The 54,996-nt window shown below is 70.0% G+C and carries 59 protein-coding genes (2 of these 59 cut by a window edge); 40 read left to right on the top strand and 19 right to left on the bottom strand.

Translation table 11 applies throughout. The features are described from left to right. From LNW72_RS03240 to LNW72_RS03205, 8 genes are all read left to right on the top strand, one after another. Window positions 1–2,491 carry the 3' portion of a LamG-like jellyroll fold domain-containing protein gene (locus LNW72_RS03240; RefSeq protein ID WP_250973923.1) on the top strand. Its footprint begins 743 nt before the window's first position, so 2,491 of the gene's 3,234 nt are visible here — the last part of the coding sequence; its start codon lies off the left edge, out of view; it ends in the stop codon at window positions 2,489–2,491. Between the two features lie 182 nt (window positions 2,492–2,673). Next, complete coding sequence (locus LNW72_RS03235) at window positions 2,674–3,324, top strand: GntR family transcriptional regulator (RefSeq protein WP_250973922.1); 651 nt, start codon at window positions 2,674–2,676, stop codon at window positions 3,322–3,324. Window positions 3,325–3,359: 35 nt separating this feature from the next. Then, window positions 3,360–4,265 (top strand): dihydrodipicolinate synthase family protein, encoded by a 906-nt coding sequence (locus LNW72_RS03230; protein WP_250980002.1) that lies wholly within the window; start codon window positions 3,360–3,362, stop codon window positions 4,263–4,265. Next, window positions 4,262–5,983: an L-arabinonate dehydratase gene (gene araD / locus LNW72_RS03225; RefSeq protein ID WP_250973921.1), complete on the top strand. Its 1,722-nt coding sequence runs from the start codon at window positions 4,262–4,264 to the stop codon at window positions 5,981–5,983. The genes LNW72_RS03230 and araD overlap by 4 nt, the downstream gene beginning before the upstream one ends. Window positions 5,984–6,173: 190 nt before the next feature. Beyond that, window positions 6,174–6,578 carry a hypothetical protein gene (locus LNW72_RS03220; RefSeq protein WP_250973920.1) on the top strand — a complete coding sequence of 135 codons (405 nt, stop codon included), beginning with the start codon at window positions 6,174–6,176 and terminating at the stop codon, window positions 6,576–6,578. Then, complete coding sequence (locus LNW72_RS03215) at window positions 6,575–7,339, top strand: transcriptional regulator (protein ID WP_250973919.1); 765 nt, start codon at window positions 6,575–6,577, stop codon at window positions 7,337–7,339. Before LNW72_RS03220 ends, LNW72_RS03215 begins: the two co-directional genes overlap by 4 nt. A gap of 37 nt (window positions 7,340–7,376) precedes the next feature. Continuing rightward, window positions 7,377–7,811: a roadblock/LC7 domain-containing protein gene (locus LNW72_RS03210; protein ID WP_250973918.1), complete on the top strand. Its 435-nt coding sequence runs from the start codon at window positions 7,377–7,379 to the stop codon at window positions 7,809–7,811. A 77-nt stretch (window positions 7,812–7,888) separates the two neighbouring features. Further along, on the top strand, window positions 7,889–8,263 hold the full coding sequence (locus LNW72_RS03205; protein WP_250973917.1) for a hypothetical protein: 375 nt from the start codon (window positions 7,889–7,891) through the stop codon (window positions 8,261–8,263). Between the two features lie 80 nt (window positions 8,264–8,343). On the opposite strand, the gene LNW72_RS03200 is transcribed toward LNW72_RS03205, so the two are convergent. After that, complete coding sequence (locus LNW72_RS03200; protein WP_250973916.1) at window positions 8,344–8,961, bottom strand: hypothetical protein; 618 nt, start codon at window positions 8,959–8,961, stop codon at window positions 8,344–8,346. A 122-nt stretch (window positions 8,962–9,083) separates the two neighbouring features. Continuing rightward, window positions 9,084–11,162: an RICIN domain-containing protein gene (locus tag LNW72_RS03195; RefSeq protein WP_250973915.1), complete on the bottom strand. Its 2,079-nt coding sequence runs from the start codon at window positions 11,160–11,162 to the stop codon at window positions 9,084–9,086. Window positions 11,163–11,865: 703 nt separating this feature from the next. Between LNW72_RS03195 and LNW72_RS03190 the strand changes: the two genes are divergently transcribed. The 9 genes from LNW72_RS03190 to LNW72_RS03150 all read left to right on the top strand — a co-directional run bounded on the left by LNW72_RS03190 (window position 11,866) and on the right by LNW72_RS03150 (window position 21,084). Beyond that, window positions 11,866–13,383, top strand: coding sequence for a PucR family transcriptional regulator (locus tag LNW72_RS03190; RefSeq protein WP_250973914.1), 1,518 nt, complete (start codon window positions 11,866–11,868; stop codon window positions 13,381–13,383). Window positions 13,384–13,691: 308 nt separating this feature from the next. Continuing rightward, entirely contained in the window at window positions 13,692–14,663 is a 972-nt protein-coding gene (locus LNW72_RS03185) for a 3-oxoacyl-[acyl-carrier-protein] synthase III C-terminal domain-containing protein (protein ID WP_250973913.1), read from the top strand. Between the two features lie 142 nt (window positions 14,664–14,805). Further along, the gene (locus LNW72_RS03180) at window positions 14,806–15,720 is read left to right on the top strand and encodes a diiron oxygenase (protein ID WP_250973912.1); all 915 of its coding nucleotides are present in this window, start codon (window positions 14,806–14,808) and stop codon (window positions 15,718–15,720) included. Continuing rightward, the gene (locus LNW72_RS03175; protein WP_250973911.1) at window positions 15,710–15,970 is read left to right on the top strand and encodes a hypothetical protein; all 261 of its coding nucleotides are present in this window, start codon (window positions 15,710–15,712) and stop codon (window positions 15,968–15,970) included. Before LNW72_RS03180 ends, LNW72_RS03175 begins: the two co-directional genes overlap by 11 nt. Beyond that, window positions 15,967–16,902: a hypothetical protein gene (locus LNW72_RS03170; protein WP_250973910.1), complete on the top strand. Its 936-nt coding sequence runs from the start codon at window positions 15,967–15,969 to the stop codon at window positions 16,900–16,902. The genes LNW72_RS03175 and LNW72_RS03170 overlap by 4 nt, the downstream gene beginning before the upstream one ends. Further along, window positions 16,899–18,002 (top strand): SDR family oxidoreductase, encoded by a 1,104-nt coding sequence (locus LNW72_RS03165; protein WP_250973909.1) that lies wholly within the window; start codon window positions 16,899–16,901, stop codon window positions 18,000–18,002. Before LNW72_RS03170 ends, LNW72_RS03165 begins: the two co-directional genes overlap by 4 nt. Next, window positions 17,999–18,595: a ferritin-like domain-containing protein gene (locus LNW72_RS41535; RefSeq protein ID WP_250973908.1), complete on the top strand. Its 597-nt coding sequence runs from the start codon at window positions 17,999–18,001 to the stop codon at window positions 18,593–18,595. The genes LNW72_RS03165 and LNW72_RS41535 overlap by 4 nt, the downstream gene beginning before the upstream one ends. Continuing rightward, complete coding sequence (locus tag LNW72_RS03155; RefSeq protein ID WP_250973907.1) at window positions 18,592–19,635, top strand: AMP-binding protein; 1,044 nt, start codon at window positions 18,592–18,594, stop codon at window positions 19,633–19,635. The genes LNW72_RS41535 and LNW72_RS03155 overlap by 4 nt, the downstream gene beginning before the upstream one ends. Window positions 19,636–19,794: 159 nt before the next feature. After that, window positions 19,795–21,084 carry a YhgE/Pip domain-containing protein gene (locus LNW72_RS03150; RefSeq protein WP_250973906.1) on the top strand — a complete coding sequence of 430 codons (1,290 nt, stop codon included), beginning with the start codon at window positions 19,795–19,797 and terminating at the stop codon, window positions 21,082–21,084. A 16-nt stretch (window positions 21,085–21,100) separates the two neighbouring features. Here the strand turns inward: LNW72_RS03150 and LNW72_RS03145 are convergent, their stop codons facing one another. After that, a complete protein-coding gene (locus LNW72_RS03145) occupies window positions 21,101–21,544 on the bottom strand; it encodes an Lrp/AsnC family transcriptional regulator (protein WP_250973905.1) in 444 nt (147 codons plus the stop codon). Window positions 21,545–21,621: 77 nt separating this feature from the next. Here LNW72_RS03145 and LNW72_RS03140 point away from each other — a divergent pair, with 77 nt between their 5' ends. The 3 genes from LNW72_RS03140 (at window position 21,622) to LNW72_RS03130 (ending at window position 24,429) form a co-directional block, all read left to right on the top strand. Then, window positions 21,622–22,551, top strand: coding sequence for an SMP-30/gluconolactonase/LRE family protein (locus tag LNW72_RS03140; protein ID WP_250973904.1), 930 nt, complete (start codon window positions 21,622–21,624; stop codon window positions 22,549–22,551). 717 nt (window positions 22,552–23,268) lie between these two features. Continuing rightward, on the top strand, window positions 23,269–23,589 hold the full coding sequence (locus LNW72_RS03135) for a hypothetical protein (protein WP_250973903.1): 321 nt from the start codon (window positions 23,269–23,271) through the stop codon (window positions 23,587–23,589). Window positions 23,590–23,928: 339 nt separating this feature from the next. Beyond that, window positions 23,929–24,429, top strand: a complete 501-nt coding sequence (locus LNW72_RS03130; protein WP_250973902.1) for a hypothetical protein — start codon at window positions 23,929–23,931, stop codon at window positions 24,427–24,429. A 125-nt stretch (window positions 24,430–24,554) separates the two neighbouring features. Here LNW72_RS03130 and lexA read toward each other — a convergent pair whose 3' ends face one another. Beyond that, window positions 24,555–25,232: a transcriptional repressor LexA gene (gene lexA, locus LNW72_RS03125; protein ID WP_250973901.1), complete on the bottom strand. Its 678-nt coding sequence runs from the start codon at window positions 25,230–25,232 to the stop codon at window positions 24,555–24,557. 371 nt (window positions 25,233–25,603) lie between these two features. Beyond that, complete coding sequence (locus LNW72_RS03120; RefSeq protein ID WP_250973900.1) at window positions 25,604–26,023, bottom strand: MarR family winged helix-turn-helix transcriptional regulator; 420 nt, start codon at window positions 26,021–26,023, stop codon at window positions 25,604–25,606. Window positions 26,024–26,084: 61 nt separating this feature from the next. Between LNW72_RS03120 and LNW72_RS03115 the strand changes: the two genes are divergently transcribed. Further along, complete coding sequence (locus tag LNW72_RS03115; protein ID WP_250973899.1) at window positions 26,085–26,855, top strand: alpha/beta fold hydrolase; 771 nt, start codon at window positions 26,085–26,087, stop codon at window positions 26,853–26,855. Window positions 26,856–27,138: 283 nt separating this feature from the next. Next, window positions 27,139–27,729 carry a hypothetical protein gene (locus LNW72_RS03110; protein ID WP_250973898.1) on the top strand — a complete coding sequence of 197 codons (591 nt, stop codon included), beginning with the start codon at window positions 27,139–27,141 and terminating at the stop codon, window positions 27,727–27,729. 54 nt (window positions 27,730–27,783) lie between these two features. Here the strand turns inward: LNW72_RS03110 and LNW72_RS03105 are convergent, their stop codons facing one another. Beyond that, the gene (locus tag LNW72_RS03105; RefSeq protein WP_250973897.1) at window positions 27,784–28,614 is read right to left on the bottom strand and encodes a helix-turn-helix transcriptional regulator; all 831 of its coding nucleotides are present in this window, start codon (window positions 28,612–28,614) and stop codon (window positions 27,784–27,786) included. Between the two features lie 103 nt (window positions 28,615–28,717). On the opposite strand from LNW72_RS03105, the gene LNW72_RS03100 reads away from it, so the two are divergent. From LNW72_RS03100 to LNW72_RS03085, 4 genes are all read left to right on the top strand, one after another. Then, window positions 28,718–29,428 (top strand): SDR family NAD(P)-dependent oxidoreductase, encoded by a 711-nt coding sequence (locus LNW72_RS03100; RefSeq protein WP_250973896.1) that lies wholly within the window; start codon window positions 28,718–28,720, stop codon window positions 29,426–29,428. A 619-nt stretch (window positions 29,429–30,047) separates the two neighbouring features. Then, window positions 30,048–30,770 (top strand): transglycosylase SLT domain-containing protein, encoded by a 723-nt coding sequence (locus LNW72_RS03095; RefSeq protein WP_250973895.1) that lies wholly within the window; start codon window positions 30,048–30,050, stop codon window positions 30,768–30,770. A 355-nt stretch (window positions 30,771–31,125) separates the two neighbouring features. Then, window positions 31,126–31,707 (top strand): HhH-GPD-type base excision DNA repair protein, encoded by a 582-nt coding sequence (locus LNW72_RS03090; protein WP_250973894.1) that lies wholly within the window; start codon window positions 31,126–31,128, stop codon window positions 31,705–31,707. Window positions 31,708–31,735: 28 nt separating this feature from the next. Then, window positions 31,736–32,068 carry a VOC family protein gene (locus LNW72_RS03085; RefSeq protein ID WP_250973893.1) on the top strand — a complete coding sequence of 111 codons (333 nt, stop codon included), beginning with the start codon at window positions 31,736–31,738 and terminating at the stop codon, window positions 32,066–32,068. Between the two features lie 35 nt (window positions 32,069–32,103). Here LNW72_RS03085 and LNW72_RS03080 read toward each other — a convergent pair whose 3' ends face one another. From LNW72_RS03080 to LNW72_RS41050, 3 genes are all read right to left on the bottom strand, one after another. After that, window positions 32,104–32,292 carry a DUF4236 domain-containing protein gene (locus LNW72_RS03080; protein WP_250973892.1) on the bottom strand — a complete coding sequence of 63 codons (189 nt, stop codon included), beginning with the start codon at window positions 32,290–32,292 and terminating at the stop codon, window positions 32,104–32,106. Window positions 32,293–32,450: 158 nt separating this feature from the next. After that, a complete protein-coding gene (locus LNW72_RS03075) occupies window positions 32,451–33,455 on the bottom strand; it encodes an NAD(P)-dependent alcohol dehydrogenase (protein ID WP_250973891.1) in 1,005 nt (334 codons plus the stop codon). A 46-nt stretch (window positions 33,456–33,501) separates the two neighbouring features. Beyond that, entirely contained in the window at window positions 33,502–33,630 is a 129-nt protein-coding gene (locus tag LNW72_RS41050; protein WP_285369221.1) for a hypothetical protein, read from the bottom strand. Window positions 33,631–33,739: 109 nt separating this feature from the next. Here LNW72_RS41050 and LNW72_RS03070 point away from each other — a divergent pair, with 109 nt between their 5' ends. Continuing rightward, window positions 33,740–34,318, top strand: coding sequence for a TetR/AcrR family transcriptional regulator (locus tag LNW72_RS03070; RefSeq protein WP_250973890.1), 579 nt, complete (start codon window positions 33,740–33,742; stop codon window positions 34,316–34,318). Window positions 34,319–34,366: 48 nt separating this feature from the next. Here LNW72_RS03070 and LNW72_RS03065 read toward each other — a convergent pair whose 3' ends face one another. After that, complete coding sequence (locus LNW72_RS03065) at window positions 34,367–35,161, bottom strand: hypothetical protein (protein ID WP_250973889.1); 795 nt, start codon at window positions 35,159–35,161, stop codon at window positions 34,367–34,369. 198 nt (window positions 35,162–35,359) lie between these two features. On the opposite strand from LNW72_RS03065, the gene LNW72_RS03060 reads away from it, so the two are divergent. Further along, window positions 35,360–35,509, top strand: a complete 150-nt coding sequence (locus LNW72_RS03060) for a hypothetical protein (RefSeq protein ID WP_250973888.1) — start codon at window positions 35,360–35,362, stop codon at window positions 35,507–35,509. Window positions 35,510–35,543: 34 nt separating this feature from the next. Here the strand turns inward: LNW72_RS03060 and LNW72_RS03055 are convergent, their stop codons facing one another. Then, on the bottom strand, window positions 35,544–36,365 hold the full coding sequence (locus LNW72_RS03055) for a methyltransferase domain-containing protein (RefSeq protein ID WP_250973887.1): 822 nt from the start codon (window positions 36,363–36,365) through the stop codon (window positions 35,544–35,546). A gap of 213 nt (window positions 36,366–36,578) precedes the next feature. Then, on the bottom strand, window positions 36,579–37,376 hold the full coding sequence (locus LNW72_RS03050; RefSeq protein WP_250973886.1) for an NAD(P)-dependent oxidoreductase: 798 nt from the start codon (window positions 37,374–37,376) through the stop codon (window positions 36,579–36,581). Window positions 37,377–37,620: 244 nt separating this feature from the next. Between LNW72_RS03050 and LNW72_RS03045 the strand changes: the two genes are divergently transcribed. From LNW72_RS03045 to LNW72_RS03030, 4 genes are all read left to right on the top strand, one after another. Then, window positions 37,621–38,643, top strand: coding sequence for a DNA-directed RNA polymerase subunit alpha (locus tag LNW72_RS03045; RefSeq protein WP_250973885.1), 1,023 nt, complete (start codon window positions 37,621–37,623; stop codon window positions 38,641–38,643). A 104-nt stretch (window positions 38,644–38,747) separates the two neighbouring features. After that, window positions 38,748–39,074, top strand: coding sequence for a hypothetical protein (locus tag LNW72_RS03040; protein ID WP_250973884.1), 327 nt, complete (start codon window positions 38,748–38,750; stop codon window positions 39,072–39,074). Window position 39,075: 1 nt separating this feature from the next. After that, entirely contained in the window at window positions 39,076–39,405 is a 330-nt protein-coding gene (locus LNW72_RS03035; RefSeq protein ID WP_250973883.1) for a hypothetical protein, read from the top strand. A gap of 344 nt (window positions 39,406–39,749) precedes the next feature. Then, complete coding sequence (locus LNW72_RS03030; protein ID WP_250973882.1) at window positions 39,750–40,874, top strand: alanine racemase; 1,125 nt, start codon at window positions 39,750–39,752, stop codon at window positions 40,872–40,874. 154 nt (window positions 40,875–41,028) lie between these two features. On the opposite strand, the gene glsA is transcribed toward LNW72_RS03030, so the two are convergent. After that, complete coding sequence (gene glsA, locus LNW72_RS03025) at window positions 41,029–42,357, bottom strand: glutaminase A (RefSeq protein WP_250973881.1); 1,329 nt, start codon at window positions 42,355–42,357, stop codon at window positions 41,029–41,031. 276 nt (window positions 42,358–42,633) lie between these two features. Further along, window positions 42,634–43,884: an MFS transporter gene (locus LNW72_RS03020; protein WP_250973880.1), complete on the bottom strand. Its 1,251-nt coding sequence runs from the start codon at window positions 43,882–43,884 to the stop codon at window positions 42,634–42,636. Window positions 43,885–44,596: 712 nt separating this feature from the next. Between LNW72_RS03020 and LNW72_RS03015 the strand changes: the two genes are divergently transcribed. The 4 genes from LNW72_RS03015 (at window position 44,597) to LNW72_RS03000 (ending at window position 47,999) form a co-directional block, all read left to right on the top strand. After that, window positions 44,597–46,366, top strand: coding sequence for a TrkA C-terminal domain-containing protein (locus LNW72_RS03015; protein WP_308401875.1), 1,770 nt, complete (start codon window positions 44,597–44,599; stop codon window positions 46,364–46,366). A gap of 135 nt (window positions 46,367–46,501) precedes the next feature. Then, on the top strand, window positions 46,502–46,834 hold the full coding sequence (locus LNW72_RS03010) for a hypothetical protein (RefSeq protein WP_250973879.1): 333 nt from the start codon (window positions 46,502–46,504) through the stop codon (window positions 46,832–46,834). A 53-nt stretch (window positions 46,835–46,887) separates the two neighbouring features. After that, complete coding sequence (locus tag LNW72_RS03005) at window positions 46,888–47,184, top strand: barstar family protein (RefSeq protein WP_250973878.1); 297 nt, start codon at window positions 46,888–46,890, stop codon at window positions 47,182–47,184. Window positions 47,185–47,378: 194 nt separating this feature from the next. Continuing rightward, on the top strand, window positions 47,379–47,999 hold the full coding sequence (locus LNW72_RS03000) for a TetR/AcrR family transcriptional regulator (RefSeq protein WP_250973877.1): 621 nt from the start codon (window positions 47,379–47,381) through the stop codon (window positions 47,997–47,999). A gap of 60 nt (window positions 48,000–48,059) precedes the next feature. On the opposite strand, the gene LNW72_RS02995 is transcribed toward LNW72_RS03000, so the two are convergent. Then, entirely contained in the window at window positions 48,060–48,665 is a 606-nt protein-coding gene (locus LNW72_RS02995) for a GPP34 family phosphoprotein (RefSeq protein WP_250973876.1), read from the bottom strand. A gap of 239 nt (window positions 48,666–48,904) precedes the next feature. Next, entirely contained in the window at window positions 48,905–49,207 is a 303-nt protein-coding gene (locus LNW72_RS02990; RefSeq protein WP_250980001.1) for a muconolactone Delta-isomerase family protein, read from the bottom strand. Between the two features lie 89 nt (window positions 49,208–49,296). Between LNW72_RS02990 and LNW72_RS02985 the strand changes: the two genes are divergently transcribed. The 4 genes from LNW72_RS02985 (at window position 49,297) to LNW72_RS02970 (ending at window position 52,820) form a co-directional block, all read left to right on the top strand. Beyond that, on the top strand, window positions 49,297–50,220 hold the full coding sequence (locus tag LNW72_RS02985; protein WP_285369218.1) for a LysR family transcriptional regulator: 924 nt from the start codon (window positions 49,297–49,299) through the stop codon (window positions 50,218–50,220). A 195-nt stretch (window positions 50,221–50,415) separates the two neighbouring features. Beyond that, complete coding sequence (locus LNW72_RS02980) at window positions 50,416–51,507, top strand: IS630 family transposase (RefSeq protein WP_250973875.1); 1,092 nt, start codon at window positions 50,416–50,418, stop codon at window positions 51,505–51,507. A 200-nt stretch (window positions 51,508–51,707) separates the two neighbouring features. Continuing rightward, entirely contained in the window at window positions 51,708–52,421 is a 714-nt protein-coding gene (locus LNW72_RS02975) for an SDR family oxidoreductase (protein ID WP_250973874.1), read from the top strand. Between the two features lie 27 nt (window positions 52,422–52,448). Further along, window positions 52,449–52,820 (top strand): hypothetical protein, encoded by a 372-nt coding sequence (locus LNW72_RS02970; RefSeq protein WP_250973873.1) that lies wholly within the window; start codon window positions 52,449–52,451, stop codon window positions 52,818–52,820. A 51-nt stretch (window positions 52,821–52,871) separates the two neighbouring features. On the opposite strand, the gene LNW72_RS02965 is transcribed toward LNW72_RS02970, so the two are convergent. The 3 genes in view from LNW72_RS02965 to LNW72_RS02955 are tightly spaced (at most 43 nt apart) and all read right to left on the bottom strand, a layout consistent with a single transcriptional unit that may run on beyond the window. Beyond that, entirely contained in the window at window positions 52,872–53,279 is a 408-nt protein-coding gene (locus tag LNW72_RS02965) for a VOC family protein (protein ID WP_250973872.1), read from the bottom strand. 10 nt (window positions 53,280–53,289) lie between these two features. Beyond that, complete coding sequence (locus LNW72_RS02960) at window positions 53,290–53,733, bottom strand: helix-turn-helix transcriptional regulator (RefSeq protein WP_250973871.1); 444 nt, start codon at window positions 53,731–53,733, stop codon at window positions 53,290–53,292. 43 nt (window positions 53,734–53,776) lie between these two features. Further along, window positions 53,777–54,996: the 3' portion of an excinuclease ABC subunit UvrA gene (locus LNW72_RS02955; RefSeq protein WP_250973870.1), read on the bottom strand. The gene runs 1,165 nt beyond the window's last position; the window shows 1,220 of its 2,385 coding nt (coding positions 1,166–2,385); the start codon falls outside the window, past its right edge; the stop codon is at window positions 53,777–53,779.

Raw genomic sequence — 54,996 nt, 5'->3', positions numbered from 1 at the left:
GTCCGAGGTGACCGCGCTGGACCAGCCCGCGCACTGGGCGTTCGACGCGGGCACCGGAACCTCCGCCGCGGACAGCTCAGGCCACGGCCACCCGCTCACCCTCGGCGCGACGGCCGCCTGGACCACCGGCAAAGCCGGTGCGTACGCGCTGCGGTCCAACGGGACGGCCGCCTCGTCCGCCACCACCGGCGCCGCCGCGACGGACACCTCGCAGTCCTTCTCGGTCTCGGCCTGGGTCAGGCTCAACTCCCTCACCGGCTACCAGACCTTCGCGAGACTCGACGGGACCTCCGTCTCCGGCTGCTACCTCCAACTGCGCGGCGACACCGGAAAGTTCGCCTTCACCCGACTGGCGTCCGACAGCTCCACCGCCACCGTCCGCCACGCCGACGCGACGGCCGCCCCGACCGCCGGCACCTGGTACCACCTCACCGGCGTCAGCGACAACGCGTCCGGCCGGCTGAGGCTGTACGTCAACGGCATCCTGCAGTCCACGGTCGCGTACACCACCCCGTGGAAGGCCGCCGCGGGCACGGCGGTCGGCCGCGGCAGGTTCAACGGCAACCCGGTCGACTTCGCCGACGCCGCCATCGACGATGTGGTGATCTACGACCATCCGGTGACCGCTCCCGAGCTGGAGACCCTCCTGGGCCAGGGCAACGGCACCCTCTCCGTCAACGCTGCCACCGCCGCGCACGCGCTGCCGAGCGACTTCTCCGGCCTGATGACCGAGGACATCAACCACTCCGGCGAGGGCGGCCTGTACGGCGAACTGCTGCAGAACCGCTCGCTGATGGCCACCTCCAGCAGTCCTACCTCCTGGTCCGCCGTCAGCTCCACCGGCGGCTCGGCGAGCATCGCGCTGGACACCGCGAATCCCCTCAACAGCGCGCTGACCCGGTCGCTGAAGGTCTCTCTGACAGGTGCCTCGCCGGGCAACCGGGCGGGCGTCGCGAACAGTGGCTTCTGGGGTGTCCCGGTCAAGCCGTCCACCACCTACACCGCCTCGCTGTACGCCAAGGCCGCCCCGGGTTTCACTGGACCGCTCAAGCTCTCCCTGGAGAGCACCGGTGGCACGGCCTACGCGACGGCCACCATCCCCGCTCCGACCACGGCCTGGAAGAAGTACACCGTCCGCCTGACCACCACGGCCGGCGCTCCCACCGGTTCCGCCAACCGCTTCGTGCTCTCCTCCGAGAGCGCCGCGGGAGCAACCTTGTGGCTGAGCAACGTGTCGCTCTTCCCGCCCACCTACAACAACCGCCCCAACGGGCTGCGGGTCGATCTGATGGAGAAGATGAAGGCCCTCAAGCCCTCCTTCATCCGGCTGCCGGGCGGCAACTACCTCGAAGGCAACACGGTCGCCGAACGCTTCGACTGGAAGAAGACCCTCGGCCCGACCGAGACCCGGCCAGGACACCAGGACCCCTGGGGCTACTGGTCCACGGACGGCCTCGGCCTGCTGGAGTACCTCGAATGGTGTGAGGACCTCGGCGCCCGGCCCGTCCTCGGGGTCTACGCCGGCTACTCCCTGCAGCACGATGTCGTCCCGCTGGACCAGCTCTCCCCGTACGTCCAGGACGCCCTGGACGAGATCCAGTACATCACCGGCGACGTGACGACGAAATGGGGTGCCAGGCGCGCCGCCGACGGGCATCCCGCGCCGTTCTCCCTCCAGTACGTCGAGGTCGGCAACGAGGACTGGTTCGACACCACCGGCAGCTACGACGGCGCCAACGGCCGCTACGCACAGTTCCACGATGCCATCAGGGCCGCCTACCCGGCGCTCAAGCTGATCGCCACCACCGCCGTCTCCGCACGCACTCCCGATGTGGTGGATCTGCACAACTACCGTTCGCCCGGCTGGTTCAACGTGAACGCCAACGCCTACGACACCTACTCGCGGAGCGGTCCGAAGGTGTTCGAGGGGGAGTGGGCCTCCCAGGCCGGCCGGCCGACCCCGACGCTGGCGGGTGCGATCGGCGACGCGTCCTGGCTGACCAATCTGCAGCGCAATTCCGATGTGGTGGCGATGGAGGCGTACGCCCCGCTGCTGGCCAACGTGAACAGCGTCCAGTGGAACACCAATCTGATCGCCTTCGACGCCTCGACCAGCTACAACTCTCCCGGCGCCTACGTCCAGCAGATGATGGCCGCCGCACACGGCGACCAGATCCTGACCGCCTCGTACAGCGGCACCAGCACCGTCAACCAGGTGGTCAGCCGCTCGTCCCGCACCGGGAAGTACTACATCACCGTCGTGAACCCGGGCGGGAATCCGCAGTCGATCACCGTCCGCCTGACGGGCGCCGGCGCGGCCGTCCCGACCACCGGTACCGCCGTCACTCTGACCTCCGCCCATCTGTCCGACACCAACACCCTCACCGATCCCCGCCACATCGTCCCGGTCACCACAGCGGTGACGGGTCTGGGAGCCTCCTTCACCCGCACCTTCCCGGCCAGCTCGGTCACGCAGCTCACCATCGGCTGAGCGGACGCCCGTCCCTGACGGCGTCGGCCGACCCTTTCCGGCCGGCCGACGCCCGGGCGCGGAATCAGTTCTGTTCACATCCGCTCACAGCATTGACGGACCTCCGGCGCGGCCCTAGCTTTCATTGGGTCGTACTTCGTACGTCATATATGAGACGCGATATCTGAGATCTGAGAGCGCATATGACCTTTGCTCCCGCCCCGATCCCCTCCCGGACGCAGTACGTGCAGGAGGCGATCAAGCACGGCATCCTCACCGGGCAGTTGAGTCCGGGACAGGCACTCGTCGAGGCCGATCTGGCGGCGCAGTTCGGCGTTTCGAAGACGCCCGTGCGCGAGGCGCTCAAGACGCTGGCCGGCACCGGCCTCGTCGTGATGAGCCAGTACAAGGGCGTCACGGTGCGGACCGTGGACACCGCCATGGCGCGGGAGATCTACGACGTGCGGCTGCTGCTGGAGCCTGAGGCGCTGCGCCGCAGCATCGTCAGGAAGGAGTCCCTGGCGGCGGCGCAGGACGCGCTCGCGCGGGCCGGGGGCGCGGAGGACCGGGCCGACCGGAGCCTCGCCAACCGCGACTTCCACCGGGCGCTCTACCTCCCCTGCGGCAACCCGCTCCTGACGCGGATGCTCGACGAGGTGCGTGACCAGGCGGCCCTGGTGTCGACCGTCGCCTGGGCGGCTTCCCCCTCCTGGGAGCAGGAGGCCCGCGAGCACCAGGAGATCCTGCGGACGGCGCTCGCCGGTGACGCGGACGGCGCCGCCAGGCTGCTGCACGCCCACATCTCGGACTTCGTCCGCCGCGCGTTCCCCGACCACGAGGAGGCGGGCGCCTGATGCACCGCTCTGAACACAGGCCCCGCCCCGAACCGATGGACCGCGCCGCACTGCGGGCCGCGCTCGCCGACGTCGTCGCGATTCCGGTGACCCCGTTCGACGCCGACGGTGCGATCGACCGGGCCGCGTACCGGCTTCTGCTGCGCAGGCTGCTGGACGGCGGCGTCCGGACGCTCACGCCCAACGGGAACACCGGTGAGTTCTACGCACTCGCCCCCGAGGAGCGCCTCACCGTCGTCGAGGACACGCTCGCCGAGACCGCGCGGCGACCGGCCGCCGTCCTCGTGGGAGTGGGACACGACGTTCCGACCGCCGTCGCCGGCGCCCGGCACGCTCGTGACCACGGCGCGCAGATGGTGATGGTGCACCAGCCCGTCCATCCCTATGTGTCGCAGGACGGATGGGTGGACTACCACCGCGCCATCGCCGAATCCGTTCCCGAACTGGGCGTGGTGCCCTACATCCGCAACCCCCTCCTCGGCGGCGACCGGATGGCACTGCTCGGCGACCTGTGCCCCAATGTGATCGGCGCGAAGTACGCGGTGCCGGACGCAGCCCGCTTCGGGGCCTTCGCGCGCGACGCCGGGCTCGACCGGTTCGTCTGGGTGGCAGGACTCGCGGAGCTGTACGCGCCGGCCTACTGGGCGATGGGCGCCACCGGGTTCACCTCCGGCCTGGTCAACGTCGCCCCGTCCGTCTCGCTGGGCATGCTGACGGCCCTGCGGGCCGGAGACCATCCGGGAGCGATGAAGGTCTGGGAACAGATCCGCCCCTTCGAGGACCTGCGCGCCGCGCAGCAGTCCGCCAACAACGTGACCGTCGTGAAGGAGGCACTCGCCGCACTCGGCCTGTGCCGCCGCGAGGTGCGGCCGCCGAGCCGTCAGCTGCCCGACGCGCAGCGCGCCGAGGTCGCGGCACTCATCAAGGACTGGGCGATATGAGGAAGTCTCCCGGGGAACTGCGCAGCCACCGGTGGTACGGCACCGACGGGCTCCGCTCGTTCAGCCACCGGGCGCGCACCCGGCAGCTCGGCTATCTCCCCGAGGAGCACCTCGGCAAGCCGGTGATCGCGATCCTCAACACCTGGTCCGACATCAACCCCTGCCACTCCCACCTGCGGGAACGCGCCCAGGCGGTGAAACGCGGGGTGTGGCAGGCGGGCGGCTTCCCGCTGGAGTTCCCGGTGTCCACGCTCTCGGAGACCTTCCAGAAGCCGACGCCGATGCTCTACCGCAACCTCCTCGCCATGGAGACCGAGGAACTGCTGCGCTCCTACCCGGTCGACGGCGCCGTCCTGATGGGCGGCTGCGACAAGTCCACCCCGGCGCTGCTGATGGGCGCGGCCAGCATGGACCTGCCGGCCGTCTTCGTCCCGGCCGGACCCATGCTGCCCGGACACTGGCGCAATGAAGTGCTGGGCTCCGGCACGGACATGTGGAAGTACTGGGACGACCGGCGCGCCGGGCTGATCGGCGACGCCGAACTGGCGGAACTGGAGAACGGGCTCGCGCGTTCCCCCGGCCACTGCATGACGATGGGCACCGCCTCGACGCTGACGGCCGCCGCCGAGGCGCTGGGTGTCACGATGCCCGGCGCGTCCTCGATCCCCGCGGTCGACTCCGGTCACGAGCGGATGGCGGCCGCCTCGGGAGCGCGCATCGTCGAGCTGGTGTGGCAGGACCTGAAGCTGTCGCGGATCCTCACCCGTGACGCGTACGAGGACGCGGTCGCCACCGTCCTCGCCCTGGGCGGCTCCACCAATGCCGTGATCCATCTGATCGCGATGGCCGGCCGCTCCGGCGTCGAGCTGAACCTGGACGACTTCGACCGCATCGCCCGCACGGTGCCGGTGCTGGCGAACCTGCGCCCGGGCGGCCACTATCTGATGGAGGACTTCCACTTCGCCGGCGGCCTGCCCGGCTTCCTCGCGCAGCTCACGGACGTCCTGCATCTGGAGCGCCCGACGGTCGCGCACCGCACGCTGCGCGAGCAGCTCACGGGCGCGCTCGTCCACAACCCGGACGTGATCCGCCCCCGCGGCAACCCGCTGGCCGACGAGGGCGGCCTCGCGGTGCTGCGCGGCAACCTCTGTCCGGACGGCGCCGTCATCAAGCACATCGCCGCCGATCCCCAGCTGCTCAAGCACACCGGTCCTGCCGTGGTCTTCGACGACTACCGGACGATGCAGGCCACCATCAACGACCCGGGCCTGGGCATCACCGCCGGCACCGTCCTGGTCCTGCGCGGCTCCGGTCCGCTCGGCGGCCCCGGGATGCCCGAGTACGGGATGCTGCCGATCCCCGACCACCTTCTCCAGCAGGGGGTGAGGGACATGGTCCGGATCTCCGACGCCCGGATGAGCGGCACGAGTTACGGTGCCTGCGTCCTGCACATCGCACCTGAGTCGTATACCGGCGGCCCGCTCGCACTCGTCCGCACCGGTGACCTGATCACCCTCGACGTGCAGGCGCGACGACTCCACCTGGAGGTGGACGACGCCGAGTTGGAACGCCGCCGCGCAGAGTGGCAGCCGCCACCGCCCCGCTTCTCACGCGGCTACGGCGCCCTCTACCAGGAACAGATCACCCAGGCCGACACCGGCTGCGACTTCCGTTTCCTGGCCGGGCCCGGCGAAGTGCCCGAGCCCTACGCGGGCTGATCGTCCGGAGGCGTCGGTTTCCCGCCCGTCGATCGACTATGCGTCTGGCAAGGGCGGATCATAGTCCAACGCTGCGTGTTTTCGCGGGAAATCATCTTACGTCCGCATCCAGGGCATCGCCGTGCGTAGTCTCACGGTCACCGCAGTGCAGCTGGGGTCCTCAACTGCCGCGAACCGAGAGGGAATCCGCGTGCCCGGAATCGATGAGTGCTTACTCGAAGCGATGGGTCTGCCCGGTGCACGGGGAGCCGCCGTCGTCGAGTGGACCACGGGACTGGCGCTCGGCACTCTCGGCGTATCCCCCACGAACGACTACGAGACCACGGCGGTCGAGACGGCCGAACTGGCCCGGATGGCCGCCGAACACACCGCCTTCGCGCCGGCCGGGAACCAGGGCGACGCCGAGGGCGCCAAGGGATCGCCCGTCGAGGACGTCATCGTCACCACTCCCACCAGCTATCACCTGCTGCGCTTCGTCGACACCACCTTCGACAGCAGCGTCTTCTTCCATCTCTGGCTCGACCGCGACGAGGGAAATCTCGCCCTTGCCCGGCTCCGGCTCCAGGGACTGGCCGAGCGCCTGGTGCTCGGATGAGAGCGCTGAACCCCTCGATGCTGGTCCGTATGGCCGGAGACCGGGCCACCGGCGCCCTGCTGCGGGAGACGGGCACGGTCTATCTGCTCGACGGAGAAGTCGTCCACGCCGAGAGTCCCGCGGCACCCGGCGTCGACGTGCTGCTGCTCGCCCGCCGCCGGCTCTCCCCGGCGGAGTGGCAGCAGACCATCGACCGGGCGGGGGCACGGTGCCGGGTCGGGCGCAGCCTCGTCGAGAGCAACCTGCTCACCAGCGGGGAGCTGGAGATCTGCCATCTCGGCGCGGTCTTCGACGCCGCGTTCTTCGCGCTCGCCCCCAGAACCGGCCCGACCCGCTTCCGCTACGGAGCCACCCACTGGTTCGGGCCCGTACGCCCGCTGCGTGCCGAGGTCGTCGAGCGTGAGACCCGGCGGCGGCAGGAGCTGCTGGACGGGATCTGGCCGCACCCCGAAGTCGACAGTGCGCCGGTCGTCCGCGACCGGGCGGCCGACAACCCCGCGGTCACCCGGCGGCAGCGCGCCGTCCTGGATCTGGCGGACGGCGTACGGACCCCGTTCACGATGGCCCGGCTCCTGGGCCGTCCCGCCTTCCACACCCTCGTCGACGTGCGCCGGCTGGCCGCCGCCGGGCATCTGCGGACACCCCGCCGATCGGCGGCGGCCGAGCCTTCCCCCATCCCGGCCTGGGTCGCGGACCTGTCCGCGGACCCCGACATATCCCTGCTGCGCCGACTGCGTGACGCATTGGAGGCAACCCTGTGATCTTCCGGCCCGCCCATGAGGCACCGGCAACGCCGTCATGAGACGCGCACTGAGACAGCGCGCCGAAAGGAGACAGCTGATGGCGACGGAGGCCGATGTCCTGGAAGAGCTCCGGAGGTTACGGGCCCGCGTTCCCCACCTCACCGGCGTGCTCGCGGCGAGTATCGACGGTCTGGTGCTGGCCCAGGACCTTCCCACCCCGGAGTCCGAGACCGTCGCCGCGCTCAGCGCCGCCGTGCTCTCGGTCGCCCTCCGCCTGGCGGACGGAACCGACCGGGGCGCGTTCCGGGAGCTGCTGGTCAGGGGCGAGCAGGGCTATGTCGCCACCTATGCGGCAGGCGTCTCCGTCGTCCTGACCGCATGGGCCGGGACGGACGCCAACGTGGGCCGACTCCACCTGGAGGCCCGCCGGTGCAGTGCGCGCATCGCCGAACTGACCGACAGCACGCTGATCCGGCCCGAGACCACCTGACCGCACCACCGTTCCGACGCATCACCCACAGCAGACCACTGCACACCACCGCAAAGACCGGAAGGAAGTACCCGCTCATGACGAACATCGAGACCTCCCTCAAGGAAGCGACGACATCGATCGAGGGCACGCTGGGCGTCGCGCTCGTCGACTACACCAGCGGCATGGCACTGGGCACGATCGGCGGCGGCAAGGACCTCGACCTGACGGTCGCCGCCGCCGGGAACACCGACGTGGTGCGCGCGAAGGTGCGCACCATGGAGATGCTCGGCCTCAAGGACGACATCGAGGACATCCTCATCACCCTCGGCAGCCAGTACCACCTGATCCGGCTGATCAAGGGACGCGGCAAGAACGGCCTCTTCCTCTACCTGGCACTGGACAAGGGACGGGCCAACCTGGCGATGGCCAGGCATCAGCTCAGGAAGATCGAGGCCGACCTGGAGGTCTGACGACCGCCCGCGACGGGGGCCGCACAGCGGTCGGCTCCCGTCCTGCGGTCGTGGAGAGCCGCGCCGTCGCGCTTCCGGCACTACGCCTGGCTGCCGGACCGGCGTCGGCGGACGATCAGGAGCGCGGCGCCGGCCGCGACGACGACTCCCGTGGCGGCGGCACCCAGCAGCAGGGTGGACGACGAACCGGAACCGTCGGTGTCGGCGGCTGCGGTCGGCTGGGCGGCCGGGTGGCTGGGGGCCGGCGCGGCGGAGACCGGGGGAGCGGGCGTGGTGGCGGACGTGCTGGGTGCCGGGCGGCCCGGAACAGCTGTGACCTTGAGGGTGGTCTTTCCGGCGCCGATGGCCGGGAACGCGGACTCCGCCGCGATCTGCCAGGTGCCGGGCGGCAGCGGTACGGCGACGGTGTAGGTGCCCTGCGCCATGTCCAGCGGGGTGAGGGCCCACGGCCCGACCTGCCTGCCGTCCGCCGCCGTCGCCTGCAGCGTCGCGGCGACCTTCTCGTCCACGGGGTGGTGGTCCTCGTCCCAGGTGGCCGTGACCGTCAGGCGGCCCTCCGCGTTGCCGGTGATCTCCAGGTGGATGGTGTCCCCATGGGCGGACGCCGGGCTCGTGGACAGCAGCGACAGCAGGGTGGCGAGGGTGATCAGCAGTGCGGCCGTGAGCGGCCGGAGCAGGCGGAGGGACGGGAGGTGCATCGGGGACCGGCTTTCGGGAGGGTCGGGAGACACGGCGGGACGGGCGGCGGGCGGGCCCACAGGAGTGCTGACGGGCCCGCCCGGTGGGGCGGGCCCGTCAGTTCATGAGGTTTCGTCCGTCGTCAGGACGTGGACTGCTGGAAAGTCCAGCGCTGCCAGGCCTGGTTGCCGGGCTGCTGCAGCTCCAGCAACGCCCCGCCGTAGTAGTCGCGGTTGCTCACGCCGAGGACGAGCGGTGAGCCCTTGACGCCGAGCGTGTAGCCGGTGGCGTTGGCGGTGATCTTCCACGCTTGCGATGCGGCGGTGCCGCACGGCTGCTGGGCGATCCACTGACCCGCGACCGGCTTCCCGCCGATCTGCAGGCACTTGCCGGACACCGCGGACTTGACCCGGACGTAGCCGCCGCCGACGCTCTCGAACAGCCACTGCTGGTTGGTGTAGCCGTGCCGCTGGTAGCCGATGAGCACCGCGCCGTTGGCCCGGGAGGAGCCGTACATGTCGGCGGCCTGTCCGGTGAAGCTGTTCAGCATCAGGTACCGCTTGCCGGGCTCGACCGGGCCGGCCGTCGTTCCGCCGGCCGGCTGGGTACGGAACGCCGCCTGACGACCGGGTGCGGAGACCTTGCCGTCCGCGCCGTGCACGGCGACGGCGACCTTGTACTGCGTGCCGGGCTTCAGGCTGACCACGCGCACGGTGGTGGCCTTGACGTTGCCGATGGCCCTCTGGTCCAGCAGCAGGTCGTACCCGGTGGCGCCGGTGGCCGGCTTCCACGTGAGCACCGCGGAGTTCTGGGTCACCTGACTCACGACGACATCAGGACCGGTCGTCGGGTTGGGGTTCGGCGTGGTGGTGGTCGGGTTCGGCGTCGGACCGGCCGTCTTGGTGGGGGACGGTGTCGGGCTCGGCGTCGGGTTGGGATTGGGGTTGCTGCCGCCGTTGCTGAGCAGGAACTGGTTGTTGGCGATGTTCCAGTGCGTCGTCAGGTAGCTGCCCGGCTGCGGGTTGGTGTTGAAGTAGTCGTCGTGATTGCAGTCGAGCCGGTCGTCACTGCTGCGGTTCGGGCAGTGGATCTGCATCTGCGGGTAGTACGGCGTGTCCGAGTAGCACATGATGTCCCACTCGTCGACGCAGTGGCCGCCGCGGCTGGTGTGCGGGGCACTGTTGTTGACCGCGCCGAGGTTGTGGCCGAGTTCGTGGGCGGGCGTCGAACCTCCCCAGCAGCCGGAGTCCGTCCGGCCGTAGGAAGGGCCGAAGTTGCTGGAGTTCTCCGGGCCGGGACGCTCGTCACCCGCGAAGCTGCCGATGCCGCAGTAGACGTTGGAGTCCGCGAAGATCATGTACTTGCGGTCGCGGCGGTTCAGGCCCTGCGCCGCCAGCGCCTGGTTGGTGGCGCTGAAGTCCTGCATCGCGGAAGCCGGCACTTCGAGGTTGAGTACCGCGACGGTGCAGTCGGACTCGGTGACGTAGCGGATGTGCCGCACACCGCCGGTCTCCGTCGCGCTCGCGTTGTAGATGACGTCGGAGTCGTGGGCCCACTTCTTGAACGAGGGCAGGTACTCGGCGAACCGGTTCGCACCGGGGCCGTGCGCGTAGACGACCTGGACGCGGTTGCCGGTCGAGCCGTCGCCGTCACAGATCACGGCCGACGCCGCGTCCTGCGCCGCGGCGCTCTTGGCGGCGGTGCCTGTGGTGCCCGTCGAGGCGGGCGGCGCCGACGCGATGGCCTTGCCGGGGTGGGCGGCGTCCAGCGTCGCCGGCACGTCGGAGAGCAACTCGGCGCCGCCCGGGGCCTTGCCGGCGCCGGCCTCGGGTATGGAGGACACCACGGCCGCCTTGACGGCCGGAGGCGTGTCCTTGGTGATGTCCACGCCCTTGGGCGGTGAGTCGGGGCCGTGCGTGCACTGCTTGACGCCCTCGACCTCGAAGCCGCCGACACACGAGCTGTCCTCGGGGGCGGCTTCCAGGCCCTTGTACACCATGCCCTTGCGCGGCTCGTCGGGCGGAACGTCGTCCAGCGCCTGCGGGGATGCGGAGTCCACCTGCTGGGTGTTCGTGCCGCCGATGCCGCCCGTGGTGGCGAGTGCGGTGACGCCGCCGGCGACCAGCGTGGCGGAGGCCAGCGCGATGGCGAGGAGCGTCCGTCTCTTGGCCGCCGAGCGGCGCCGGTGCTCGCCTCGATCGTTGAGCTGCAACAAGTTCATCCCATCCTTGGGTCTGGACTGCGCTGCGGCGGGACACTGCCACATCGAACGCCCGTTCATCCACCCGGATTTCGTTGCTATAGGAGGGGCGAAAGTTGCCGATGGGGCGCTGACGGACCGAACTGACGCACGGTCATGGGCGAGGAGGGTTGCCTCGTCCCGGGTATTGCAGTGACATTGCACCAGAGGTCTAGACCACTGGAAAGCAAACCTCGGCGGCACTGCGTCGCCGGAACCTTCACAGGAACATGAGGTCGGCTTTAGGAATCCTTAGGCTTCGCCGAAACCGCGACCGCGCGGCGACGTGGCGCGAGCGGCCGAGGCGGCGGCGGAGGGGGCGTCACCCCGCGCGCAACCGGCGTCAGTTGAACGTAGCGCATCCCGCCGCAGGATGCGGCTGGTTCGATACCGTTCGGTAACTTCGTTGTTCCAGAGGGTGATAAACATGCTGCGAGACTGCTCGGGCGTCCATGGGTGGGAACCGCCCGGTCGGATGCCGTACAGCCTTGTGCCCCCGTTGCGTTTCCCGACGAAACGGTCAGTGGCCCGGTGATCCCGGCCGCCGCTGGTGGGCACGGCGGTGCAGCCCTGGCGGGTGCCGCGCCGAGCACCGCGCGACCGGGCCCGCCGGCCGGCAGTCGTCCGAGGCGCGTGCGCGAAGGCGCCGTCGCCGTCCGCTGAAACGACCGGAGGGGCCATGTCGATGTCCACCAGGGGTACCGCGTCCGTGGGGAAGCAGCACGTGGGGCACAGGTCGTATCCCGGCTTGCGGGAGACGGCCGCGCAGGAGGCGTCCGCCTCCCCGGAAGTCCGGATCCCGGCGGGACCGCCGGGCAGGACCCGCGACGGCCGGCCGGCGGAGTTACCGGGCCGCGCCCATCCGGCGGTCGACGCGGATTTCACCTCCGCCCGGAGCACCGCTCAGAGTGCAGTTCAGAGCCCCGTCCAAGGCTCCACCCCGGCCGGAGGGCACGGGGAAATACTGCGGCTCCCCTCGCCGCACGGGGACAGGAGCGGCGGCCCCACCCCGGTGGTGCGCGGCCTCGCCGAGGGCCTGCTGAGACAGCTTCCCCACCTCGTCGAAGAGCTCATGGAACTGACCGTGGGCAGGGGAGTGCGGCATCTGGAGCTCGTACCAGGGTCCGAAATACGCCGTTCCCTCCACGAGAACGTCCTCGGCTTCCTGCGGATCCTCGCGGGCAAGCCGCCCGCCGACAGCAACCCACTGGCCGTCCCGATGGCGTGGGGACACTACCGCGCCCAGGAAGGCGTGTCGGTCGAATCCCTGCTCCGCGTCCACCGGCTGGCCACCCAACTGCTCTGGGAGAAGCTGTTCGACGAGGCCCGGGCGCTGTCCCCGGAGGTGCTGCAGCGGCTCCTCGACGAGAGCGGCCCCGTGTGGGACGCGCTCGACAGCTACTCGCAGGCCTTCGTCGAGGGGCACCGCGTGGCGGAGGCCGACGCCCAGCGCCGCAGCACCGAACGCCGTGAGACGGTGATCGACGCGCTGATCGAGGGCCGCGGCGTCGAGCCGGTGGTCGCCGCCGAGGCGCAGGTGACTCTCGGCCTTCCGGCGCGCGGCCGGTTCGTCGTGATCGCCATGGCCGACGGGACGGTGCCGAGCGGGGAGCACGACGCCGACGGCTTCGGGAGCGGGACGCCGCGCGCGCTGCGTCATGCCCTGCCCTCCCACGCGGTGCTGGCCGTCTGGCGCAGGCGTACCGACCGGCACATCGGACTGCTGGAACTGGGCAGCACCTCGCTGGGGCGGCTGGTCGAAGCTCTCTCGGCCGGCGTGGGCCGGCGGGTGGGCATCTCCTGCGAGGTCGACAGCCTCTCCGACATCGCCACTGCTTACCACTGCGCCGAGACCGCCCTGCAGACCCTGCCGGCGGCAACGGAAGGCGTCGCGGCCTTCGACGACCACCTGCTGGAGGCCCTCGTGGTGACCAGCCCGCACGTCGCCCAGCGGCTGGCCCGCCACACGTTCGGCAGACTGCTCGACTGCCCTCAGGAGGAGCGGGACCTGCTGCTCGCGACACTGGACGCCTGGTTCCGCGGCGGCTGCTCGGCGGCCAGGGCCGCGGACGAGCTGCACTGCCATCGCAACACCGTGCTCAACCGGCTGCGCCGCATCGAGACGCTCACCGGCAGCATGCTCGACGACGACCGGCACCAACTCGCCTGCCGGATGGCCCTGGTGGCCGTGCGCTGCCCATGAGCGCCCCGACACGATGCGCAGCTCCCGACCGTTCCGGCCTCTTGTTCCGCTCCTGACCTGCTGCGTTGTGCTCGGCGCACAGCCGGGTCCCGGCAATCCGCAGCGGGCGGCCATCGACTCCGGTGCCGGCGCACGGGACCCTGGAGGCGGGGGAACACGCACACGTGGCCGGCTTCACCGCCGGTTCATGGCCCGGCTTCCAGATGAGCGGCCGACCCTCTCGGGCCGATGGTCCCGTCCGCAGCGCGGCGGACGGCAAGGACCGCGGCACGGCCCATGGTCCCCGAGTGCCTGCTGGGAGAGATGCTGTGACCGACGTATTCGTCGACTCGTTCGTCCACACACTGGGCGAACGCAAAGCCCATGTCAGCGAGACCGGGGCCGCGGGGCACCTGATGTCCTCGGCGCAGGACCTGGAGTCGGCCGGCTTCCGCTGGCACCACGTCTGTGAGCCGACGACCAGCGCCTACGACCTGGCCAGGGACGTCACCGCGCAGCTGGCCGACTCCGGCCGGCTGGGCGACGTGGACGCGATCGTCTACGCGACGTGCCTGCCCGGCAACGGCAACGCCGGAGACCCGGCGGCGTGGGAGCGCAGCCGGGACGTGAAGCACCTCATGGACTTTCCCGCCGGCCGGCTGCAGGCTGACTTCGGGCTCGGGAAGGCCGTCGTCATCGGGCTCAACCAGCAGGCGTGCACGGCGATGCTGGGCTCCCTGCGGCTGGCCGGGGCGATGCTCCGGGCCGAGGAGGACTGGGAGCGGGTGCTGTGCGTGACGGCCGACCGCTTCCCGGCGGGAGCCCGGTACGAGCAGGCCTACAACCTCATCTCCGACGGCGCGGCGGCCTGTGTCGTCAGCCGGGAACCCGCCGCGTTCCGCCTGGTGACGGCACACCAGATCACCAACGGCGGCCTCGGGCAGGCGGATGACGACGAAACGGTCGGCATGTACTTCGCGTACACCCACCGGCTGGTGCGCGAGACCCTGACCCGGGCCGGGCTGTCGGCCGCGGACCTCGACTGGGTCGTCACCCAGAACACCAACGACAAGGCCTGGCAGATCCTGGCCCGGCTGCTCGGGGTGGACGCCGGGAAGGTCTTCTTCTCGTCCATGCGGGACGTGGGGCACGTCATCTCCGCCGACAACATCATCAACCTCGCGGAACTGATCGCTTCCGGCCGGCTGCGGCCCGGTCAGTACGTCGCGCTCGTGATGGCCGGATTCGGCCTGAACTGGCAGTGCGTGATCCTGCAGGCCACCGAGTCCTTCGCCGCGTGATCCGGACGAGCGCCCGCGGCCGCAGCGTCCGCGCTCGCTGCGTCCGCGTCCCCGGCGTCCGCGTCCCCGGCGTCCGGGCGGATCCGCCCCGACCGCCTGCCGCCGGTACGCGAACCGACACGACACGTCAGATGAGGACAGTGTGAGTAGTACAGCGAATGCTCCGAAGCCCCGGCTCGCGGAGGCCATCGCCTCGCTCGGTGACACCGTGAGCAGGCTCAGCCATCTCTCGAAGCGCTCCTACCAGAACCCCTACATCACGCTGCGGCAGTGGCCGGAGGAGGTCCGGCCCGAGGAGGACTGGTTCAGCTCACCCGAGTACGTGAGCCTGTACGGCACCCCGTTGTGGGACGCGCTCGACGAGCCCGCCAGGCGGCGGCTGGCCTTTCATGAGGCCGTCAACTTCTACAGCCTCAACATCCACGGCGAGAAGGGCCTGATGCAGGGCCTGGCGCAGCGGCTGTACCGCAAGGACCTGGTGGACGTCTCGGAGTATCTGCACCACTTCCTCGACGAGGAGAACAAGCACAGCATCTACTTCGGCGGCTTCTGCACCCGGTACGCGAAGGTGTACCGGAGCCGCCAGTTCGCGCTGGAGGAGACTCGTTCGCAGAGCGTCGAGGACTTCCTCTTCTTCGCCAAGACCATGATCTTCGAGGAGATCGTGGACCGCTACAACTGGGTCCAGGCCCGGGACGCCCGGCTGCACCCGGTGTCGCGGTTCATCAACGACAACCATCACGTCGAGGAATCGCGGCACCTGGTCTTCGGCCGCCAGCTGGTCACCGCGTTGTGGGAGGCCTGCGTCCCTTCGTGGGGCGATGACACGGTGGCCGACCTGCGCCGTCAGCTGGAGCAGTTCTTCGTCGTCAGCTGGCGCGAGTACTACAACCCCGACGTCTACGCCGACGCGGGGCTCGACGATCCCTGGGAGGTCGCCGAGCAGGCCTGGTCCGCACCGGCGCAGCGCGCTCACCGGCGTGCGGTGTCGACGAGGGTCCTGGCCTTCCTCACCGAGGCGGGGATTCTCGACAAGGAGCCGGCCGATGCTTTCTGACCAGGAGATCCGGAACCGGCTCAGGTCCTGGGTCCTCACCAAGGCCCCCGACCTGTCCGCCGACGGCCTGACCGACCGGACGCCCCTGTTCGAGGAGCGGCATCTGAGGTCCGTGCACCTGCCGGAACTCCTGCTGCTCCTGGAACGGCTGCGCGCCGCACCGATCGAGGTGGAGGACCTGCGGCCCGGGGACTTCCGTGACATCCACACGATGGTGGACCGGTTCGGCGGAGCGGGGGTGGCGCCGTGACGCGCGCGACAGCGAGCGCGGCCGGCCCCGACCGGTTCGCCGCTCTGCACCGAATCGGCCTTTCCTGGCAGCCGTCCGGGCAGGCGGCCCTGCGCGGCCCGCTGTTGCGGCTCGCCGAGGACTGCGACCGCGCCTTCGTACGGCTCGCCTCCCTCTGGAACGCGGAGGAGGAGCGGCATCCCGCATCGCTGCCCGCGGAGCGGCTGCAGCAGGTCGGCTACCTCCGCTCCTTCCCGCACCAGGCGACCTTCGTGGCCCGGCTGAGCCCCGAGGAGCCGAACATCGACGCCTTCCTCGCCGGCCCCGTCCTGGATGCGGACGGCCGGGTCGCGCTGTCCGGGCTCTCACCGGTCACCGAGGTCCTGACCCCGGCGGCCTGCTACCACCTCTACAGCGGTCATCAGGGCGAAGTACTCGACCAGGCCCTGTACCTGACGACCCGTAACACCTGTTTCCGTCAGGAGACGCACTACGTGCCGCTGCGGCGGCTGAGCAGCTTCACGATGCGGGAGATCGTCTGCGTCGGCACCGCCGCCGAGACGGTCACTTTCCTCGACGAGGCCCGGACCGCCCTCGACCTGTTCTTCGGGCTGATCGACCTGGACCTGGAGTGGCTCCCGGCGACCGACCCGTTCTTCCGGCCCGAGGACAACCCGCGCCATCTCCTGCAGCGCGTCCAGCCGGTGAAGTACGAGGCGACGTACGGCGGTGACCTGGCCATCGCCTCGGTCAACCGGCACCACGACCACTTCGGGTCCGGCTTCGGCCTGACCCGCGACGGCCGGGCCGCCGACAGCTGCTGCGCGGCCTTCGGCCTCGAACGCTGGCTGTTCGCCCTCACCGACCGCCACGGCCTCGACCCGGCTTCGTGGCCCGTCCTGGAGGACGCGGCGACGACGGTCCTGGCGAAGCTGCGGGGAGGCGCGGCGTGAGGGGAACCACGCTCATCACCGGCGCGGACGGCTACCTGGGACGCCGGCTTGCCGCAGCACTGCTCGACGACGGGGACGATGACCTGATTCTGGCCGTCCGTGCCGCCTCCGCAACCGAACTCGACGGGAAACGGCAGCGGCTGGCGGACGAGCTGGGACCGGACGCCGCAGGACGGACCCGGTGTGTGGTGGCGGACGTCCGCCACGACACCCTGCTGACCGACGTCGATCCGGGTGCGGTCACCCGCATCGTCCACGGGGCGGCCGTCACCCGCTTCAACGTCGAGCGCGACATCGCCGACGACGTCAACGTGGCGGGCACCGGTCGGCTGCGGGCCTTCGCCGCACGGTGCGAGAACCTGAGGCGATTCGCCCTGCTGTCCACGCTGTACGCCGCAGGCGAGCATCAGGGCGACATCGCGGAGGAGCGGCTCCCGGACGCCGGCTTCGTCAACCACTACGAGTGGTCGAAATGGGCGGCCGAGGAACAACTCCTGCGTGCGGCAGGGGAGATGCCGGTCTCCGTACTGCGGCTGCCCACGGTCATCGCCGACGACGACAGCGGGCACGTCACGCAGTACAACGTCTTCCACAACACGCTCAAGCTCTTCCACTACGGACTGCTGTCGCTGCTGCCGGGGGACGAGAAGACACCGCTCTCCCTCGCGACGGCCGCCTTCACCGTCTCGGCGGTCACCCGCCTGCTCGATCCCGCAGTCGCCGACGGCGTTTACCACGTCTGCCCCGACCCGGCTCAAACGCCGATCCTCGGCGAGCTCGTCGACCTCGCCTTCAGCGTCTTCGAACGCGACGCGGGATTCCGGCGGCGGGGCCTGATCCGGCCCGTCCCCTGCGACCGGGAGAGCTTCGACGACCTGCTGCACGCCGCCACCGGGCTGCGCGCCGGGCCGCTCCATCAGTCACTCGCGTCGGTCTCACCGTTCGCCGCCCAGCTCTATCTGCCGAAGACGTTCCGCAACGAAGCGCTGCGCGCGGCCTGGCCCGCGTACGCGGCCCCCGATCCGTACGCGCTGACCGGGGCCACCTGCACCCGGCTGGTCGCCTCGAAGTGGGGCCGCCGGCCCGAGGAGACACCGTGACCCTTTCCGAGAACGACCTGTGGCTGCTGAGCTACTACCGCTCGTCCGAGATCAACGGCGCCCTGTTCTTCGGCCGGGTCGCCCGCACCCTGCGCGGCGGCCCGCTCCAGGCGAACGTGACCCACCACTTCGCCGACGAGGCCAACCACGCGAAGTACTGGACCCGTTGCATCGAGGACCTGGGTCACCCGGCGACGAAGTTGTCCGGCAGCTACCAGGACCAGTATCTGGAGGCCGTCGGTCTGCCCGCCAACCTCATGGAGGTCATGGCGGTCACCCAGGTCTTCGAGAAGCGGGTGATCGCCCAGTACCGCCGCCATCTGCGGGCCGGGGACACCCATCCGAGGGTCCGGCAGACCATCGAGACGATCATGGAGGACGAGCGCTGGCATGTGAAGTACGTCAGGGACGCCCTGGAGGAGATGGCGGGCCGGTACGGCCAGGAGTACATCGACTCGACCCTGGCCCGCTTCACGGCGGCCGACGAGGAGGTCTACGCGAAGACCCTCGCGGAGTACGGCGAACGCATCACCTTCCTGAGCGGCCCCGACCTGCCCTTCGAGGATCCGCCCGTCGCGGAGGGCACGCCGTGACCGGCCCTGCGGCGCCCCCGGCCCGAGGCGGAACGACGGTGATGCGCCCGGACCAGTTCATCCGGGATCCGGCCCGCTGGCTGGCCTGCTTCGCGCCCGGCCGGGCGGCGCACTCGGCGGCGCCGTCGTTCGCGTTCGCCTACGCGGCCCGGCGGGTCCGGCCGCGGCGGCTGGACGAGCTGGACCTGTCCGGCTGGCGCAGCGTCTGCGTCGGCGCCGAGGCGGTCGACCCGGCGGCGCTCTCCGCGTTCGCCCGGTTCGCCGCGCCGGCCGGGTTCTCCGCTGACGCGTATGTGCCGTCCTACGGTCTGGCGGAGAACACGCTCGCGGTGACGGGCGGCGCGGCGCCGCTCCTGATCGTGCGCCCCGACTGGGCGGCGCTGCGGATCGGCCGGGCGGTGACCGTCGAGGACACCGCCCGGCTGGCCGACGCGGCGGTCGAGCCGGGCTCCGGCTGGCTGGTCGGCCATGGCTTTCCCCAGGAGGGGGACGGGGTCGCCGTCCGCATCGTCGACGCGGACGGCGACCCCGTCCCGGCGGGCCATCTCGGGGAGATCGCCGTGTCCGGCGCCTCGGTGGCGCCGGGCTACCACGCGGGGCGGGAGGGCGGTCCGGACGCCACCCGCTTCGTCGACGGTGAACTCCGCACCGCGGACGCCGGATTCCTGCACGACGGCCAGCTCTTCGTCCTGGGCAGGATGGGCGACAGCCTGAAACTGCGCGGGCGCAGCGTCTACGTCGACGACCTCGACGCGAAGGTCGCCGCGGCGGCCGGGCTGGACCGGGACCGCGCGGCGCTGGTGGCCCTCAACGATCGCGGCCGGGCCGGTGTCGCCGTCTTCGTGGAGGCCGCCCCCGGCCCCTGGACGGAGAAGGTGACCGACATGCTGCGGGCCGAACTCGGCCCCGAGCCCGCCCTCACCCTCGTCGCCGGCCGCCGCGGTCTGCTCAAGCGCACCACCAGCGGCAAGCTGCGCCGCCGTCATATGTGGCAACTGCTCCAGGAGGGCGGTCTCGAGGCGGTGACGACCAGGTTGTGACGATCAGGCAGTGACGGACACCGGCTCGCCCGGGCGGGGTGCTCCTCCAACGTCGCGTCACGGAACTTGATCGACGAGACGTCAGAAGCGGACCAAAGCACCCTATAAAGGGATACTCTCCCCTCGGATGGCACCAGGGACTGCTACCGATGGAGAGCGATGCCAGCGAACCAGCGCATCACCGGCGCGACCGTGCGGCAGGTCGTGGGAAATCCCAAGATCTGGGCCTTCCCGGCGACCATCATCGGGCTGGTCGCCCTGCTGCTCTCCCTGGTCTACATGGGCGGCATCCTCAACCCCAACGGCAGTCTGCACCACATGCCGATCGGCCTGGTCAACGCCGACCGGGGCGCCGTGGTGGCGGGGCAGCCGATGAACCTGGGCCGGCAGGTCACCGACGGCATCGCCGCATCGGCCACGTCACAGCAGCAGGCGTCGTGGCGGCAGCTCGACGCGGGGGCCGCCCGGGACGGGCTCGCCTCCGGGAAGCTCTACGGCGTCCTGGAGGTGCCGGACGGCTTCACCGCGGCCGTCGGCGCGCTGGGGGCGCCGACCGGGCAGCAGCCGGTGCGGCCGACGATGTCGGTGCTGACCAACCCGGGGGCGGGCAGCCTGGCCTCCTCGCTGGCGAGTTCCATCTCCCAGCAGACGGCACACGCGGCATCGGCGCAGCTCGGCGCTTCGCTCATCGAGCGGCAGCGCCCTGGGGGCGGCGCGATGACCAACGCCGAACGGCTTCTCCTGCAGGACCCCGTGACGGTCAAGGTCTCCGTCGGGCATGCCATCGGCTCGCACAGCGGTCTCGGTCTGACCGCGTTCTACTACACCCTGCTCCTGGTCCTGTCCGGGTTCCTCGGGGCGAGCGTGATCAGCAACGGCGTGGACGTCGCCCTCGGCTACGCGGCCAGCGAGCTGGGGCCGGTGCGCACCCAGCGGCCCACCGTGCCGATCACCCGGACCCGGACGTTCATCGTCACGTGTGTGATGTCGCTGGGGCTCTCCGCGCTGACCTCGAGTCTGATCATGCTGGCGACCGTGGTGATCCTGGGTATGGACGCGTCCCATCTGCCGCTGCTGTGGGTCTTCTCGTTCTGCGCGACCGCCGCGGTCGGGCTCGGGGTCCAGGCGCTGCTCGCCGCCTTCGGCGGGATCGGCCAGCTGATCAGCATGTTCGTGTTCATCGCGCTGGCCCTGCCGTCCTCGGGCGCCACCATTCCGCTGCAGGCGCTGCCCAGCTTCTACCGCGTGCTGTCCGAGTTCGAACCCATGCGGCAACTCGCCGACGGTGTACGGGCGATCATGTACTTCGGGGCCCAGGCCGACGCCGGTCTCACGCGTGCGTGGATCATGATCGCGGTCGGCTCGATCGCGGCTCTGGCCTTCGGGTTCGCTATGACCGGCTACTACGACCGCAAGGGCCTGCACCGCATCGTTCCCGAACACGTCTGAGGTTCTTGCGCGGCCATCAGTTCACCAGCGGTGAGACCGGCCGCTCGAAGAAGGTCTCCAGTGAGACCGTGGCCTGGGTGCCGCTGACGCCGTCGATGGCGTAGAGCCGTCGGAGCACGTCCTGGAGTTGCACCGTGGTGGAGGTGCGCACCTTCACCAGCACCGAGGCGCTGCCCGCGATGATGTGCGCCTCCTGGATCTCGGGGATTGCGGCGAACGCCGCGCCCGACTCGCCCATCCAGGCCGACGACTCGACCATGACGAAGGCGAGCACGCCCTGCCCGAGGGCCGCCGGGTCCACGTCCACCGTCGTCCGCCGGATGATGCCGCGCTCGCGCAGTTTCCGCACCCGCTCGTGCGCGGCGCCGGCCGACAGGCCGACGGCCTTGCCAAGGGCGGCATAGGCCTGAGTGGCGTCCTGCTGGAGCAGCGCGACGAGTTCACGATCGATGTCATCCACGCTTGCCACCATACTTCATTCTGCGATATTCATACGAGACAGGATGTAGTTCGGCCTCAAGTCATGAAGGTGTGATCATGTCTTCCGTCGCTCGCCCCTCGATATACGAGATTCTGGACGATCGCTTCCGTACCGGACGCTGTGCGAACGGCGACGAACGGTTCGAGAAGCTGTATGAGGACTGCCGTTGGGCCGAGGGCCCGCTCTATCTGCCCGCCTGGCGGCAGCTGATCTGGAGCGACATCCCCAACGACCGCATGCTGCGCTGGGACGAGGCGACGGGCGCCGTCAGCCTCTTCCGTTCGCCGGCCGGCCACAGCAACGGCAACACGCTCGACCGCCAGGGCCGCCTGATCAGCTGTGAGCAGGGCAACCGCCGCGTCAGCCGGACCGAGCCGGACGGGACACTGACCGTCCTCGCGGAGCGCTTCGAGGGCAAGCGGCTCAACAGCCCGAACGACGCGACCGTGAAGTCCGACGACTCGATCTGGTTCTCCGACCCCGACTTCGGCATCACCAGCGACTACGAGGGCCACCGGGCGGACAGCGAGATCGGTGCGTGCAACGTCTACCGGGTGGACCCGGTGACCGGGGAAGTCCGCCTGGTCGCCGACGGTTTCGGCGGCCCGAACGGTCTGGTCTTCTCGCTCGACGAGCGACAGCTGTACGTCTCCGACACCCGCGCGGGCCAGATCCGCGTGTTCGACGTCCGCGGGAACGGCACCCTCTCGGACGGCAAGGTCTTCGCCGAGACGACCGACGGCGTCAGCCGCTTCGACAACATCCGCTTCGACGACGAAGGCCGGCTGTGGGCCGCGGCCATGGACGGCGGAGTGCACTGCTACGACCCGGACGGGACGCTGATCGGCAGGCTCGCGGTCCCCGAGGCGGTCTCCAACATCGCCTTCGGCGGCCCCAAGAACAACCGGCTGTTCATCACGGCGACCACGACGCTGTACTCGCTGGTGATGTCGGTGACGGGCGCGCCGCGGACACGGCGCGTCTGAGCGCCACCCGGCGGCCGTTGCGTCGACCGGGTGCCACGGGGGCTCGGTGGAGGGGAGAATCGAACCGTCGCCGGGCCGGCCCGGGTGTGCACGGAGGCGGTTCGCGGACCGCATCGTTCGAGGGGGCGTGCCAACAGTGATCGCATTCAACTTCACCGGCCAACTCACGCTGCGCTACGACGCCGAACTGCCCGCAGGCGTCCGTCAGGGGACCGCTGTGATCGCCGTGACCCCGCCGGCCGATTTCTTCGCCACCCCCGCAGCGGCTTACATCCTGCAGGTGCGCCGCTACGCCTGCCCCCTCACCTCGATGCGGCTCCGCACGTCCTCCGCGGAACATCCCCTGGAGGACGTTCAAGCCGTGGTGCTGCCGGACGAACCGCGCGAGCACCGCTATCTGCTGCCCCCGTGGCCCACCGCGGGTGCGCTGGAGTACCACCTCACCTGGGCACAGGATCCGGAGGGACCCGCGGTCGGAGACGCGCTGGAGGAACGGGTGCTCTTCCTCGTCCGCATCCTCGCCGAGGATCGTGATGGCGGCACCCAGGTCCTGGAGTACGGGCGGATCGCGGTCACCTGGACGGATCCCGCCTCCCCCGTGCCCGCCCGCTCGCCGCCCCTGACGACGGCCGCACCCTGCCCGCGCCGCTGCGGGAAGCCGTCGACGACCTCGTACGAGCCGACGCGGAGCCGGTGCCGGGCTGCCCGCACTGCGCGATGCTCTGGGAGCTGCGCCTGCTCGAACAGGCCGAACGGGTGGGAGAATTGGCCGAAGAGCATCACGATGCCGCGGTCGGTACATGGGTGGTGCGGTGGTTCCCCGATCCGCAGGACGCCTTCCGTGAGTTCAGCAACCCCTGTCCGTGCGTCCGTATCCGGCTCGGCGCGCCCCCGGACCCCGCTGACCTGTGGTGGTCGGCGGACCCGGCCGCCCGGCAGCGACTCGACGCCGAGTTGCAGGAGCACCTCATCGCCACCGGCCGCCGCCGCGTCATCCACTTCCTCCGCACCGCCAACGCCGTCCCGCCGACCCCCTGACAGCCGGTGGCGCAGACCGGCTGTCCGGATTCCGCCGCCAACGTCATGGACGGCGACCGGCTGCGGCGACCCACTGGGGCACGGCTGCCACCAGCGACTATCCCACCGTCTCCGGCCTCACTCGGCGACCTCGTGCACCCTTCGCCCCCCGTTGAAGATCGCCTCCAACGCCTGCGCGGGGCAGGGCTGGCAGAGGTACACCGGTGGCGCTGAGACAATGGGGGCTGACAGCCTCGTACTCGCGCGCTGCCTGACCGTCGACCCAGCACCGGGCCACTGATCCATCGGAGAGACCATGACGACCCCGACCCCGGTCGCCGCTACCACCACCGGCCGCTGATGGGCGCGCTGGAACCCGTCGCCCTGGTGCTCGACGGCTATATCGAAGACGCCCCCGCCCCGGCGCCCGGCGATGAGTACGGGGCGACGGCGGCGTTCCGGCTGATCCACTCGCCCACCGACCACGCGGCGGACGAGATGGTGCTCCCGTGCCTGGTGACGGACCCGGTCCTGGTCAGGACCGCCCTGGAGGATCTGGAAGAGGGCGACCTGCTGCGGGTGGAGGGCGTGCTGATGCTGCCCGGCGGGACCCCCGACGGCGTGCTGCGGCTGCGGGTGGAAGCCCTTGAGGTGTTGTCGCCGGCCCCGATACGCGAGATCGAGCCCGACACGGTCGACCGCTACGGCCCGTATGTCATCGTCAGCGGCAACACCCACAGCACCGGGGCGGACCCCGTCCAGATGTGGACCGACGCCGGTGTCTGGGTCGGCATCGCGCCCGGCCCCGCCGCCGTTCAGGACATGATCACCGCCTACGAGGCCCGCACCAACGGCACATGACGCGGGGCGTCTCCGGTGGGGTGAGGGGAGGGCACTGACAGCCGGTGAGCACACAACCCGCGTCCAGCTCGGCGGACGCTCGACACGGTGCCGGTGCGGGTGCCGCTGGGGGTGCGGGTGCGGCACTACATGCGGCGCATCACGGCCACGACCCGGCCGAGGATCGTCGCGTCGTCGCCGGCGATGGGGGAGTAGGCGTCGTTGTGCGGATGGAGCCACGCGTGCCCGGCCGCGTCGCGCTTGAACCGCTTGACGGTGGCTTCGCCGTCGATCATCGCGGCGACGATGTCGCCGCTGGCGGCAGAGCTCTGACGGCGGACGGTGACCCAGTCTCCGGTGACGATGGCCGCGTCGATCATGGAGTCGCCGACGACCTCCAGGGCGAACAGCTCCCCTTCACCCACCAGGAGCCGCGGCAGATCGAGCACGTCCTGGATGTCTTCCTGCGCGGTGATCGGGATCCCGGCCGCGATCCTCCCGATGAGCGGCACGCGTGCGGTCGCCGTGCGGCCGGCCGTCTTCGTGGTGCGCGAGTCCTCCGGGAGCACGTAGGCGCGTGGTGTGTGGGGATCCCGGCGCAGAGCGCCCTTGCGCTCCAGCACCATCAGTTGATGGGCGACCGAGGAGGTGCTCGACAGGCCCACGGCCTGGCCGATCTCCCGCATCGACGGCGGATAGCCGGTGCTGTCGATGAAGTCGCGGATGGTGGCGACGATGTCGGCCTGCCGGGTGGTGAGCCCGTCGTAGTTGCCCGGGGCGCCCGGCGGTCGGCCGGGGCGCCCTGCTGTCTTGCGGTTGTCCATGGTCCGCGCGCCCTCCCTCGCTGGTGATCATGGTGAGAGAAGCACAGTAACCCGGACAGACCGGGTAAGGGAACGACCTTTCGAATAACGCTGATGTGGCACGACGCCGTGCCGGCCGCCGTGGGGTGCGGGCAGCCGGTTCCTCCGGGGTGTCGAGCGGAGCGGCCAGGAGGACGGAACCCCCCTGATCCGCGGCTGGCACAAATCCGCGCGGTGCTGGACGCAGGGCCTTGATCGACGGCAGAGCGTCCGTTCAAGACGTCCGTTCATGACGTCCGTTCATGACGTCGGTTCAAGACGTCGGTTCGAGACGTCGGTTCGAGGGGTCCGTTCAAGACGCCGGTCGTCCGGCGTCCGCGTGGCGGCCCGGGCTACGCGCCCGGACCGCTGTCGATGCGCCCCAGCAGGTCGAGCAGGGTGCTGCGGTCGGTGGGGGACAGGGCGGCGTAGCAGGTGGCGAGGACTTCGTCGGCGATCCGATGCCCTGCGGTGAGGGTCTCTTCGCCTGCGGGGGTGAGGTGGTGCTCGATGCGCCGGCCGTGGCCCGGCCTGCGCTCGATCAGGCCGAGGGCCGCCAGCCGGCCGGCGAGCGTCCCGAACGCCTGCTCGCTCTGGAACGTCGCCGCGGCCAGTGCGCGGGCCGCTGATCCGGGCGTGCGGCTGATCGCGCGGAGGGCGTCCCACTGGGCCAGCGTCGTACCGGCAGCGGCGAGCCGGACCTCGAGCGCCCGGTGCTGCTTGTACTGGGCCTGCTTCACCGCTCTTCCAAGGACCTGCAGTTCATCGGGCATGGACTCAGTCTAGAGCATGACCAAGCTTGTTTATATAAACATCCTTAGTTAGAGTCGGGGCATGTCAACGAACCACACGGTTGCCGTGTACCCCGACCTGTCCATCACCCTCACCGAGGCCGGTTCCGGCCGCCCCTGTCTGATCCTGCACGGCGGCGGGGGACCGGCTACCGTCGCCGGACTCGCGGACCACCTCGCACCGACCATGCACACCATCACCCCCACCCACCCCGGTTGGAACGGCGCTCCTCGCCCCGCGTGGCTGACCGGTATCGACGATCTCGCCCTCGCCTACCTGCACTGCCTCCAGGACCTCAAGCTCCGCGACGTGCTCGTCATCGGCTCCTCGCTCGGCGGGTGGACCGCCGCCGAAATGGCCGTGCGGGACACCGCGGGACTCATCACCGGACTGGTCCTCATCGACGCCGCCGGAGTGCATGTCGAAGCCGAGCCGATAGTCGACTTCTTCGCGCTCGACGCCGCCGGCGTAGCCGAGTACGCCTGGCACGACTCGGCCCGCTTCTACGTCGACCCGGCCGACGTCCCCGCCGAGCGGCTCGCCCTTCAGCAGGCCAACCAGGCCACCATGCGCCAACTCGCCGGCGACCCCTACATGCACGACCCCAAACTGCTCCGCCGCCTGCGGCGCGTCGACGTTCCCGCGCTGCTGCTCTGGGGAGAGAGCGACCGCATCGTCACCCCCGCCTACGGCGCGGCGTACGCCGAAGCCTTCGGTGACGGCCGGCTCCAGATCATCCCCGAGGCGGGTCACCTGCCGCAGATCGAGCAGCCGGCAGCCACCTTCGCCCTGATCGACGCCTACCGTCGCTGATACGGCGGCAACAGGCGGACGTGTAAGGGGAGTTGATCTCCATGGCTGCCGATGAAAAGTCCCGTTTCCCGCCTGACCGCCCCCCGCCCGGGGAAGGATGTCGCACAACCGCACGGGTCGAGGGGGAGGACGGGGAATGGGGATCTTCGGGCGCAAGAGACGGCCTGCGGACACGCGGCCGCTGGACACACCGCAAGACGCACCACGGGACACACCTCCGGACGCACCGGAGGACGCACGCCCTCAGCCGACGCTGCGGCCGGTCGGGCCGCAGGACGCACCCATGCCCGGCGGTGACGACGACGGGACCCGCTGGATCTACGAGGTCGCGGGGGAGTACTCGTCGGAGACCTGGGCGCCACGGGAGTCGATCCGCCGCTGGTGGCGGGTGGACCGTGACGGCAACGAGCTCGAGGGACCCGTGGAGAACGAGAACTTCGGGCCACCGCAGGACGACCTGCACCGCGCCACCGACCCCGACGGCCCGCTGAGCTGGCTCCCCGACCCGGAGGCGACGGTGCGGGCCTGGCTGTCGGTCGCGCTCAGCCGGAGCAGCGACGGCATCGAGGTGCACTGGCTCCAGATCATCGGGACACCGCTGGTCCTCGCCGGTCACGACGTCTCGGACTTCGCTCCGCCCGACTTCGACGGCACCCCGCCGCCGCGCATCGGCGTGGCCGTACCGGTCGGACTCGGCTCTCGGATGGCCGGGCATTCCCCCACGGTGCTGTGGGGCCTGCTGCTCTGGGTGACGGTCGGCGAGGACCCGGCCGCCGACCCCGCCCAGAACGTCTGGCTGCGCCCCGAGGTCGACGCCGAGCGTGCCGACGAGCTCCTGCGCATCGTCCTCCAGGCGCCGGACATCCGTTTCTGACGCCGCGGTCCGCTGAAAAGCCGGTGGGGAGCCGGTGAGAACGGGTGCGGGCCGCTATCCGGTGAGTGTCTGGGTGCCGAGCACGGCGAGGAGGGCAAGGCGTTCGGCATCCGTGGTGCCGGGCTCGGCGGTGTAGATCATGATGCGCAGATCGCTTCCCGCGACGCTGAGGATGTCGCAGTCGAGCGTCAGGGCGCCCACCTGCGGGTGGTCGATGGTCTTGCGCGCGGCCTCGTGCCGGCCGACGGCTCCGCCGTCCCACAGTTCGGCGAACCGGTCGCTCTTCGCGCGCAGCTCCGCGACCAGCCGCCGTACCCGCAGGTCCGCCGGATACCGGCTCGCGGTCGCCCGCAACGCCGTGACCTGCGCGATCTCGAGTGCGCGCTGGGACTGAGGTGTGTGGCGGACGCGGCCGGCCGGGCCGAGGAAGGTACGCCACACCGCGTTGCGCTCGTCGCCGTGCAGCTCACCCATCAAGGCCACGTACAAGGGGTTGGCCAGCAGCAGGGTCCACGCCGCGTCCGAGACCGCGACGGGCGTCCCGGCCAGCCGGTCCAGCATCCGCTGGACGCTCGGTGTGATGTAGGCAGGCACCGTACCCCGCCCCGGTGGTACCAGCCCGGCGGCGTGGAACAGATGCTCGCGCTCGGCCACGGACAGGCGCAGAGCCCGGCCCAGGGCCTCGACGACCTGTTCCGAAGGGTTGGTCGCGCGGCCCTGTTCGAGGCGGGTGACGTAGTCGACCGAGATCCCGGCCAGCAGGGCGAGCTCCTCGCGGCGCAGCCCTGCCGCGCGCCGGTGGCCGCCGACCGCCAGCCCTGCCGCCTCCGGGGAGACCCGGTCGCGCCAGCGCCGCAAAGTGTGCCCGAACTCCGTGGTCGCCATGACACCACTGTGCACCGCCCGGGCCCGGATCGTCCTGGTACTGGGAGTCCCAGGAAAACGGGACTCCTGGCTGACCCGTGCAGCCGTGCCGCAGCGTGGAGGCATGACAACGACACTGATCACCGGAGCCAACAAGGGTCTCGGCTTCGAGGCCGCCCGCCGGCTCATCGCCGCGGGACACACCGTCTACCTCGGAAGCCGGGACGCCGAACGCGGCCGCCGGGCCGCCGAGCGGCTCGGCGCGCGCGTGGTGCAGCTCGACGTCACCGACGACGCGTCCGTACAGGCCGCGGTGAAGGCCGTCGAGGCCGACGGAGGACTGGACGTACTGATCAATAACGCCGGTATCCAGGAAGAGATGCGGGACGGCACCGTCGTGATCGGTGCATTGGACCTGACCGCGGACGTGCTGCGGAAGACGTTCGAAACGAACGTCTTCGGCACGGTGCGTGTCATCCACGCATTTCTCCCGCTGCTGCAGCGTTCCGCCGCCCCGGTCATGGTCAACGTCAGCAGCGGCCTGGCCTCGCTTTCTCTGGTCACCACCCCGGGCCTCCCGACGTACGCCTACCCGGGCGTGGCCTATCCGGCGTCGAAAACCGCGGTCAACATGATCACGGTGCAGTACGCGAAGGCGTTCCCGAACATGCGGATCAATGCGGTGGAGCCCGGCTTCACCAAGACCGACCTGAATGCGCACAGCGGCATTCAGAGCGTCGAGCAGGGCGCCGAGATCATCGTGCGTATGGCGCAGGTGAGCCCTGACGGCCCGACCGGGGGGTATTTCGACGCCGAGGGCGCACTTCCCTGGTGAGAGGCCTTCCCTGGTGAGGGACCTTCTCTGATCACGGGCTGTTTCCCGGAGTGCGCCCACCGCGCCGGGGACAGCCCGTCCGGCTGTCCGCATGAGTGAGTTTCCGCGCACCGAAAGTCACGGCACCCTCTTTCGCTCCTCTTATTACTGGTCTCACTCGTCCTGCTCGTCCTACTCGTCAAACAGAATGGGCCGGTCCTGGGCCGGTGGGAGCTTTCGCGCCGGGCGTGCGTAACGCCGGGATCAAAGGGCCCCGGGATGGGTGGGCGATAGCAACACATTGCCCAAGAGGGCCTGTTTTGGCGGCCCGAAAACCCCGTATCGCGTGAGCCCGGGCACAGGACGTACGTCACGTCCGAAGCCGCTTAGTGGACACTTTCGCCTTCCCTTTCGGGCCGCGCACAGCCCCGACGGGTGCCTTTCGGCTCTGTTTACTAAGACGGGTAGTAATCGAGGTCTTTGCCATCGCTGACGCGCCGCGTTAACCATGGATCGAGCAAGACGAACATGAGCGCCACGCCCTCTCGACACATCAGCGAGACCGGGCCCGCCACCTGCTCCGCACGCCGCCACTACGGCCGGCCGTCCCCTGATCCCGTCTGGAAGAGGTTCCTACCGCATGCCCGCACGCACTCAGCTCTCCGCCCTGCGCACCTTCCGCCCCTCCAAGCGCCTCAAGGTCTCCGCGGTCGCTCTGACCGCCGCCGGCGCCACCACGGCACTCGCCCTGGCCGGCACCGCCACCCAGAGCACCTCCGCGCTCCCCGCCATCGACGTCGCGAAGGTCACCGCCGGCAGCCAGGCCGGCACCAAGGTCGAGGGACTCACCCAGCGAGTGGCCGACAAGGCCTACCCGGCCTACGTCGGCAAGCCCACCGCCGCGGCCGCGAAGAACACCTCCCGCGACCTCACCAAGGCACCCGCGAAGGCCAAGCCGGCCGCCGCCGCCGAGCACAAGGCCAAGCCGGCCGCGAACCGGTCGACCGTGCGCAAGCCGGTTGCCGTGTCGGCTCCGAAGTACGCGGACAACCTGGACGGTTGGATCCGCGAGTCGCTGGCCATCATGAAGGCCAAGGGCATCCCCGGTAGCTACTCCGGCCTCCACCGCAACATCATCCGCGAGTCCAGCGGCAACCCGAACGCCGTCAACGACTGGGACATCAACGCCATCAACGGCATCCCGTCCAAGGGCCTGCTCCAGGTGATCCAGCCGACGTTCGACACCTACCACGTCGCCGGCACCGCCAATCACCTCACCGACCCGGTCGCCAACATCACGGCCGCCGCCAACTACGCGGCCCACCGCTACGGTTCGATCGACAACGTCAACTCCGCGTACTGATCGACGCAGCTCAGTAACCTCACCCAGCCCCCTCGGCTCCCTCGGCCAAGGCCGTGCCCAGACCGGTCGTCTCCAGCCTCTCCCAGGCCTGTTCCTGGGAGAGCACCCAACCGGTGGGGCCCGAGAAGGGCACATGGCCTGCCGGCTAGGCCAGCCACAGCGAGCCTCGCCGGTGACGCGCCGGCGGTATGTCCACAGCGTCCGCGGCACACGTACCACCGCCGCGCCGAATCTGCATTGCGCGAAGTCGTCCCCGCGCGGAATTGGCGGGGATACAGCCCCCGCCGTCCGCCGCGCGGGGGCTTTCGTGTGTGCCGACCGTGCGGAAAGCCCGGGTGGGGGCGAAGCTGGAGATATGGAGATCACGATGCGGCTGGCCCAGCAGCCGGAGGCCGACGAGCTGCTCGGCCGCAGTCCGCTGGCGGCGCTGGTGGGCATGCTGCTGGACCAGCAGGTGCCGATGGAGTGGGCCTTCGCGGGGCCGTACACCATCGCTCAGCGGCTGGGTGCCGATGATCTGGACGCGCACGCCATCGCCGCGTACGACCCGGACGCCTTCGCGGCGCTGCTGTCGGAGAAACCGGCCGTGCACCGCTATCCGGGATCCATGGCGAAGCGGGTCCAGCAGCTGTGCGCGTACCTGGTCGAGCACTACGACGGGGATGCCGCGTCCGTGTGGACGGACGCGGATACCGGCGCGGAGCTGTTGGGGCGGCTGAAGGCGCTGCCCGGCTTCGGAGAGCAGAAGGCGCAGATCTTCCTGGCACTGCTGGGCAAGCGGCTGGGCGTACGGCCGAAGGGGTGGCGGGAGGCCGCGGGCAAGTACGGGCCCGCCGGGGTCTACCGGTCGGCCGCCGACATCACCGGGCCGGAGTCGCTCGCGAAGGTGCGGGCACACAAGCAGGAATTGAAGGCGGCGGCGAAGGCCGCCAAGTGAGGATCTGATCATGATCAATGGTGTTCATGTGGTGATCTACAGCCGGGATGCCGAAGCCGATCGCGCGTTCTTCCGCGACGTGCTGGGTTATCCGCACGTGGATGCGGGCGGCGGATGGCTCATCTTCAAGCTGCCGCCCGCCGAAATAGCCGTGCACCCCACGGACGGCCCGGAGCGCCACGAGCTCTTCCTGATGTGCGACGACGTCAACGCCAGCGTGCAGGAACTCACGGCGAAGGGCGTCACGTTCATCCAGCCGGTGACCGACCAGGGGTGGGGCCTGATGAGCATTCTGCAACTGCCCGGAGGCGGCGAGGTCGGTCTGTACGAACCCCGCCACGAAAGAGCTCATGAGCTCTGACCCTGCGTGGCCAGGCCCGGCAGTCGGCTTGGGTTTCAGTCGCGGGTGTCGGTGTGGCGGTAGCCGAAGGGGCCCGGGAGGTCCGTGGAAGTGGTCCTTCTGCCGGTGGTCGACCAGGTGCGATGACCGCCCTTCGAACCGACGGTCAGGGACAGCGACTTGCGGTTCACGTTGAGGCGGACGCCCGGGAAGATCCGGAACGACTTGCGGAAGGTGATGGGCATGTGGGCCTCCTCGATCGGTGTTGTGTGCGTCGCCTGCCCCAAGAGGCCTTGTTTTACCTCCTCATGAGAAGAAATTCGAGCGCCCGCACGTACCGAACGCACCGCACGCACCTCCCCGTCACGAGGGAGGTGCGTGCGGTCCGTCGCAGCTGGTGGGCTCAGAGCGTGATGACGACCTTGCCGAAGGCCTTGCCCGAGGCGTAGAAGCGGTACGCGTCGGGGGCCTCTTCGAAGGTGAACTCCCGGTCGATGACCGGGTGGATCCGGTTCACGGCCATGGCCCGGTTCATCGCGAGGAACTGGCTACGGCTGCCGACGGCCACCGTGCGCAGGGCGGCGCCGGAGGCGAACAGTACGCCGGGGTCCAGGGGTTGTGCCGCGCCGGAGACGAAGCCCACGCAGGCGACGTGACCCGCCACCGCCACCGCCTTGAGCGACTGGTCCAACAGGCCCGCCACGTCGACCACGCGGTCGGCACCTCGGCCGCCGGTCAGCTCCACGACCTTGGCGGCCCAGTCGGGGGTGGCCCGGTAGTCGATGACCTCGTCCGCGCCGAGTTCGATGAGGCGCCGCGCCTTGTCCGGGCCGCTCGTCGTCGCGATCACCCGGGCTCCGAGCGCCTTGGCGTACTGGAGCGCGAACAGCGACACGCCGCCTGACCCCTGGGTCACCAGGGTCTCGCCCGCTCGCAGGCCGATGCCGTCACCGGTCAGCGCGTTCCAGGCGGTGACCCCGACGCAGGGGAGCGTCGCCGCTTCCTGGTAGGAGAGGTGGTCGGGGACCGGGACGAGCGAGTCCTCGCTGATCAGCGCGAGCTCGGTGAGCATGCCGTCGAGGGAGCCGCCGCGCTGTGGCAGATGCTGCAGGCCGAACGGGCCGTCCTGCCAGCTCGGGAAGAGGGTCGCCGCAACGCGGTCGCCGATCTTCACTCCGTGTACTCCCGGACCGAGCGCGACGACCTCGCCGGCGCCGTCGGACACCGGTATCACGTCCGGTTTCACCGGTAGCACGTAGTTGCCCCGCAGCACCATCAGCTCGCGGTTGCTGAGGGACACGGCTTTGACGGCGACCAGGACCTGTCCGGTGCCGGGGACCGGGCGCGCGTGCTCCTTGATCGACAGGCCTTCTATGCCGGCCCCGCTGTTGACGTGGTAACTGCGCATGGTGTTCTCCTCGTTCGTTCTGTGGCTGGGGGGAGTTCAGCTGGGGTCAGCCGGCGAGTCGGTCGAGCGCGTCGCGTCCGTCGCTTCCGCCGAGCGCGTCGACGGCCAGTGGTACGTCGCCGGTGGTCCTGCTGTAGCCGAGGGCCTCGACGATCAGGCCGTTCCGTAGGTGCATGAGGTTGACGCCGCGGGCGGAGTCGGCCGGTCCAGAAGTAGAACGATTGATCTACCAAGACCATATAGACCAGTTGATCTACTCGTCAATGGGTGGCAGGCTGTCACTTATGACGACGCGCACCGCACCGGGACCTCGCGAACGACTCCTGGAAGCCGCCCAGCGGCTGACCTACAGCCATGGGATGGGCGTGGGCGTCGACGCCCTGCTGAAGGAGGCGAACGTGGCCCGGCGCTCGCTCTACGAGCACTTCGGCGGCAAGGACGGGCTGATCGCGGAAGTCCTGCGGCGGAGTACCGCCGAGGACGAGGCCGCCTACCACCAGGCCATGGAGGCGGCGGGCGACGACCCCCGTGCCCGTCTGCTGGGCGTCTTCGACGGCATCGCCGTGGCCATCGACCGGCCCGACTTCCGCGGCTGCCGCTATCTGGCCGCGGATCTCGCCCTGACCGACCCCGACCACCCGGGGCACGCCATCACCCGTGCGTACCGCATGCGGGTGCAGCAGCTTCTGGAGCACGAGCTCCTCGCGCTCGGGCATCCACACGTCATGGCCGCGGCCGGCCAGCTTCTGCTGCTCATCGACGGCGCACTCGCGGCCGGGGTCACCCGCCCCGCAACCCACCCCGCGGCCTCCGCCCGCCAACTGGCCGGGCACGTCCTCGACGCCCGTCCGGCGGCCGCCTGACGAGGACGCGGCCCAGAGGGGTACGGCGGTCGCCAGCTGACGAGGTGGCTACCGGCCGCCTTCGTACCCGTGCAGCCGGCGCTCCAATTCCTCCCGGCGGACCCGTTCATCACTCAGCTGCCGGCCGAGGACGATCGCCCGGTACTCCTCCGTACGGGCCCACTCGTTACCGCAGTCCGCGCGCCGTTCATTCACCTGGCTGGACTCGTCCGACAGGCTCAACAGGGTTGCCTGCACGCGGCTCAGCTCGGCCTCCAGCTCCTGAATCCTCTTCGTGAGACGCTTGCGCTCCGATGCGAGCGAGGCGAGCTGGGCCTCCAGCGCTGTCTTGTCACCACGTTCCGCGGCCAGTTCCGCCTGCAGCCTGAGGATCCGGCCGACGACCTTCGCTCGCTCCTCGAACATGTCGTAGTACTCTTCGTGCGCTGCTTTCTCCCGCGCACGATTCTTGGATATCTTCTCCTGGATCTCCTCATGGGCGGCTTCGAGCTCCAGCAGGGAGAACGAGGAGCGCCAGCCCGACGTTTCCTTCGTCTCGCCGTCGGACGGTTCGACGGGCTCTCGATAGGAAGCGCCTTTCTCGCGCTTCTCCGCATCCGCGGCCGCCCATAAGGCCTGGACCTTGTCCGCGTCGCCTTCGAGTACCCGGACGACTTCGAGGACCAGCCTCAGCCGGGGCACGGTCTTTCCCTTGAGCAGACTGCCGATGGCGGTATGGCTGAGAAAGTGATCATGGTTCATGAGTTTCGATATCTCGCGCAGGCTGATGTCGTTCGCACGCGAGAGTGAATACAGTTCATGCCCCAGGCGTTCCCGGGCCGGGTAGCGCGGCAAGGAGTCCATGCGCTCATTATCCACAACCGCCCCGCCCTGCACGGAGGTTGCCCCGTAATGATGTGGCCGGGGTTGTATCGATCCGTAAAGCAGCGTTCCGGATCGTCGGCCTTCGGTCCGGTCTGTCGCGGACTCCGTAACTCCGCGGCTCTGCCTGCTATCCCTTGATGTGGAGAGTGGCCGTCGAACCGCTGGGGAGATCAGAAAATGCACTACGTGTTGCAGGGAATCCTTACTCAGTTGCCGACCGCGCTGATCATCAGCGCGGCCGGGCTGGCAATGCGCAAGGTCAACGGAAAGGGACGGCTTCGCAAGGGCCGCGGTAGGAAAGGGGCGGCCGAAAGAACCGGCCGGTGATGGCGACCGGCCCGTCGGACCCGACGGGTTCGGATCAAGCGGACGGAAGCCTCGCGGCCACTCCGAACATGGTCACGGACATGTGAAGCGCGCCCTCATCGGCGGCGGCGGTGAGATCGGCGTACAGCGCGTCCCGCTGCTGCGCGGTGATCAGCTCCTCGCGCAGCGCGGACTCGCCGAGCATGCGGATGAGCTGCCAGTTGACCTTGGTGTTGCTCTGGATCAGTGCCTGGGAGCCGACATCCGTGATCTCCAGCCCCGCCGTGGCCAGTTGGCCGACGAGCTGCCGTCCGGCGTGGGGATTCGCCGAGGCCGTCAGCGCGCGGCGCATCAGCGCGGCGACGACCTCGGGGTCACCGGGGTGCAGGAGCGCGGTCGCCCAGTCCGTGTCGAGCAGGACGACGCGCCCGCCGGGGCGCAGCACGCGGACGATCTCGCCGACCGCCTTCGCGGGTTCGGTGAGGTGCTGGAAGACGCGCTCGCACCACACCACATCCGTGCCGGCATCGTCGAGCGGCAGCGCCGTCGCGTCACCCGCGACGAACCGGGCGGCGTTGCCGGCCGCGGCCGCGCGGTGTTCCGCGGCCTCCCTCAGCCCGTCGTGCGGTTCGACCCCGACCGCCTCGCCGGCCGGCCCGACAGCGGCCGCGAGAACCTGGGTCTCCGACCCGGTGCCCGCCCCGACATCCACCGCCCGCTCCCCGGGCTGAGCTGCCACCGCGGCATGAGCCCACTGCCGAAGTCTGCGTACACCCTCGCTGTCGGCCTGCGCATCCAGCGCCCCGATCAGTCGATCCGTGGGCGTGACGCCGATGTTGGTCACGTGAAACGCCGAAGTGGGTCGAGGATCCGCCATACCGCCATCCTAGAGGCCGCCCCACACCGACCTCCAGGAAGCGGTCGACCTTGTCACCGCGCCCGTTTGTCGCGCCGGCCCTGCCGGACCGGGCCGGGTTCGGGCGGGTTTCCGCTGGGCGTCGAGGGTGGCCACGACGAGGCGGGTGGAGCGGAGCGGTGTCACCCGCTGGACCTCCGCGTCGTTCACCCGATCCGGTTGCCGTGGAGGTCTTCAGATGTGACGGAGCGTGTACTCCTTTCCGGTATACGCGCCGCCCTGCAGCTCGCTCCCAGTCGAGTCCCCGGCGGCCGGAAGGCTCGAAGCGAAGGCCTCCGCATCGTCCGCGGGCACGTAACCCAGCTCGGCGCCGGCCGCGATGTCCCAGAAGCGGCGGGTGTTGGCGGAGACCGCGTAGGCGGTGGTGAAGTGCACGTCGGGAGCGGTGAGGGCCGCGCGGGCGAAGCCGAGGCAGTCGCGGGGGCTCAGCCAGGTGGACAGGTGGCGTCGTTCGGTCGGGGTGTCCTCGTAGCTCCCGATGCGCAGGCACACCACGGACAGGCCGAACTTGTCCGCGTACAGGCGCCCGAGCGCCTCCATGGCGACCTTGCTCACCCCGTAGAGGCCGTCCGGGCGTGCGGGCAGGTCGGGTGTCACGGTCTCCGTGACCGGATGGAAGCCGCCGAGACGGTTGCTGCTGGCGAGAACCACCCGCCGCAGCCCCTGTCGGCGCGCTCCCTCCAGCACGTTGTGCGTTCCGAGGACGTTCGCGTCCAGGAGGTCCGGCAAGGGGGCTTCGTCCGGAATCCCGCCCAGGTGGATCACCGCATCCGCACCCTGGAGAGCTTCCGCCACCGCGTCGGCGTCCCGCAGATCGAGCTGGTGGACGTCCTCCGTCGGCGACTGCGCGGTGAGCTGGACGCGGTCGATGAGCACCAGCCGCTTCACCTCGTCGCGCAATCCGGCTCGTACTGCCGAGCCGATCCGCCCGGCAGCACCGGTGATCGCCACCGTCCCACGTCGTGTTCGCATGGCGACCACCCTGCCGTATCGCACGGACATTCGAGCTCCGAGACCCTTCCGCGGCCGGTCCGGATACGGGCGTTGGCCAGCGGTCGCTTCCGGCCGGCCGGCCCGAGCGGCTGGCCGGAAGAAGCGGGATAAACCTGTCGGAGCCGCCGACGCCAGCACGGCGCGGCTCGGTGGAGGCCAGACGCCAGTAAAGTCACGGGTGGTGGCGCCGCGTCGGGGCGCCGGAGTATGGAGGATTTTTCCTGTGCTGATCGCTCAGCGTCCGTCGTTGACCGAAGAGGTCGTCGAGGTGTGGCGTTCACGGTTCGTCATCGAACCGCTGGAGCCGGGATTCGGCTACACCCTGGGGAACTCGCTGCGCCGGGCGCTGTTGTCGTCGATCCCCGGTGCCGCTGTCACCAGCATCCGCATCGATGGCGTTCTGCACGAGTTCACCACCGTGCCGGGCGTCAAGGAGGACGTGACCGACATCGTCCTGAACATCAAGCAGCTCGTGGTGTCCTCGGAGGAGGACGAGCCGGTGGTGATGTACCTGCGCAAGCAGGGCCCCGGTGTCGTGACCGCCGCCGACATCACGCCGCCGGCCGGTGTCACGGTGCACAACCCCGACCTGGTTCTGGCCACCCTGAACGCCCAGGGCAAGCTGGAGGTGGAACTCACCGTCGAGCGCGGTCGCGGCTACGTCTCCGCCGTCCAGAACAAGCAGCAGGGCCAGGAGATCGGCCGCATCCCGGTCGACTCCATCTACAGCCCGGTGCTCAAGGCCACCTGCACGGTGGAGGCGACCCGTGTCGAGCAGCGCACCGACTTCGACAAGCTGATCGTCGACATCGAGACCAAGCAGGCGGTGCTGCCGCGTGACGCCCTGGCGTCGGCCGGCAAGACCCTGGTCGAGCTGTTCGGTCTGGCCAGCGAGCTCAATGCCGACGCCGAGGGCATCGACATGGGCCCGTCCCCGACGGTTGCGGCCCTGGCCGCCGATCTGGCGCTGCCGATCGAGGAGCTCGATCTCACCGTCCGTTCGTACAACTGTCTCAAGCGCGAGGGCGTCCACTCGGTGGGCGAGCTCACGGCGCGTTCCGAGGCGGACCTGCTGGACATCCGCAACTTCGGCGGGAAGTCGATCGTCGAGGTCAAGATGAAGCTGGCCGGCATGGGCCTGACCCTCAGGGACAGCCCGCCCGGATTCGACCCGACCGCCGCGGCGGACGCCTTCAGCGCCGATGACGACGGGAACACCGGGTTCCAGGAGACCGAGCAGTACTGACGGGGTGGGGAATTCCGTCTCGTTCCCGGCCCTGCCGCCTGAGGAGAGCCTCAGGCGGCAGGGCCGGGTTCAGTTCTTCCCACGGCCGCGATACCTTCTCCGGCATGGAACCGCTCATATTCGACTACGGGGACTTGCACCTGCGCGTGGACCGGGGAGTGTTCGAGCTCTTCAACCTGGCAGGCGCCGAGCACACGTTCAGAGTTCCGTTGCGCTGGCTCGGGGTCTTGGTGCACTACAAGAAGCCGGAGAAGCCCGGTCAGTTGTTCTTCGGTGTCGTCCGCGATCCGAACGCCGCGCTCTACGGCACCGACCGGCTCGCCTTCAGATTCGCCAGCTCGCCGGCGGTCCAGGTGCAGCCCGCCGACGAGACGTTGTTCCGGGCGTACTTCACCCAAGTGGCCACGCTCGCCGACCGTCGGACGGACTGACGTGGATTCGGTGGACGCGAAGGTCTTCGAGCACGGTGACGTGCATCTGCGGGTCGACCACGGCATCTTCGAGCTGTTCCGGCGCAATCGCATCATCGGGTCGTACCGGACACCGCTGCGCTGGGTGAAGGTGCGCGCCGAGGCACGCAAGGGCGGCCTGACCCGGCTGCACTTCGGCAACGTCGAGCAGCTCGACGAACCGATATACGCCGGCACGACGAGTTCCCGGCACCTGCTCGCCACCGTCGAGATCCCGACCGGCGACGAGCCCCTCTACCGCGCCTTCTTCACTGAGCTCGCCCACCTCTCCGACCGCCCCATCACCTCGTAGCGGAACAGGAGGTCTCGATGGGCGGGCCGGAGAACCACACCATGGAGGCCCTGCGCCGGGGCCCTGCCCGCGGCTGCGCTCCACGCTGCTCGGCTTCGCCGGACGCCTGGCGGGCGACGTCAGCCACCAGTGGATCGTCGAACGGGACGCGGACCAGAACTACTGGGTCCGCAGATGGCTCAACCAGCGCTGAGCAACGGACCCGGAGACGATCGTCGAGACCACACGGCATGTGGTTTCCCGCTCCATTGTGGCCGGTTCTGAACGGACGTCGGGCGATGCCCGTACTTGCCGACAGTTTCACTGCTGCGCGTCGCGCGGCCGCGAGAGGGAGGTCACCGGTCATGGCGCTCACGCTCTACGTCGACCCCGTGCGCTGGAGGGCGCATCAGGATGTGGTGACCCGGCAGTTCCCCGGGATGGTCCCGGTCGTCAGGGGCAACGGATTCGGCTTCGGCCACGAGGCGCTGGCCGAGGAGGCCATGCGCCTGAACACGGACGTCATCGCCGTCGGTACGACCTACGAGGCGGCCCGGATGAAGGATGTGTACAGCGGAAGGGTTCTGGTCCTGTCGCCGTACTGGCGCGGTGAGCAGGCCCCCGCGCTGCCGGGGCGGGTGATCCGTTCGGTGTCCTGCGTCGAGAGCCTGCGCAGCCTGAGGGGAGCCCGGGTCGTGGTCGAGGTGATGAGCAGCATGAAGTCGCCGGGCGTCAGCGCCCACGACCTGCACCTGCTCCGGTCCGGAGTCGAGGACGTGAGTCTGGAGGGGTTCGCCATCCACCTGCCGCTGAACCGGACCGGCGGCCCGGACGCCGCAGGGGAGGTCATCGCGTGCATGGAGCGACTCCGTGCCGCGGGTCTTCCCCTGCACACGATGTTCGTCAGCCATCTGGGGGCCGAGCAACTCGACCAGGTGCAGACGCAGTTCCCCCACACGCGCATCCGCGCCCGCATCGGGACCCAGCTGTGGCTGGGCGACCAGGAAGCCACCCAATTCCGGACGTCGGTCCTGGAGGTCAGGCAGGTCGTGAAGGGGGAGCGCTTCGGTTTCCTGCAGGGCAAGGTGCCCTCCGACGGCTGCCTGGTGGTCGTCTCGGGCGGTACCTCGCACGGGGTGGGCCTGGAAGCCCCGAAGGACCTGCACGGTGTGGTGCCCCGGGCCAAGAACGTGGCCCGGCTCGGTCTGGCCACCGCCAATCACCACCTGTCGCCCTTCGTCTGGGCGGGCAGACGGCGCTGGTTCGCGGAGCCGCCGCACCTGCAGGTCTCGGTTCTCTTCGTCCCGCAGGACGTCCCGCAGCCGACGGTGGGCAGCGAACTCGTGGCGCGCCTGGGGCACACCGTGACCCACCCCGACCGGGTCGTCGACTGCTCGGCCCAGGCATGGCCCGCTCCGTCCGACGCCGGTATTCCCGACCCCGTCCCGTTTGACTCCGCCGCCTTCGACCGAGCCTGTGAGGTGGTCTGAGACGGCGGGCCACGGCAGGCCAGGGAACGGCAGGCCAGGGTACGGCAGAGCAGGGAACGGCAGACCAGGGCCACGGCAGACCAAGCCTGACCGCTCCTGGCGGCAGATGCTGGCCGCCCACCGGGGAATGGCCCCCGGTACCGGTGCCGGTGTTCTAGCCGGGGTGCCGACCGGGGCCAGGGTTCGGGTCGCGGGCGGCGGTCAGTGCGTGCTCGGCGTCCGCGAGGGCCTGGGCGCGGTCCGTCGACCGCCGCCAGGTTCCCCGGGCCCTGAAGGGAAGGTCGCCGACCACGGTCACATCATGTCCACCCTCGATGAGCAGTGTCAGCGCGCGCTCCAGCATCGCCTTGGCCGTGCTGTCCATGCCGGTGACGCGTTCGAGGTCGAGGACGACCCCGCCCGGCGCGCCCACTCTCCGCCGCTCCAGGGCGAACAGCACCCGCTCGGCCGCGGTGAAGTCCAGCTTGCCCTGAGCCGCGATCAGGGCGATCCGCCCGCTGCTCGTGGTCGTCGACAGCATCACCGTCGGGGCGCCCGGCGCGGCATTGTGCATCAGATGCAGCCCGAAGCGCTCGGACAGCTCCCGCAGCGCCGCGACGCCCCGGACGGGATTGCCGGCAGCATCCAGCGGAGGGCTGTGGAGGGCGATCCCGAAGCGGGCCGGACTGACGGCGACCAGCCCTCCGGACACCCCGCTCTTGGCCGGCAGTCCCACGTGCAGCATCCAGCTCCCGGCGGCGTCGTACATCCCGCACATGGCCATCACCGACAGCACCTGAAGGGCCACCGGCTCGGGAACGACACGCTCTCCCGTCACCGGGTTCGTGCCCCCGTTCGCCAGGGTGGCTCCCATCACCGCCAGGTCGGTCACCGTGGCCCGTACCGAGCACTGCCGGAAGTAGGTGTCGACCGCCTGGACCGGATCACCCCGCAGCACACCGGTCCCGCGCATCAGATACGCCAGCGCCCGATTGCGGTGACCCGTCTCGACCTCGGAACGGTAGACGTCCTCGTCCACGTACAGGGAGCGGCCGGCGAACCGTCCGAGACACTCCAGGATCCGCGAGAACCGCTCGGCGGGGCTGGTGGCCGGGACCAGGGCCGTGACCGCGATGGCGCCGGCATTGATCATCGGGTTCGCGGGCCGGCCCGTCACCGCGTCGAGGCTGATGGCATTGAACGCCTCACCACTGGGCTCGGCTCCGACACTGCGCCCCACATCGTCGGGACCCAGCTCTGCCAGCGCGAGGGCGAGGACGAAGGGCTTCGTCAGGGACTGGAGCGTGAACGACACGCCGCACCGTCCCGCGCGGTAGCCGTGACCGTCCATGCTCATCAGTGCGAGCCCGAAACAGTCACGGTCCGCGAAGGCCAGCTGCGGGATGTAGTCGGCGACCCGGCCGTCGGACAGGGACCCGTAGCGACCGTGCACCTCCGCCAGAGCCTCGGTGACGACGTCCACGCCGCTCCGGGAGGAACTCATGGCGCTCCTGGCCCATGGAGAACCGGGCCACGGAGAACCGGGCCACGGAGAACCGGGCCACGGAGAACCGGGCCACGGAGAACCGGGCCACGGAGATCCGGGCCCGCGAGCTCCGACTCGGGCTGGAGCGGTGGCGCGGCCGCACGGAGGCCGGATCGTCGGATGGTGGTGCGTCCCATGACGTCTCCTGGCGGCGGGACCTCCATCCTTCCTCTCCGCAGGCTTCTCCGCAGCCCGGGGAGTGCCGGCCGGGTCCATGACCAGGCCGGCGCCCGCTCATCCGTTCGAGGGATGCGGCTCGCGGGATGTCTCGCCGTGCTGGGAGCCGGGACTGCGGTCACCGGCCATGAACGGCCGGGAGACAACGGTGACGGCAACGGAGACCGCGGCGATGGCGGCGATCGTGGGGCCGGCGGCGAGGTGCTGGGCGGCGCCACCGGCGATCGCGGCGCCGAGGCCCTGCCAGGTCATCCGGCCGGCGGATTCCACGCCCTGGACCTGGCCGCGGACGGGATCAGGGGTCAGCGCGAGCAGCTGTTCCTGCAGGGGCAGCGTGGCGGCGAAACCTGTGCCGGCGAGGAACACCGCCGCTGTCGCGACCAGGACGGGAGGGTCGATCGCGAACAGCAGGTAAGGGACGGCGAGCAGCAGCCGCAGGGAGAAGGCGTAGCGGCGTCGCTGCTCGGCGCTGAGGAGGCGTCCGACGGTCAGGTCCCCGAGGAGCATGCCGGCCGACCCGGCGGCCAGGAGGATGCCGGCGTGGTCCGGATCGTAGGAGAGGAACAGGGCCTCGCAGCCGACGATCAGGCCGTTGGGAACCCAGAGGTTCACCAGCAGCGCCCGCCGGCCGGGGCGGGAGAAGAGCGCGGCGTTCGTCGTCCAGGTCTGCCGCAGTCCGGGGCGACGGGTCAGCCGGATCGAGTGTTCCCTGACGGTCGTCGTCACCACGGCCAGCCCGAGTCCGGTCAGGACCGCGGCGACGACGAAGACCCCTTGCGGGCTCAGGTACCGCAGCAGGACGGCGCCCAAGGCGTAGCCGAGGACGGCCATGCCACCCGATGTGATGTTCATGAGTGAACGTGCCAGCGCGTACGCCGAGACCGGCACGACCTCGGCGAGCAGCCCCATCCGCGTGCCGGTCCCGAGGGACTGGAAGAAACCGAGCCCCAGGAGCAGGGCGAACCGGGCGGCCAAGGGCAGCCCCGGGACGGCCTGCGCGGCGATACCCAGCAGGGAGATTCCCTGGAGCGAGACGAGGGTCCGGCGAGGTCGGCGTCCGTCCGCGACCGACATGAGCGTCAGCGCACCGAACACGGTCGCGAAGGTGGCGCCGTACATGCTGACGGCCGTCAGGAACGGGGAGCGGGTCTGCCGGTTGACCATGGTGCCGAGCGCGAAGCCCGACACGGTGCTCGCGGCGACCGTCAAGGTGAAGCCGGCGTAGAGGCCGGCGAACTCTCTGTTGCGGAGCAGGGCGCGATAGGAGGTGGTGGCGGGTGCCGTGGGCGCGGAGTTGTGAGAAGGCATGAAAAAAGCCTCCGGGCGCGCGCACTGGGCGCCGCCGAAGGCCAACCCGCTCATTCTAGCGGACTGCTGGCCTGCTGGACCGCTGGATTGCCGGACTGACCGGACTGACCGGACTGCCGGACTGCCGGACGGCCCGCGGGGCGTACCCCGCGGGCGCACACGTACACGCCCGGTGTGGTGGGATCAGCCGCGCCGCAGGAACATCACGACAGCGACGACGATCACGATGAGCACGACGGTACCGAGACCTATGTACATGCGAGTTTCCTCTTCCCTGTGGCGAACGATGGGCCGCGGCCGCCCTTCCCGGCCGCCGCGTTGCCCCTGTTGACCGCGTACCCCGCTTTCCCTGCTTAAACGTGGGGATGCCGTTCACGGCGGATCCGGAGAGACCGGTCGATGAGCCCGGCGGTCGGCACGCGAGTTGCCCGTTCACACCCCTTGGGCACCCGATTCATACCTCCGGGTGAGGGGAACGGTCTTCGGGCCGGCCGCCGGCCGAACCTCTCTAACGTGACCTGCACGATGGCGGGTCGTCGGCGGGCAGCCGCGTTGTCTCATGCAGGGGGTGCGGGGTGCAGCACATGGCGTCGCTGTGGCGGCGTTTGCAGTACCGGTTCGACAATCTGGTGTCACGCAGCACTCCCGCACTCATCGGCTGGCTCACGCTCGCCTGCTTCGGCGCGGTCGTCCCGGTGAGCGTGGTGCTGGTGTGGACCGATCGCCGGCCCCGAGTACGTTCTCCGGCCGGCTCGAGGCCGTATGGGTCAGCGTCGGGCAGACGCTGAAGATCGGCGGGGCGGTCGGATCCCCTCTGTACGTACTGGCGTCCATCCTGCTGGCGCTGGTCGCTCTGCTGTTCGTGTCGGCGTTGGTCAGTCTGATCACCACGGGGATCAACCAACGCATCCTGGAGCTCCGCATGGGCCACTCCGCGGTACTCGAAGCGCGGCACACCGTCGTACTGGGCTGGTCCGATCCCGTGTTCTCCGTGATCGCGGAACTGGTGACGGCCAACACCAACCAGCGCCGATCCACCGTGACCGTCCTCGCCGCCAAGGACAAGGCGGAGATGGAGGAGGAGATCGGCGCCCGCCTCCGCGCCACCGGCACCACCAACATCGTCTGCCGCAACGGCTGCACCACCGACCCGGCGGTTCTGGCCAGGGTCAGTCCGCAGACCGCGAAGGCCATCCTGGTGCTGCCGCCCGACGGGGACGACTGCGACGCCCACGTCGTGAAGACCCTGCTCGCCCTCAACGCGCTCACACCGGAGACCGGCGACGCCATCGTGGTCGCCGCGGTCCACGACGCCCACAACCACCTCACCGCCACGCTGGCCGCCGGACCGCGCGGACGGGTGCTGGCCATCGACGACATCATCGCCCGCCTCGTCGTCCAGACCGCCCGCCAGCCCGGACTCTCCCTCGTCTACGAGGAACTCCTCGACTTCGCGGGGGACGAGTTCTACACCGTGGTCGCTCCCGCACTGGTCGGACGCACCTTCGGCGAGGCCCTGCTCGCCTTCTCCCACTCCTCGGTGGTCGGACTGCTGCGCGCCGACGGCATCGCACTCAACCCGAACCCCGGCACGACCATCACCGCGAGCGACCGGATCATCGTCATCGCACAGGACGACGACACAGCCGTCGTGGCGGACGCAACCAACTGCATCGACGAGGAAGCGATCGTCACGGCCAGCCCCCGGCCACCCACCCCACAGCGGCTCCTCATGCTCGGCTGGAACCGTCGCGGTCCCCTCATCCTCGATCAACTCGCCCTCTATCTGGCCGCCCCGACCAGACTCGACGTGGTGGCACTCGGAGACGAACCGGCGCTCGACGGCATCCATGACATGGCAGATGCGCCGCAGCACCTCGATGTGACGTTCCACAGCGCGGACACCACGGACCCGCGCGTGCTGGGGCGGTTGGACGTGCTCTCGTACGACAGCGTCATCGTCATCGGAGACACGGGGCACGCGTCCCCGCCCCCCTTCGTCACCACCCGGGCCCCGGAGGCGGACGACAGGACGCTGGTCACGCTGCTGCATCTGAGAGCGATCGAGGAAGCCACCCACCAGGAGATCCCCCTCACCACCGAGATGTCCGACGACCGCAACCGGCTGCTCGCGCCGGTGCGTGCGGGCGCCGACTTCATCGTCAGCGGGCGCCTCATCAGCCTCCTGATGACGCAGATCTCGGAGAGCCCCTACCTGGCCGACCTCTTCGACGAACTGTTCAGGGCGGAGGGGAACGAGCTCTACCTCAAGCCCGCGGGCGACTACGTCCGGGCGGGGGAGGGGGTCACGTTCGCCACCGTCGTCGCCTCAGCACTCCGCCGCCATGAATGCGCCCTCGGGTACCGGCTGCGCGCGCAGGCCGCCACGGGGCCGACGTACGGGGTTCGGATCAACCCCGACAAGCGACAACCCGTGCGCTTCACGCGGGACGACTGGGTGATCGTGCTCGCGGAGAGCTGAAGGAGCCGGGATCCGCCGAACCGTCCGCCGTCACCTGCGGGACAACGGGCGGCCGGTGACGGTGCCGGCGGTATTCTGGCCGTCGGCCGGGGAACGGCCTTCGTCACTCGGCACGTTGTGGTTCAGGGGGCGATCATGGGAATCGAGTTGGAACTGCACTCCCGGCGGCCTGCGCGGGGCAGATCATCCACGACCACCCTTCTTCGACGGTCCCACGAGCACGGCGAAGCGCTGGCACGGGCGCTGGACCCGTACGACCCGACGGGCCCGGGCAAGCTCGCCCGGGTGGACCCCTACGGCGACACGCTGTTCAACGAGCAGGAGGCGGAGGTCGCGCTCCGCGAGGTCGCCGCCCTGTTGCCGCAGTGCGCGGACGGACCGCAGAGAGCCGCCCTGCAGGATCTCGCGGAGCTGCTCGCGGTGTGTGCGGCAACACCGGGCAGCTATCTGTGGTTCATCGGTGACTAGAGCCTCTCCTTGATCGGTCGGTGAAGCGTGGCGGGGCTGGTTAGTCTGCTGCGATGACGAGCAATGAGCTGATCGTTGACCTGCGCGGTCGGCTGATCGCGACCCTTGACGACTTCTGGGACGCGGTGAGCGAGCCGTGCGGGCTGCCGACGTGGTTCGGCCGCAACCTGGACGCGTGGTCGGACACGATCAACAGTCGGGGCATCTCTGAGGTGATCGACAGCCACGACACTCTGATCGTGCACGTCGATCAGCAAGGTCTCTTCGACGGGAACCAGCGGGAGGCCGAGATCCTGGCCGGCATCTTCGACGGAGAGCAGAATCGGCTCGTCGTCCACGGGCCGGCCTGATCATCTGGCCCCGGCGCTGATCAGGGGTGTTCGTGACGTACAGGTCGGCCTGCACCGCGAGCGCCTCCAGGAGGACGTGGGCCTTGGAGGGCCACCAGCGGTAGATCGTCTGTTGGTCGGAGCGCCGCGCGCGGACGAGCCCGCGTAGCCGACCGGTCCAGTCGGAGATAGTCGACCGGTCGTACACTCGCTTCATGGGACGGACCAGCGACGCCAGGGAGAAGATCCTCAGTGCCGCGCAATCGCTCATCGAGCTGCGCGGTTACTCGGCCTTGGGCGTGGCCGAGATCTGCAAGGCGGCCGGGGTGCCGAAGGGCAGCTTCTACTACTTCTTCGCATCCAAGGAAGCGCTCGCCCTGGCCGTGCTCGACGAGCACTGGGCCGGCCAGCAGGCGACCTGGACGCGCATCCTGAACAGTGCAGCGGAACCGCTGCAGCGGCTGCGCCGGCTCTTCGAGGAGACGGCGGCCGGCCAGCTCGCCGGGCAGCAGAGCTGCGGCACCGTGTCGGGCTGCCTGTTCGGCAATCTCACTCTGGAGATGAGCAACCAGACCGAGGCCGTCCGCGAGCGACTGCAGGAGATCTTCGACGCTCAGGTCGGGATGGTCGCCGCGGTCATCGCCGAGGCTCTCGAGCGCAAGGAGGTCACCGTGATCGACACCCGGGAAGCCGCACGGTCGGTGGTCGCCCAGCTCGAGGGGCAGGTGCTGTTCGCGAAGCTCTACAACAACACCCACCGGCTCGGCCCTCTGTGGGCGAACTGCCTGGCCCTGCTCGGTGCCCGCCCGCCGCGGGAGGCCGTGGCCGGCATCTGACGCCGGGGGCCGGAGGGCTCGGCGTCGGGGGGGGGGGCTCGCTGTCCGCCCGTGACGTCGTCACTGGCCGCGCCAGATGTTGTCGAAGGCCGCATCTTCGATGCGCCGCCGCTGCCGTACGCCTTCCAGCTCCGTCGCGGCGCCGTGGACGGCGGCCAGCACGGTCACGACCGCGTCATCGGTGAGGTCGGCGATCTCCTCGGTCGGCTTGTCCTGGATGCCCACGGCCGCCGCGAGGCCGGCGAGGACGGGCTCGCCCGACGCCCAGCGCTCGGCTGCGTGGCGACGGGCGGGTGAGTCGGTCAGTGCCGCCGGGCCGGTCCTGAGGGGAATCCAGTGGTGGCGCGGCCGGGCCGCATCGCCTTCGGCCTCCAGAACGGCGCGGTAGGTCGTGGCCAGGCCACGGCCCCGGCGCCACAGCCAGTCCTCGACGGTCTCGTACGGCTCCTGGCGGGTGATGGACGAGGCCGCCTCGTCCAACAGGCGATCACCCGGAGTCCGCTGTGGGCCGGGCAGGATGCGCTCGCCGTCCAAGGTGAGGACCTCGGCGTCGACGAGGTCGATCAGTTCGGCTCCCGCGAGCGCCAGCGACAGTTCGCCCTGCTCGACGGGACGGCTGGACGCGACGTCCATGGTGATGATCAACAGGTCCCGCGGAGTGGTCATGACGGACTCCACATCAGAAGCATCGGTGGCTTCGGCGGCGGTACGGTGCCGGAGGGCCGGCCTGGCATCAGGGGCGAGAGCGGCCCTCCGGCCGCCGCTGCGCTCCCTCACCCACCGAGTCTGCCCGGGTCCGGGGTGGATTCGCCGCTGCGGACGGACTTACCTGGGAGGCATGTCGCACCATCACCAGGTTGTGCCGCTCGCCGATGCACCGCGTGGCGGCACCCGAGCCACGGGGGTCACCGGGTGGCGTCGGTTCGGCCCGGGTCGTTGGGGTGGGGCTCCAGCGCGGTGACGGTGAACGTCATCCACGGGTGCAGGGGGAGTGTGCCGAGCACCTTCTCGTGGAGCTCGTCCTCGTCGGCGGCCCGCCAGATTCCGATGCTGCGCAGCTCGCCGACCGGGCGCCACAGCCGCGCCAGGTTGCCGGTGGCGGCCAGTTCCCGGGCGTGGACGGCCTCGGCGGCGCGCCGCCGGTCGACCTCGTCCTGGCTGGTGCCCTCAGGGACGGTGGTGGTGATCTCGACGAGGAACTCTCGCATGTCCATCCCCTCATCGTCCGTCAGCCACCAGGGCGGCGCCACAACCGGCGTCCTCCCTTCTGGGAGGCCTGGACTCCCACCGGCGTAGCATGACGAACATGGAGCTGCGCCAATTGCGGTACTTCGTAGCGGTCGCCGAGGAGCTGAACTTCGGCCGGGCCGCCGAGCGTCTGCTGATCGCCGGTCCCTCCCTGTCGCAGCAGATCAAGACGCTCGAACGGCACCTGGGGGTGCGGCTGTTCGACCGCGACCGCCGCTCCGTGTCCCTCACTCCGGCCGGCTCGGCCCTGCTCCCGCACACCCGCGCCCTGCTGGAACGGGCCACGGACCTCCAGCGGCGCGCAGTTCAGCTGTCCGGCTCGGAACCGGTGCGGCTCGGCTACGTCAACTGGCTCCCGCCCGATCTGACCGCCCGGGCCGCCGCGGTGGCCCAGGTCCACATCGACGCGTGGATCGCCCCCTCGCACACCCAGGCCGCCCGGGTCGCCGACGGCAGTCTGGATCTCGCGGTGTGCTGGGTGCGGACCGACGACCTGGAACACCGTGGCCTGAGCGCCCGGCTCATCGGCGCCGACCGGCTGTACGCCGTCGCCGCAGGCGACGACACGAGCACCGTGGACGCCCGTGACACCGTCGTCCTCCTCGACGACGACACCACCTCCTGGTCGTCCTGGAACCGCTATGCCGAGCTGCTGGCCCGGGACACCGGGGCCCGCGCGGTACGCATCTCCGACGGCGGCATCACCGGGCCCGGGTTCTTCGACCATGTGCGCCGCAGCGGCCGCGCGGTCATCAACTGCCCCAAGGGCCAGACCACCCCGCTGCCACCCGATCTGGTCCAACGCCCGGTCGGCGCGCCGGAGATCTACTGGACCTGGTCCCTGGTCCGGCGCGAGAGCGAGGACCGTCCTGCGGTTCTCGCCCTCATCGACGCCCTCTGCGAGGGCGTGGGCGACCTCGGCCTCCACGCCGTGGGCGCCTGGCTGCCCGCTGGAGACCCGCACCGGCACTAGGGCCTGTCGTCTGGATCTCCGCGGCGTCGCGGTGTCCAGCACGCACATCTGCCGCGTTGTCGTCGGTCGACGACGCTCCGCGTCGCCTCCCTCCTCCGCCTTGCAGCTGCACGCACCGGACACCGCTCCTTCCCCCACGGAGATCCAGACGACAGACCCTAGTGACCTGAGTCGGAGGTTTGGCGTTAGTTCGGTATGAGCCGTCCGGGTCCGAAGATTCCGCCGTTGTTACTGACTGAGCCCCAGCGGGCCGTGCTGGAGGGCTGGGTGCGTCGGCGCACAACCGCGCAAGCGTTGGCTCAACGGTCGCGGATCGTGCTGGAGTGCGCGGACGGTCACTCGATCATGGAGGTGTCCCGTCGTCTGCGGATCGCTCCGGACACGGTCCGCACCTGGCGGCGGCGCTTCCTGGAGAACGGCTTGGACGGCCTGTGTGACGAGCCCAGGCCGGGTGTCCCGCGGAAGATTACCGACGCGGATGTGGAACGAGTGATCGTCAGGACGCTCGAGGAGACGCCGAAGAACGCAACGCACTGGTCGACCCGTTCCATGGCCGCAGCCACGGGCATGTCGCAGTCGACGGTCTCAAGGATCTGGCGGGCGTTCGCCCTGGCCCCGCACCGCTCGCAGACCTTCAAGCTTTCGACGGACCCGTTCTTCATCGACAAGGTCCGCGATGTCGTCGGCCTCTATCTCGATCCGCCGGAGAAGGCCCTGGTCCTCTGCGTGGACGAGAAGTCGCAGATCCAGGCCCTGGACCGGTCACAACCGGTGCTGCCGATGATGCCCGGCGTTCCAGAACGCCGCAGCCACGACTACATTCGCGCCGGCACCACGACGCTCTTCGCGGCACTCGAGGTCGCGACCGGCAAGGTGATCGGATCACTGCACCGCCGCCACCGGGCCATCGAGTTCAAGAAGTTCCTGGCCAAGCTCGACAAGGAAGTCCCGGCCGGGCTCCAGGTGCATCTGATCCTCGACAACTACGCGACCCACAAAACACCCGAGATCAAGAAGTGGCTGCTGGCCCACCCGCGCTTCCACCTGCACTTCACACCCACAAGTGCGTCGTGGCTGAACCTGGTCGAGCGGTGGTTCGCCGAGCTCACACAGAAGAAACTCAAGCGCGGAGTCCACCGCTCCGTCCAAGCCCTCGAACGCGACGTCCGAACCTGGCTGGCCGACTGGAACGACCAACCCCGGCCCTTCATTTGGACGAAGACCGCTGACGAGATCCTCGACAAGGTCGCCGCCTACTGCCACCGAATCTCTGACTCAGGTCACTAGGTGTATCTGGGCTTCGCCGGCGCCATCGCCCCGCTGACATGCGCTGGAAGGCTGCGCCTATCAGGAGGGAGAGAACCGGTCCTGGCCGGGGCCGCGTGGACCTTTGACGCCATCGCGCCGACCCGTCTACGGTCAAATAGTCGACCGGTCGGTTAGTTCGGGTCGACCGGAAAACCCACCTCATCGCGGAGAAGGTCATCATGAGCACTCACGACCAGAAGGTCGCCGTCATCACCGGAGCCTCACAGGGGATCGGCGCCGCACTCGTCGACGCCTACCGCAAGCTCGGCTACGCCGTCGTCGCCACCTCGCGCACCATCGCTCCCTCCACCGACGCGGGCATCCTGACCGTCCAGGGCGACATCGCCGACCCCGCCACCGCCGAACGCGTCATCGCCGCCGGCGTCGAGCGATTCGGCCGGATCGACACCCTCGTCAACAACGCCGGGCTCTTCAAGGCCAAGCCCTTCACCGAGTACACCCAGGGCGACTACGCCGCCATGACCGGTGTGAACCTCACCGGCTTCTTCCGCATCACCCAGTTGGCCGTCGAACGCATGCTCGCCCAGGGCGGTGGCCACATCGTCAACATCACCACCAGCCTGGTCGACAACGCCGACGCCAACGTCCCCTCCGTGCTGGCCTCGTTGACCAAGGGCGGCCTGCAGTCCGCCACCAAGTCCCTCGCCATCGAGTACGCCACGCGCAACATCCGTGCCAACGCCGTCTCGCCGGGCACCATCAGGACCTCCATGCACCCCGAGGAGTCCTACGCGGGCCTCGCCGCGCTGCAGCCGGTCGGCCGGCTCGGCGAACCGGGCGACATCGTCGACGCGGTGATCTACTTGGAGAACGCCCCGTTCGTCACCGGCGAGATCCTCCATGTCGACGGCGGCGTCAGCGCCGGCCACTGACCCGCTTCCCTCGGCAGGAGAGCCCTGATGAACAGCACCACTGACAGTGCAGCGATCCTGCGCGGCGTCCTCGACCGGTGGAAGGACGCCGTCGACCAGCACGAACCGCAGCAGGTCGCCGGCCAGTTCACCGACGACGCGATCTTCCAGGGGCTGCACCCCTACAGCGTCGGAAGGCCGGGCATCGCCGCCTACTACGACTCCCAGCCCATCGGGATGACGGCGGCCTATCGGATTCTTGAGACCAGACGACCTGCCGACGACCTCGTCCTCGGCTACCTGAGTGTCGACTTCTCGTTCACCGACCGGGCCACCATCAGCGTCAACCTCGGCGTACTGGTGCGGCGCTCGGAAGAGGGCTGGCAGATCAGCCACTACCAGGTCTCGCGGCTCGAGTAGGAGATGTCGCCTTCTGCGGCGGCCCGCGTCAAGGGACGCCGGCCGGACGGCTCAGCGGATCTCGTTGATGCGGATCAGGTTGCCCGCGGGATCCCGGATGGCGCAGTCGCGCACGCCGTAGGGCTGCTCGGTCGGCTCCTGGATGATCTCGGCGCCGGCCTGCAGCCGCTCGAAGGTGGCGTCGAGGTCGGGGGTGGCCAGCGTGATGATGGCGTAGGTGCCCTTGGCCATCATCTCGGTGATGGTGCGGCGCTCGTCGTCGGTGATGCCCGGGTCGGCGGCCGGCGGATGCAGAACGATGGACGTGCCGGGCTGGCCGACCGGGCCGACCGTGATCCAGCGCATCCCGTTGTACCCGACGTCGTTGCGGACCTCGAAGCCGAGGAGGTCGCGATAGAACGCCAGCGACGCGTCCGGGTCGTCGTGCGGGAGGAAGCTCGAGTGAATCGTGATGTCCATGGCAGTCACGCTAGCCGCGGTCCGAGGAGCCCGCTTCTCGATTCCGGATGGGCCTCGTCACCTGCTTCACCACGCACGACGGCATCCCCGCCGTCGCGCGCGCGGCGTCGCGCCGGTAGGTGCTGGGCGGCACACCGACCAACTCGGTGAACCGCGTACTGAAGGTGCCCAGCGATGAACAGCCGACCGCGAAACAGACCTCGGTGACGCTGAGGTCCCCCCGCCGCAGCAACGCCATCGCCCGCTCGATACGCCGCGTCATCAGATAGGCGTACGGAGACTCGCCGTAGGCGAGCCGGAACTCGCGGCTGAGGTGCCCGGCCGACAGGTTCACGCCGCGGGCGAGCGCCAGGACGTCCAGCGGCTGCGCGTACTCCCGGTCGATCCGGTCACGGACGCGGCGCAGCAGCGCGAGGTCGCGCAGCCGCTGCGCCGCGGTGGGTCTGCTGGTCACGTCAACGATCGTGCCACAGCCGACGTGTCCGCGAGGGCCCCCGTCAGGCCCCGGTGTACGCCGCGAGGTGCTCCCCGGTGAGGGTGGAGCGGGCGGCGACGAGTTCGGCCGGGGTGCCCTCGAAGACGATCCGGCCGCCGTCGTGCCCGGCGCCGGGGCCGAGGTCGACGATCCAGTCGGCGTGCGCCATGACCGCCTGGTGGTGCTCGACGACGATGACCGACTTGCCGGAGTCGACGAGACGGTCGAGCAGGCCGAGCAGCTGCTCCACGTCGGCGAGGTGCAGACCGGTGGTCGGCTCGTCGAGGACGTAGACGCCGCCCTTCTCCGCCATGTGGGTGGCCAGCTTGAGCCGCTGCCGCTCGCCGCCGGACAGCGTGGTGAGCGGCTGGCCCAGGCTGAGGTAGCCCAGCCCGACGTCGGCGAGCCGGGTGAGGATCCGGTGCGCGGCGGGGGTGTGCGCCTCGCCGGAGCCGAAGAACTCCTCGGCCTCGGTCACCGGCATCGCCAGCACCTCGCTGATGTCGCGGCCACCGAGGTGGTATTCGAGCACCGACGCCTGGTACCGCTTGCCCTCGCACTCCTCGCAGGTGGTGGCGACACCGGCCATCATCGCCAGGTCGGTGTAGATGACACCGGCACCGTTGCAGCCGGGGCAGGCGCCCTCGGAGTTGGCGCTGAACAGTGCCGGCTTCACACCGTTGGCCTTGGCGAACGCCGAGCGGATCGGGTCGAGCAGTCCGGTGTACGTCGCGGGGTTGCTGCGTCGCGAGCCGCGGATCGCCCCCTGGCCGACGGACACCACGCCTTCACCGGCGGGGATCGACCCGTGCACGAGCGAGCTCTTGCCGGAGCCGGCGACGCCGGTGACGACGACGAGCACCCCGAGCGGGATGTCGACGTCGACGTTGCGCAGGTTGTTCGCCGTCGCGCCGCGGATCTCCAGCGTGCCGGTGGGCTTGCGCACCGACTCCCGGAGGGCGGCCCGGTCGTCGAAATGCCGGCCGGTGATGGTGCCGCTCTTGCGCAGTTCCTCGACGGTGCCCTCGAAGCAGACGGTGCCGCCGGCCGTGCCGGCGCCGGGGCCGAGGTCGACGACGTGGTCGGCTACCACGATCGTCTCCGGCTTGTGCTCCACCACGAGCACCGTGTTGCCCTTGTCCCGCAGCCGCAGCAGCAGGTCGTTCATCCGCTGGATGTCATGGGGGTGCAGGCCCGCGGTGGGCTCGTCGAAGACGTACGTGGTGTCGGTGAGCGAGGAGC

This window comes from Streptomyces sp. RKAG293, from assembly GCF_023701745.1.
Taxonomy (GTDB): Bacteria; Actinomycetota; Actinomycetes; order Streptomycetales; family Streptomycetaceae; genus Actinacidiphila.
This window is presented reverse-complemented; position numbering and strand designations above follow the sequence as displayed.

Coding starts and splice junctions, on each gene's coding strand:
- LNW72_RS03235 (WP_250973922.1), top strand. CDS start 2,674: ATGACCTTTGCTCCCGCCCCGATCCCCTCCCGGACGCAGTACGTGCAG.
- LNW72_RS03230 (WP_250980002.1), top strand. CDS start 3,360: ATGGACCGCGCCGCACTGCGGGCCGCGCTCGCCGACGTCGTCGCGATT.
- araD (WP_250973921.1), top strand. CDS start 4,262: ATGAGGAAGTCTCCCGGGGAACTGCGCAGCCACCGGTGGTACGGCACC.
- LNW72_RS03215 (WP_250973919.1), top strand. CDS start 6,575: ATGAGAGCGCTGAACCCCTCGATGCTGGTCCGTATGGCCGGAGACCGG.
- LNW72_RS03210 (WP_250973918.1), top strand. CDS start 7,377: ATGAGACGCGCACTGAGACAGCGCGCCGAAAGGAGACAGCTGATGGCG.
- LNW72_RS03205 (WP_250973917.1), top strand. CDS start 7,889: ATGACGAACATCGAGACCTCCCTCAAGGAAGCGACGACATCGATCGAG.
- LNW72_RS03200 (WP_250973916.1), bottom strand. CDS start 8,961: ATGCACCTCCCGTCCCTCCGCCTGCTCCGGCCGCTCACGGCCGCACTG.
- LNW72_RS03195 (WP_250973915.1), bottom strand. CDS start 11,162: ATGAACTTGTTGCAGCTCAACGATCGAGGCGAGCACCGGCGCCGCTCG.
- LNW72_RS03190 (WP_250973914.1), top strand. CDS start 11,866: ATGTCCACCAGGGGTACCGCGTCCGTGGGGAAGCAGCACGTGGGGCAC.
- LNW72_RS03175 (WP_250973911.1), top strand. CDS start 15,710: ATGCTTTCTGACCAGGAGATCCGGAACCGGCTCAGGTCCTGGGTCCTC.
- LNW72_RS03150 (WP_250973906.1), top strand. CDS start 19,795: ATGCCAGCGAACCAGCGCATCACCGGCGCGACCGTGCGGCAGGTCGTG.
- LNW72_RS03140 (WP_250973904.1), top strand. CDS start 21,622: ATGTCTTCCGTCGCTCGCCCCTCGATATACGAGATTCTGGACGATCGC.
- LNW72_RS03135 (WP_250973903.1), top strand. CDS start 23,269: ATGCTCTGGGAGCTGCGCCTGCTCGAACAGGCCGAACGGGTGGGAGAA.
- LNW72_RS03130 (WP_250973902.1), top strand. CDS start 23,929: ATGGGCGCGCTGGAACCCGTCGCCCTGGTGCTCGACGGCTATATCGAA.
- lexA (WP_250973901.1), bottom strand. CDS start 25,232: ATGGACAACCGCAAGACAGCAGGGCGCCCCGGCCGACCGCCGGGCGCC.
- LNW72_RS03120 (WP_250973900.1), bottom strand. CDS start 26,023: ATGCCCGATGAACTGCAGGTCCTTGGAAGAGCGGTGAAGCAGGCCCAG.
- LNW72_RS03115 (WP_250973899.1), top strand. CDS start 26,085: ATGTCAACGAACCACACGGTTGCCGTGTACCCCGACCTGTCCATCACC.
- LNW72_RS03110 (WP_250973898.1), top strand. CDS start 27,139: ATGCCCGGCGGTGACGACGACGGGACCCGCTGGATCTACGAGGTCGCG.
- LNW72_RS03105 (WP_250973897.1), bottom strand. CDS start 28,614: ATGGCGACCACGGAGTTCGGGCACACTTTGCGGCGCTGGCGCGACCGG.
- LNW72_RS03100 (WP_250973896.1), top strand. CDS start 28,718: ATGACAACGACACTGATCACCGGAGCCAACAAGGGTCTCGGCTTCGAG.
- LNW72_RS03095 (WP_250973895.1), top strand. CDS start 30,048: ATGCCCGCACGCACTCAGCTCTCCGCCCTGCGCACCTTCCGCCCCTCC.
- LNW72_RS03090 (WP_250973894.1), top strand. CDS start 31,126: ATGGAGATCACGATGCGGCTGGCCCAGCAGCCGGAGGCCGACGAGCTG.
- LNW72_RS03080 (WP_250973892.1), bottom strand. CDS start 32,292: ATGCCCATCACCTTCCGCAAGTCGTTCCGGATCTTCCCGGGCGTCCGC.
- LNW72_RS03075 (WP_250973891.1), bottom strand. CDS start 33,455: ATGCGCAGTTACCACGTCAACAGCGGGGCCGGCATAGAAGGCCTGTCG.
- LNW72_RS41050 (WP_285369221.1), bottom strand. CDS start 33,630: ATGCACCTACGGAACGGCCTGATCGTCGAGGCCCTCGGCTACAGCAGG.
- LNW72_RS03070 (WP_250973890.1), top strand. CDS start 33,740: ATGACGACGCGCACCGCACCGGGACCTCGCGAACGACTCCTGGAAGCC.
- LNW72_RS03065 (WP_250973889.1), bottom strand. CDS start 35,161: ATGGACTCCTTGCCGCGCTACCCGGCCCGGGAACGCCTGGGGCATGAA.
- LNW72_RS03060 (WP_250973888.1), top strand. CDS start 35,360: ATGCACTACGTGTTGCAGGGAATCCTTACTCAGTTGCCGACCGCGCTG.
- LNW72_RS03055 (WP_250973887.1), bottom strand. CDS start 36,365: ATGGCGGATCCTCGACCCACTTCGGCGTTTCACGTGACCAACATCGGC.
- LNW72_RS03050 (WP_250973886.1), bottom strand. CDS start 37,376: ATGCGAACACGACGTGGGACGGTGGCGATCACCGGTGCTGCCGGGCGG.
- LNW72_RS03040 (WP_250973884.1), top strand. CDS start 38,748: ATGGAACCGCTCATATTCGACTACGGGGACTTGCACCTGCGCGTGGAC.
- LNW72_RS03030 (WP_250973882.1), top strand. CDS start 39,750: ATGGCGCTCACGCTCTACGTCGACCCCGTGCGCTGGAGGGCGCATCAG.
- glsA (WP_250973881.1), bottom strand. CDS start 42,357: ATGAGTTCCTCCCGGAGCGGCGTGGACGTCGTCACCGAGGCTCTGGCG.
- LNW72_RS03020 (WP_250973880.1), bottom strand. CDS start 43,884: ATGCCTTCTCACAACTCCGCGCCCACGGCACCCGCCACCACCTCCTAT.
- LNW72_RS03010 (WP_250973879.1), top strand. CDS start 46,502: ATGGGAATCGAGTTGGAACTGCACTCCCGGCGGCCTGCGCGGGGCAGA.
- LNW72_RS03005 (WP_250973878.1), top strand. CDS start 46,888: ATGACGAGCAATGAGCTGATCGTTGACCTGCGCGGTCGGCTGATCGCG.
- LNW72_RS03000 (WP_250973877.1), top strand. CDS start 47,379: ATGGGACGGACCAGCGACGCCAGGGAGAAGATCCTCAGTGCCGCGCAA.
- LNW72_RS02995 (WP_250973876.1), bottom strand. CDS start 48,665: ATGACCACTCCGCGGGACCTGTTGATCATCACCATGGACGTCGCGTCC.
- LNW72_RS02990 (WP_250980001.1), bottom strand. CDS start 49,207: ATGCGAGAGTTCCTCGTCGAGATCACCACCACCGTCCCTGAGGGCACC.
- LNW72_RS02985 (WP_285369218.1), top strand. CDS start 49,297: ATGACGAACATGGAGCTGCGCCAATTGCGGTACTTCGTAGCGGTCGCC.
- LNW72_RS02980 (WP_250973875.1), top strand. CDS start 50,416: ATGAGCCGTCCGGGTCCGAAGATTCCGCCGTTGTTACTGACTGAGCCC.
- LNW72_RS02975 (WP_250973874.1), top strand. CDS start 51,708: ATGAGCACTCACGACCAGAAGGTCGCCGTCATCACCGGAGCCTCACAG.
- LNW72_RS02970 (WP_250973873.1), top strand. CDS start 52,449: ATGAACAGCACCACTGACAGTGCAGCGATCCTGCGCGGCGTCCTCGAC.
- LNW72_RS02965 (WP_250973872.1), bottom strand. CDS start 53,279: ATGGACATCACGATTCACTCGAGCTTCCTCCCGCACGACGACCCGGAC.